The 56991-nt window shown below is 65.4% G+C and carries 52 protein-coding genes (2 of these 52 running past the window's edge); 22 read left to right on the plus strand and 30 right to left on the minus strand.

Going from position 1 to position 56991, the window contains the following annotated elements; genetic code table 11:
- On the plus strand, window positions 1-541 hold the 3' portion of the coding sequence (locus tag IC762_RS15880; RefSeq protein WP_195789703.1) for a TetR/AcrR family transcriptional regulator. 59 nt of this gene lie to the left of the window's left edge; 541 of the gene's 600 nt are visible here — the last part of the coding sequence; its start codon lies off the left edge, out of view; its stop codon occupies window positions 539-541.
- Window positions 541-1002, plus strand: coding sequence for a PaaI family thioesterase (locus tag IC762_RS15885; protein ID WP_195789704.1), 462 nt, complete (start codon window positions 541-543; stop codon window positions 1000-1002). The genes IC762_RS15880 and IC762_RS15885 overlap by 1 nt, the downstream gene beginning before the upstream one ends.
- A 39-nt stretch (window positions 1003-1041) precedes the next feature.
- Here the strand turns inward: IC762_RS15885 and rplI are convergent, their stop codons facing one another.
- From rplI to rpsF, 4 genes are all read right to left on the minus strand, one after another.
- Entirely contained in the window at window positions 1042-1644 is a 603-nt protein-coding gene (gene rplI / locus IC762_RS15890; RefSeq protein ID WP_195789705.1) for a 50S ribosomal protein L9, read from the minus strand.
- A 51-nt stretch (window positions 1645-1695) separates the two neighbouring features.
- On the minus strand, window positions 1696-2670 hold the full coding sequence (locus IC762_RS15895; RefSeq protein WP_195789706.1) for a DUF2232 domain-containing protein: 975 nt from the start codon (window positions 2668-2670) through the stop codon (window positions 1696-1698).
- 126 nt (window positions 2671-2796) lie between these two features.
- Entirely contained in the window at window positions 2797-3036 is a 240-nt protein-coding gene (rpsR, locus tag IC762_RS15900; RefSeq protein WP_195789707.1) for a 30S ribosomal protein S18, read from the minus strand.
- Window positions 3037-3042: 6 nt separating this feature from the next.
- Window positions 3043-3519 (minus strand): 30S ribosomal protein S6, encoded by a 477-nt coding sequence (rpsF, locus tag IC762_RS15905; protein WP_195789708.1) that lies wholly within the window; start codon window positions 3517-3519, stop codon window positions 3043-3045.
- Between the two features lie 453 nt (window positions 3520-3972).
- Between rpsF and IC762_RS15910 the strand changes: the two genes are divergently transcribed.
- The 9 genes from IC762_RS15910 (at window position 3973) to gmk (ending at window position 12627) form a co-directional block, all read left to right on the plus strand.
- Entirely contained in the window at window positions 3973-4701 is a 729-nt protein-coding gene (locus IC762_RS15910; RefSeq protein ID WP_195789709.1) for a TetR/AcrR family transcriptional regulator C-terminal domain-containing protein, read from the plus strand.
- Window positions 4698-5723 (plus strand): fatty acid desaturase family protein, encoded by a 1026-nt coding sequence (locus tag IC762_RS15915; RefSeq protein ID WP_195789710.1) that lies wholly within the window; start codon window positions 4698-4700, stop codon window positions 5721-5723. Before IC762_RS15910 ends, IC762_RS15915 begins: the two co-directional genes overlap by 4 nt.
- A 221-nt stretch (window positions 5724-5944) precedes the next feature.
- Complete coding sequence (gene fabD / locus IC762_RS15920) at window positions 5945-6898, plus strand: ACP S-malonyltransferase (protein WP_195789711.1); 954 nt, start codon at window positions 5945-5947, stop codon at window positions 6896-6898.
- Window positions 6899-6919: 21 nt separating this feature from the next.
- Window positions 6920-7657: a 3-oxoacyl-[acyl-carrier-protein] reductase gene (gene fabG, locus IC762_RS15925; RefSeq protein ID WP_195789712.1), complete on the plus strand. Its 738-nt coding sequence runs from the start codon at window positions 6920-6922 to the stop codon at window positions 7655-7657.
- Window positions 7658-7944: 287 nt separating this feature from the next.
- Entirely contained in the window at window positions 7945-8184 is a 240-nt protein-coding gene (locus tag IC762_RS15930) for an acyl carrier protein (protein WP_195789713.1), read from the plus strand.
- Window positions 8185-8280: 96 nt separating this feature from the next.
- Complete coding sequence (gene fabF, locus IC762_RS15935; protein ID WP_195789714.1) at window positions 8281-9546, plus strand: beta-ketoacyl-ACP synthase II; 1266 nt, start codon at window positions 8281-8283, stop codon at window positions 9544-9546.
- Window positions 9547-9672: 126 nt separating this feature from the next.
- Complete coding sequence (mltG, locus tag IC762_RS15940; protein ID WP_195789715.1) at window positions 9673-10938, plus strand: endolytic transglycosylase MltG; 1266 nt, start codon at window positions 9673-9675, stop codon at window positions 10936-10938.
- 144 nt (window positions 10939-11082) lie between these two features.
- Window positions 11083-11970, plus strand: a complete 888-nt coding sequence (locus tag IC762_RS15945) for a YicC/YloC family endoribonuclease (RefSeq protein ID WP_195789716.1) — start codon at window positions 11083-11085, stop codon at window positions 11968-11970.
- A 3-nt stretch (window positions 11971-11973) separates the two neighbouring features.
- The gene (gene gmk, locus IC762_RS15950; protein WP_195789717.1) at window positions 11974-12627 is read left to right on the plus strand and encodes a guanylate kinase; all 654 of its coding nucleotides are present in this window, start codon (window positions 11974-11976) and stop codon (window positions 12625-12627) included.
- 11 nt (window positions 12628-12638) lie between these two features.
- Here the strand turns inward: gmk and IC762_RS15955 are convergent, their stop codons facing one another.
- The 9 genes from IC762_RS15955 to lptF all read right to left on the minus strand — a co-directional run bounded on the left by IC762_RS15955 (window position 12639) and on the right by lptF (window position 23906).
- Window positions 12639-13664, minus strand: a complete 1026-nt coding sequence (locus tag IC762_RS15955; RefSeq protein ID WP_195789718.1) for a hypothetical protein — start codon at window positions 13662-13664, stop codon at window positions 12639-12641.
- A gap of 276 nt (window positions 13665-13940) precedes the next feature.
- On the minus strand, window positions 13941-15152 hold the full coding sequence (locus tag IC762_RS15960; protein ID WP_195789719.1) for an ABC transporter substrate-binding protein: 1212 nt from the start codon (window positions 15150-15152) through the stop codon (window positions 13941-13943).
- Between the two features lie 44 nt (window positions 15153-15196).
- Window positions 15197-16255, minus strand: a complete 1059-nt coding sequence (locus tag IC762_RS15965; RefSeq protein WP_195789720.1) for an alcohol dehydrogenase — start codon at window positions 16253-16255, stop codon at window positions 15197-15199.
- A gap of 19 nt (window positions 16256-16274) precedes the next feature.
- Window positions 16275-17129: a 16S rRNA (adenine(1518)-N(6)/adenine(1519)-N(6))-dimethyltransferase RsmA gene (gene rsmA, locus IC762_RS15970; protein ID WP_195789721.1), complete on the minus strand. Its 855-nt coding sequence runs from the start codon at window positions 17127-17129 to the stop codon at window positions 16275-16277.
- Window positions 17126-18124, minus strand: a complete 999-nt coding sequence (pdxA, locus tag IC762_RS15975) for a 4-hydroxythreonine-4-phosphate dehydrogenase PdxA (protein ID WP_195789722.1) — start codon at window positions 18122-18124, stop codon at window positions 17126-17128. The genes rsmA and pdxA overlap by 4 nt, the downstream gene beginning before the upstream one ends.
- Before the next feature lie 3 nt (window positions 18125-18127).
- Window positions 18128-19081 carry a SurA N-terminal domain-containing protein gene (locus IC762_RS15980; RefSeq protein ID WP_195789723.1) on the minus strand — a complete coding sequence of 318 codons (954 nt, stop codon included), beginning with the start codon at window positions 19079-19081 and terminating at the stop codon, window positions 18128-18130.
- A gap of 69 nt (window positions 19082-19150) precedes the next feature.
- On the minus strand, window positions 19151-21529 hold the full coding sequence (locus IC762_RS15985) for an LPS-assembly protein LptD (protein ID WP_246801660.1): 2379 nt from the start codon (window positions 21527-21529) through the stop codon (window positions 19151-19153).
- Between the two features lie 116 nt (window positions 21530-21645).
- On the minus strand, window positions 21646-22743 hold the full coding sequence (lptG, locus tag IC762_RS15990) for an LPS export ABC transporter permease LptG (protein ID WP_195789725.1): 1098 nt from the start codon (window positions 22741-22743) through the stop codon (window positions 21646-21648).
- Complete coding sequence (gene lptF, locus IC762_RS15995; protein WP_195789726.1) at window positions 22740-23906, minus strand: LPS export ABC transporter permease LptF; 1167 nt, start codon at window positions 23904-23906, stop codon at window positions 22740-22742. The genes lptG and lptF overlap by 4 nt, the downstream gene beginning before the upstream one ends.
- Window positions 23907-24258: 352 nt before the next feature.
- Between lptF and IC762_RS16000 the strand changes: the two genes are divergently transcribed.
- The 3 genes from IC762_RS16000 to IC762_RS16010 all read left to right on the plus strand — a co-directional run bounded on the left by IC762_RS16000 (window position 24259) and on the right by IC762_RS16010 (window position 26921).
- The gene (locus IC762_RS16000) at window positions 24259-25779 is read left to right on the plus strand and encodes a leucyl aminopeptidase (protein WP_195789727.1); all 1521 of its coding nucleotides are present in this window, start codon (window positions 24259-24261) and stop codon (window positions 25777-25779) included.
- Window positions 25776-26228, plus strand: coding sequence for a DNA polymerase III subunit chi (locus tag IC762_RS16005; RefSeq protein WP_195789728.1), 453 nt, complete (start codon window positions 25776-25778; stop codon window positions 26226-26228). The genes IC762_RS16000 and IC762_RS16005 overlap by 4 nt, the downstream gene beginning before the upstream one ends.
- 156 nt (window positions 26229-26384) lie before the next feature.
- Entirely contained in the window at window positions 26385-26921 is a 537-nt protein-coding gene (locus IC762_RS16010) for a hypothetical protein (protein ID WP_195790152.1), read from the plus strand.
- A 68-nt stretch (window positions 26922-26989) separates the two neighbouring features.
- On the opposite strand, the gene IC762_RS16015 is transcribed toward IC762_RS16010, so the two are convergent.
- From IC762_RS16015 to IC762_RS16025, 3 genes are all read right to left on the minus strand, one after another.
- On the minus strand, window positions 26990-28852 hold the full coding sequence (locus tag IC762_RS16015; RefSeq protein WP_195789729.1) for an ABC-F family ATP-binding cassette domain-containing protein: 1863 nt from the start codon (window positions 28850-28852) through the stop codon (window positions 26990-26992).
- Window positions 28853-28975: 123 nt separating this feature from the next.
- On the minus strand, window positions 28976-29146 hold the full coding sequence (locus IC762_RS16020; protein ID WP_195790450.1) for a hypothetical protein: 171 nt from the start codon (window positions 29144-29146) through the stop codon (window positions 28976-28978).
- Between the two features lie 215 nt (window positions 29147-29361).
- A complete protein-coding gene (locus tag IC762_RS16025; RefSeq protein WP_195789730.1) occupies window positions 29362-29628 on the minus strand; it encodes a sulfur globule protein precursor in 267 nt (88 codons plus the stop codon).
- 352 nt (window positions 29629-29980) lie between these two features.
- Here IC762_RS16025 and ndk point away from each other — a divergent pair, with 352 nt between their 5' ends.
- A complete protein-coding gene (gene ndk, locus IC762_RS16030; protein WP_195789731.1) occupies window positions 29981-30403 on the plus strand; it encodes a nucleoside-diphosphate kinase in 423 nt (140 codons plus the stop codon).
- Between the two features lie 129 nt (window positions 30404-30532).
- Window positions 30533-31372: a TerC family protein gene (locus IC762_RS16035; protein ID WP_195789732.1), complete on the plus strand. Its 840-nt coding sequence runs from the start codon at window positions 30533-30535 to the stop codon at window positions 31370-31372.
- 7 nt (window positions 31373-31379) lie between these two features.
- Here IC762_RS16035 and ppx read toward each other — a convergent pair whose 3' ends face one another.
- The 4 genes from ppx to IC762_RS16055 all read right to left on the minus strand — a co-directional run bounded on the left by ppx (window position 31380) and on the right by IC762_RS16055 (window position 36477).
- The gene (ppx, locus tag IC762_RS16040) at window positions 31380-32882 is read right to left on the minus strand and encodes an exopolyphosphatase (protein ID WP_195789733.1); all 1503 of its coding nucleotides are present in this window, start codon (window positions 32880-32882) and stop codon (window positions 31380-31382) included.
- A 12-nt stretch (window positions 32883-32894) separates the two neighbouring features.
- Entirely contained in the window at window positions 32895-35105 is a 2211-nt protein-coding gene (locus IC762_RS16045) for an RNA degradosome polyphosphate kinase (protein WP_195789734.1), read from the minus strand.
- Between the two features lie 131 nt (window positions 35106-35236).
- The gene (locus tag IC762_RS16050; RefSeq protein WP_195789735.1) at window positions 35237-35914 is read right to left on the minus strand and encodes a DnaA ATPase domain-containing protein; all 678 of its coding nucleotides are present in this window, start codon (window positions 35912-35914) and stop codon (window positions 35237-35239) included.
- A 20-nt stretch (window positions 35915-35934) separates the two neighbouring features.
- Entirely contained in the window at window positions 35935-36477 is a 543-nt protein-coding gene (locus IC762_RS16055) for a CDP-alcohol phosphatidyltransferase family protein (protein ID WP_195789736.1), read from the minus strand.
- 161 nt (window positions 36478-36638) lie between these two features.
- Between IC762_RS16055 and purM the strand changes: the two genes are divergently transcribed.
- Together purM and purN are read left to right on the plus strand one after the other, a co-directional pair.
- Window positions 36639-37712, plus strand: a complete 1074-nt coding sequence (gene purM / locus IC762_RS16060; protein WP_195789737.1) for a phosphoribosylformylglycinamidine cyclo-ligase — start codon at window positions 36639-36641, stop codon at window positions 37710-37712.
- Entirely contained in the window at window positions 37709-38359 is a 651-nt protein-coding gene (gene purN / locus IC762_RS16065) for a phosphoribosylglycinamide formyltransferase (RefSeq protein ID WP_195789738.1), read from the plus strand. Before purM ends, purN begins: the two co-directional genes overlap by 4 nt.
- An 83-nt stretch (window positions 38360-38442) precedes the next feature.
- Here purN and IC762_RS16070 read toward each other — a convergent pair whose 3' ends face one another.
- The 5 genes from IC762_RS16070 to IC762_RS16090 all read right to left on the minus strand — a co-directional run bounded on the left by IC762_RS16070 (window position 38443) and on the right by IC762_RS16090 (window position 45102).
- Window positions 38443-38646, minus strand: coding sequence for a cold-shock protein (locus IC762_RS16070; RefSeq protein WP_195789739.1), 204 nt, complete (start codon window positions 38644-38646; stop codon window positions 38443-38445).
- Between the two features lie 409 nt (window positions 38647-39055).
- Window positions 39056-40204 (minus strand): ribonuclease D, encoded by a 1149-nt coding sequence (rnd, locus tag IC762_RS16075; RefSeq protein WP_195789740.1) that lies wholly within the window; start codon window positions 40202-40204, stop codon window positions 39056-39058.
- A 414-nt stretch (window positions 40205-40618) separates the two neighbouring features.
- The gene (locus IC762_RS16080; protein ID WP_195789741.1) at window positions 40619-41755 is read right to left on the minus strand and encodes an acyltransferase family protein; all 1137 of its coding nucleotides are present in this window, start codon (window positions 41753-41755) and stop codon (window positions 40619-40621) included.
- 130 nt (window positions 41756-41885) lie between these two features.
- The gene (locus IC762_RS16085) at window positions 41886-43190 is read right to left on the minus strand and encodes an SLC13 family permease (RefSeq protein ID WP_195789742.1); all 1305 of its coding nucleotides are present in this window, start codon (window positions 43188-43190) and stop codon (window positions 41886-41888) included.
- A 439-nt stretch (window positions 43191-43629) separates the two neighbouring features.
- Window positions 43630-45102, minus strand: coding sequence for a protein adenylyltransferase SelO (locus IC762_RS16090; RefSeq protein WP_195789743.1), 1473 nt, complete (start codon window positions 45100-45102; stop codon window positions 43630-43632).
- A gap of 193 nt (window positions 45103-45295) precedes the next feature.
- Between IC762_RS16090 and aspS the strand changes: the two genes are divergently transcribed.
- A complete protein-coding gene (gene aspS / locus IC762_RS16095; RefSeq protein WP_195789744.1) occupies window positions 45296-47068 on the plus strand; it encodes an aspartate--tRNA ligase in 1773 nt (590 codons plus the stop codon).
- 44 nt (window positions 47069-47112) lie between these two features.
- Here aspS and IC762_RS16100 read toward each other — a convergent pair whose 3' ends face one another.
- Window positions 47113-49101 carry a hypothetical protein gene (locus IC762_RS16100; protein ID WP_195789745.1) on the minus strand — a complete coding sequence of 663 codons (1989 nt, stop codon included), beginning with the start codon at window positions 49099-49101 and terminating at the stop codon, window positions 47113-47115.
- Between the two features lie 212 nt (window positions 49102-49313).
- Between IC762_RS16100 and IC762_RS16105 the strand changes: the two genes are divergently transcribed.
- A complete protein-coding gene (locus IC762_RS16105) occupies window positions 49314-51623 on the plus strand; it encodes an NADP-dependent malic enzyme (protein ID WP_195789746.1) in 2310 nt (769 codons plus the stop codon).
- Window positions 51624-51724: 101 nt separating this feature from the next.
- On the plus strand, window positions 51725-52177 hold the full coding sequence (locus IC762_RS16110) for a DoxX family protein (RefSeq protein WP_195789747.1): 453 nt from the start codon (window positions 51725-51727) through the stop codon (window positions 52175-52177).
- Window positions 52178-52292: 115 nt separating this feature from the next.
- Here the strand turns inward: IC762_RS16110 and IC762_RS16115 are convergent, their stop codons facing one another.
- The 4 genes from IC762_RS16115 to IC762_RS16130 form a co-directional block, all read right to left on the minus strand.
- Complete coding sequence (locus IC762_RS16115) at window positions 52293-52850, minus strand: dihydrofolate reductase (protein WP_195789748.1); 558 nt, start codon at window positions 52848-52850, stop codon at window positions 52293-52295.
- A gap of 83 nt (window positions 52851-52933) precedes the next feature.
- On the minus strand, window positions 52934-53905 hold the full coding sequence (locus IC762_RS16120) for a polysaccharide deacetylase family protein (protein ID WP_195789749.1): 972 nt from the start codon (window positions 53903-53905) through the stop codon (window positions 52934-52936).
- A 177-nt stretch (window positions 53906-54082) separates the two neighbouring features.
- Window positions 54083-54652, minus strand: a complete 570-nt coding sequence (locus IC762_RS16125; RefSeq protein WP_195789750.1) for a glutathione peroxidase — start codon at window positions 54650-54652, stop codon at window positions 54083-54085.
- Window positions 54653-54890: 238 nt separating this feature from the next.
- On the minus strand, window positions 54891-56666 hold the full coding sequence (locus IC762_RS16130) for a L,D-transpeptidase (RefSeq protein ID WP_195789751.1): 1776 nt from the start codon (window positions 56664-56666) through the stop codon (window positions 54891-54893).
- Window positions 56667-56948: 282 nt separating this feature from the next.
- Between IC762_RS16130 and IC762_RS16135 the strand changes: the two genes are divergently transcribed.
- A protein-coding gene (locus IC762_RS16135; RefSeq protein WP_195789752.1) for a CreA family protein crosses the window boundary here: on the plus strand, window positions 56949-56991 show its start. The gene runs 515 nt beyond the window's last position; 43 of the gene's 558 nt are visible here — the first part of the coding sequence; its start codon is at window positions 56949-56951; the stop codon falls past the right edge of the window.

Genomic DNA, 56991 nt, shown 5'->3' on the forward strand with positions numbered 1-56991 from the left:
CTTCGAGGGCGCCACGGTGGCCGCGATCAGGACGCGGGCGCGCGCCTCCAACGGCAGCTTCTTCCACTTCTTCGCCTCGAAGAAAGAGCTCGCCGGCACCCTGTTCCTGGACATCCTGCAGAACTACCACGCCGCGATCGTCACGTCGGTCGACACGACATGCGGCGCGAGCGAGGGCGTGGCGCGGCTGATCCGCGCCCATCTCGACTGGGTCGTGACCTCCAGGCGCGAGGCGCGCTTCCTGTTCGAGATTTCGCGCAGCGAATGGGGCGAGGAGGTGCGCGGCGAACAGCGCGCCGAGAATTCACGGCTCGCGGCGGGCATCGAGCGCTGGCGCGCGCCGCTGGTCGCGCGCGGCGAATTGCTGCCGATGAGCGCGGTGTTGTTCTTCAGCCAGATCATCGGGCCGGCGCAGATCTTCTGCCGCGCCTATCTGTCGGGCCGCGACCGCAGCGACCCGCGCGAGCATGTCGAGACGCTGATCGCCTGCGCGACCCGCGCGGTGGTGGCATCAGGCGCGCAGGCAACAGGAGCAACGTGATGATCGAAACCGATCCGGGCTTTGCGCCGATCGAGACGCGGATCCGCGATAATGTCGGCCGCCAGGGTTTCATGAATCTCGTCGGCGCGCAGCTGTCGGAATTGTCGCGCGGCGCCTGCACCCTCGCGGTCGATCGGCGGCCCGAGCTGTTGCAGCAGCACGGCCTGTTTCATGGCGGGGTGACCGCATTCCTGGTCGACAACGCCACCACGATCGCGGCGGCGACCTCGCGCGGTCAGCCGGCACTGACGGCGGAGTACAAGCTGAACCTGCTGTCGCCCGCCTCTGGCGATCGCCTGATCTGCCGGGCGCGGGTGATCAAGCCGGGACGCCAGGTCGCGGTGGTTGCGGCCGACGTGTTCTGTCTGATCGACGGCAAGGAGAAGCACACGGCGACGGCGCTCGCCTCGATCGCGATGCTCGACGACGCGATGGCGGCACGAATCCAAAGCCCGGCCTGATCGGGCCGGGCTTCAGTCGGAGCAGCAATCGAGCGAGGCTTACTGCTCTTCTGCAGCCGGTGCCGGCTCGGCCTCGTCGCCGTGCTGGGCTTCCGGATCGAAGAACTCGCCGGCGGCGGCCAGCGCCTCGGCGGCGGCGTCCTGGTCCTCCTGGCGGGTCGAGATATCCTCGCCGCGCTTGATGCGCTCGGCTTCCTCGGCGGAGCGGGCGACCGTCACGGTGACGCTGGTCTCGACCTCCGGATGCACCGCGATCGTGACCTTCTGCTGGCCGATCGTCTTGATCGGCGAATCCAGCCAGACCTGCGGCCGCGAGACGATAATGCCGTCGGCGGCCAGTGCGTCGACGATGTCGCGCACCGAGACCGAGCCGAACAGCTGGCCGGATTCGGAGGCCTGGCGGATGATGATGATGTCGCGACCGTCGATCTTCTCGGCGACCTTGGCGGCTTCGCCCTTGGCCTTGATGTTGTTGGCCTCGAGCTCGGCCTTCATGCCGTCATACTTGGTGCGGTTCGCCTCGGTGGCGCGCAGCGCCTTGCCGCGCTTGAGCAGGAAATTGCGGGCGAACCCGTCACGAACGCGCACGACTTCGCCCATCTGGCCAAGCTTGGCGACACGCTCCAGCAGAATGACTTCCATTTTCGTTCTCCTTTAGATGCTAAGTACAGTTTCAAGCGGTTGAATCGAATTTCAGGACGCCGGCAGCGGTGGCGGCCGGTGGCGCCAATAGCGCTGCCGCAATCCGAACACGGCGTCGGCGATGCCGAGCGCCACCATCGCGACGATCGGCCAGCCGAAGAACACAACGATGGTGTAGCTGCCGACCAGCCAGAACCCGCGATTGGTGAGCGAGGATGTCAGCGTGTGCAGCACGGCAAAGCCGACGATCGCATAGGTGATGACGAGCGCGGCCGCGACGATTTGCGCCAGCAAGGCGACGAGGCCGCCGACAAAGCTGAGGCCAAGCGCCACCAGCAGGGCGACCAGCGTCATCGGCGGCAGCGTGGTCGAACGCAATTCCGGCCACGGCCGATTCAGCCGCCCCGAGGTTTGCGTGACCTTGCCGGCAAGCCAGAGATTCAGCGTCAGCGTGACCATCGCAAGCGTCGTGGCGGCGAGCGGCGCCATCACGACGATCAGGTCGACGAACCGCTCGATCTCCGTGCTGAGGTCCGCGTCGTTCGCGGTGCTGAAGACCTTGAGCAGGCCGCGCCGCAGCGTGGAGGTGATGGTTTCGGCGTCCGTGCCGAGCGTCAGCAGCGCGCCGGTCGTGGTGATGACGGCGAAGGCTGCGACCCAGAGCAGGATGCGGCCGACCGGATACCATTCGAGCTCGGGCGGCGCCGCGCCGGCTGCGTCAGGCGTCGCCTTGGCGGCGACCGGCCGTCCAAGCAGAGCGAGATGGCCGAGCCACCAGCCGGGCAGGGCGACCATCACGGCGAAGGCGATCGAATAGGGCAGTCCGAAAATCACGCCGAGCGTCGCGGCCGCGGCGACGCCGCCGATGGCGGCGGACAGCGGCCCCCAGCCGAGCGCCGTCACCATCAGCGGGAGCGGCGCCAGATAGAACAGCAGCAGCGAGATCATCGCGCCCGAAATGATCGAGGCGAACATCAGCGCCGACGCAGCACCAGCCGCAAGTGCAACAATGAGAATCGCGATCATCAGCTGTCCCGCTCCTTTCGAGCGGTTAGAGGTGCCCTTGCGAGAACCCCAACCATCGGCGACCGGACGACCCGGAAGCCTTATGAGAAGTTGCGGCCGGCGACGCGCGCCGCCGGCCGAAATCCGTTAGCGGATCACGTAGGGCAAGAGGCCGAGGAAACGCGAGCGCTTGATGGCGCGGGCGAGCTCACGCTGCTTCTTGGCGGACACCGCCGTGATGCGGCTCGGCACGATCTTGCCGCGCTCCGAGACGTAGCGCATCAACAGCTTGGAATCCTTGTAGTCGATCTTCGGCGCATTTGCGCCCGTGAACGGGCAGGACTTGCGGCGACGGAAAAACGGACGGCGGGCACCAGCGTCAGCCATGATTCATTACTCCTCGGTCGCTGCTTCTTCTTCGCGCGGACGGCGTGGGCCACGATCGCCGCGGAAACCGCCGCCATCGCGATCACGATCACCACGGAAGCCGCCACCTTCACGGTCGCCACGGAAACCACCGCCGCGGTCATCACGCTCGCGGTCGCGGTCGGCCTTGCGCATCATCGCCGACGGGCCTTCCTCGTGCTCTTCGACGCGCACGGTGAGGTAGCGGATGACGTCTTCGCTGATCCGCTCCTGGCGCTCGATCTCGGTGACGACAGCCGACGGTGCGTCGATGTTCATCAGCACGAAATGCGCCTTGCGGTTCTTGTTCATGCGGTAGGTGAGGGAGCGCACGCCCCAGCTCTCGGTCTTGGTGACCTTGCCGCCGCCCTGTTCGACGATGCCCGTCATCTGGGCCGTCAGTTCATCCACCTGTTGGGTGCTCGCGTCCTGACGCGCGAGAAAAACATGCTCGTAAAGAGGCATGGGTGTCCTTTCCTAAAGTTGGCGCGGTCCCCGGCGACAAGCCCTTCGAGACCTTCGGAAAGGACTCGAGCTGCTCAGAAGGCGGGAGCACGGGACGACGGGCCGACTGGCCCTGCCACATCAAAACCACTGACGAAAAATCAACGGTGAATTTGCTGAGACCGTCCGTTCAGCTCCCGGCCGGAGCTCACGAATGTCGCGCCTTATACGGATTTTGGCCGCGAAGGCAAGGGTTCTCGGCCACGCCATTTGCCCGGGCGGGCGGCCTTCGCGGCAGTCCTAGAGCCTTTCCCGTTCCGATGGAATCGGAACGGGGCTCTAAGCCTTTGTTTTGACGCGTTTTCTTCACGCGAACTGGTTTCCACTTCGCTCGAAAACGCTCCAGCGGAGATTTCCAGTTCCGTATTGCTTTCTTTGTTTGTATATCATACAAATATCGCAAGGGAGAGCGCCATGAGTTCGGAGACAGCTGCTGGCGTAGCCGGATCAGATCCGAAACATACGGCCCGCGCGACGCGGTCGGCGGGGCGCAAGATGCGCTCGCAGCTGCTCGACGCCGCCAGCCGCCTGTTCAAGGAGCGCGGGCTGTCCGGCACCTCGATCTCCGACATCGCCGCGGCCGCGGACGCCTTCCCGAGCCAGATCACCTATTACTTCCGCACCAAGGAAGCGCTGTTCGTCGAGGCCGCCTGCCGCAACATGCTGTATCTGGCGCGCGCCACCGAACAGGCGGCGCTGGCGGCCCACACCCCGCGTGCCTACACGCTTGCGCTGGTCGAGACCGTGACCGCCACCGACACGGTCGCCTTCTTCGCCGAGGCGTTGACGCTGACGCGGCGCCGGCAGGATCTTGCGCCGCTGGTCGAACGCACCATCGAGCGACTGCATGCCGAAGGGGCGCGCGCCTATGCGGGGCAGGTCGAGCGCCACGGCTGGCGCACGCTGCGCGCGCCGGAGGAGAGCTCGCGGCGTTTCTGGGCGGTCGCGATCGGCGTGATCGTCGAAGGCTTTGCCATGGGCCGCGCGGCCGAGGAGATGTGCACCGAGCTGCTGCGCGCGCTCGGCGAGCAGGCGACCGCAAAAGCGGCGCAGGCGACCGCAACATCGACCAGTGACGGGGCGCGGCTGCGTCTTGTCGATCGCGAAACTTCATCCACATCCGACGGGGAGACAGGCTCATGACCGCGCTTCGCATGCGTGCCCGCGATTTCCTGACTGAAGACGAACTGGTCGCGGTCCGCGAGCGCGCGACCTGGAAGGGCGCGGCTCTGATCGCCCACGCCTGGACGCTGATCCTCGGCGCGATCGCGCTGGTCGCATGGTGGCCCAATCCGCTGACCTATCTGCTGGCCGTGGCGATCATCGGCTCGCGCCAGCTCGGGCTCTCGATCCTGATGCATGACGGCGCGCATGGTTGCCTCTCGGCGGACGAGAAGACGAATCTGTTTCTGAGCCAGTGGTTCTGCGCCTATCCGACCTTCGCCGAGACCCGCGGCTATCGCCGCTATCACCTGCAGCATCATGCGCGGACGCAGCAGGAGGACGATCCCGACCTCGTGCTGTCGGCGCCGTTTCCGATCACGCGGCTGAGCTACCGCCGCAAATTCTTCCGCGATATCACCGGGCAGACCGGCTACCAGCAGCGCAAGGCGCAACTCTTCAACGCGCTGGAGCAGAAGGAATGGCCGCTGTCACGGCGCGCCGCGCATTTCTGGAATAAGCTCGGGCCGCAATGCGTGACCAATGCGGTGCTGTTCGCGGGCCTCGCCGCGGCCGGCGTGTGGTGGGCCTATCCGCTGCTATGGCTGGTGCCGCTGTTGACCTGGATGATGGTGATCACGCGGATCCGCAACATCGCCGAACATGCCGTCGTGCCCGACTCGTCCGATCCCCTGCGCAACACCCGCACCACGCGCGCCAACGTCCTCGAGCGTCTCTTCATCGCGCCCTATTACGTGAATTACCATCTCGAGCATCACCTGCTGTTCTACGTGCCCTGTTACAACCTGCCGCGCGTCCATCGCATCCTGAGCGAGAGCCGTTTCGCCGACCGGATGGAGGTGCAGCCGGGCTACGGCGCGGTGCTGCGGCTTGCGACCGCCAAGCCGGACCAGGAGGATCGCCCCGGGCAGCTCGTCAACAGCCCGCGGCGGGCGAGGGCCGGCGGGCGTGTCAACGCCGACCAGAACGCAGGCGGGTTCTAGCCCCGATTTCCGCCCGGGCCTGCCGGCCATCCCCAGGGTTCCGGCGTCGCGGCTTGACACGGCGCCCTTCGTCAGTGTCTTACGGCCCGGTCCGAGGCCTGCGGGGGCTATGGCCCCGGACCCGCCGAGGCGCGTTTCGCGCGGCGCGGGTATCGCTTTCTCCTGCGGCAGACGCCACCTATCTGCGCGGGAAGATCACGCTCAACGAGGTAGGGACGCCGATGACGGCAGCATTCACGTTTCCCGGGCAGGGCTCGCAGGCGGTCGGGATGGGCAAGGCGCTGGCCGAGGCCTTCCCGGCGGCCAAAGCGGTGTTCGACGAGGTCGACGCCGCGCTCGGCGAGAAGCTGACCGCGATCATCTGGGATGGTCCGGGGGAGACATTGCAGCTCACCGAAAATGCCCAGCCGGCGCTGATGGCGGTGTCGATCGCGACCATGCGGGTGCTGGAGAGCGAGGCCGGTTTCTCGGTCGGCCGCGACGCCGCCTTCGTCGCCGGTCACTCGCTCGGCGAGTATTCGGCGCTGGCCGCGGCCGGCAGCCTGACCGTCAGCGATGCCGCGCGGCTGCTCAGGATCCGCGGCCGGGCGATGCAGAAGGCGGTGCCGGTCGGCGTCGGTGCGATGGCCGCGCTGCTCGGGCTCGATTACGACGCGGCGGTGGCGGTCGCCAGCGAAGCGGCGCAGGGCGAGGTCTGCCAGGCCGCCAACGACAATGGCGGCGGGCAGGTGGTCGTATCCGGCGACAAGGCCGCCGTTGATCGCGCCGTGGAGATCGCCAAGACCAAAGGGGCAAAACGCGCGATGCTGCTGCCGGTGTCGGCGCCCTTCCACTGCAAGCTGATGCAGCCGGCGGCCGATGCGATGGCCGAGGCGCTGGCCGGTGTCGCCATCAAGGCGCCCGCGGCGCCGCTGGTCGCCAACGTGCTGGCCTCGGCGATATCAGATCCCGACGAGATCCGCCGCCGCCTGGTCGAGCAGGTCACCGGCACGGTGCGCTGGCGCGAGTCGGTTGCCTATATGGCAGGGCAGGGCGTGACGCGGTTCTTCGAGATCGGCGCCGGCAAGGTCCTGAGCGGCCTCGTCAAGCGCATTGCCGACGGCGCGGTCGGCGTGTCGGTCGGCGGTCCGAACGATATCGCTGCGGCCAGGGACGCATTGGCGGCTTCTGCATAAGCCGGCCGAGAGGAGATTTCGATGTTTGATCTGACAGGCAGGACGGCGCTCGTCACCGGCGCGACCGGGGGCATCGGCGGCGCGATCGCGCAGGCGCTGCACGCGCAGGGCGCGACCGTTGCGATTTCGGGCACGCGGCGCGAGGTGCTGGACGGCTTTGCCGCCAAGCTTGGCGAGCGCGTGCATGTGCTGCCGTGCAACCTGTCCAGCAAGGACGATGTCGAGGCGCTGGTGCCGGCGGCGGAAGCCGCGATGGGGCAGGTCGACATCCTCGTCGCCAATGCCGGCATCACCCGTGACAATCTGTTCGTGCAACTGCGCGACGAGGACTGGGACGACGTCATCGCGGTCAACCTGACCGCGACCTTCCGCCTGACCCGCGCCGCCACCAAGCTGATGATGCGCAAGCGCTTCGGCCGCATCATTGCGATCACCTCGATCGTCGGCGTCACCGGCAATCCCGGCCAGGGCAATTACACTGCATCGAAGGCCGGCATCATCGGCCTGATCAAGACGCTGGGCGCCGAATACGCCAAGCGCGGCGTCACCGCCAACTGCATCGCGCCGGGCTTCATCAAGACCCCGATGACGGATGCGCTCAACGACAAGCAGCGTGAAACCATCCTGTCCAAGGTTCCTGCGGCGCGGCTCGGAACGCCCGAGGATATCGCCGCCGCAGCGGTCTATCTGGCCTCCAATGAAGGCGGCTACGTCACCGGACAGACGATTCACGTCAACGGCGGAATGGCTATGATTTGAGCCAGCTGGCGCTCTCGCAATGCGGCGAAAAGCCGTTTTCGGGAGCCGGTTCAGGCGTGTAGTCAAGGCTTGGGAAGTATGGTAGCTGAACCCCCCACGGATGGGCAAAGAACGCCATTGCAGGATTTTGAAAGCCTGTATATTGGCGTGGCGACGCCTGCCGTTCGCCGGGGCTTAGTCGGCTACGACCGGGCCGAATCAAGACTATGCGCGATTGAGTAATCGAGACGACCACGATGGCTCGTATCGTCTTGGGGTCGGGTCCAATGGAACAACGAGGTTGAACGATGAGTGAGATTGGCGAGCGGGTTAAGAAGATTGTGGTCGAACACCTCGGTGTCGAGCCCGACAAGGTGATCGATAGCGCGAGCTTCATCGATGACCTCGGCGCCGACAGTCTCGACACGGTCGAGCTCGTGATGGCTTTTGAAGAAGAGTTCGGTTGCGAGATTCCCGACGACGCGGCGGAGACCATCCTGACCGTCGGCGACGCCACCAAGTTTCTCGAGAAGAACGCGAAGAGCTGACGCCATTCGCGACGTTGACGGAGCCGGACGGATCGTCGTCGCACGGTCCCCCGGTTTCTTATTATTGGCCGCCGATTGCGGTCCGGAGACTTTGATATGAGACGAGTTGTCGTCACGGGGCTGGGCATGGTTACACCGCTCGGCTGCGGCGTCGACGCAACTTGGACGCGCATCCTCGCTGGAGAGAGCGGCGGCAAGAAGATCGACACGTTCGACGTGTCGGACCTGCCGAGCCAGGTTGCCTGCTACATCCCGCGCGGCGACGGCGCTGGCGGCACCTTCAATCCCGACCAGTGGATGGAGCCGAAGGACCAGCGCAAGGTCGACGACTTCATCCTCTACGGAATGTGCGCCGCCAAGCAGGCGCTTGACGACGCCGACTGGCATCCGGAATCCGACGAGGACCAGTGGGCGACCGGCACGATGATCGGCTCCGGCATCGGCGGCCTCACGGGCATCGCCGACACCGCGGTGCTGCTGAAGGAGCGCGGACCGCGCCGGGTTTCTCCGTTTTTCATCCCGGGCCGCCTCATCAACCTGGTGTCGGGCTATGTCTCGATCGAACACGGCCTCAAGGGTCCCAATCATTCGGTGGTCACGGCCTGCTCGACCGGCGCACATGCGGTCGGCGACGCGGCGCGGCTGATCGCGCTCGGCGATGCCGAGGTGATGGTTGCAGGCGGTGCCGAATCGCCGATCTCCCGCATCGGCATTGCCGGCTTCTGCGCGGCGCGTGCGCTGTCGACCGGCTTCAACGAGACGCCGCAAAAGGCCTCACGGCCCTACGACAAGGATCGCGACGGCTTCGTAATGGGCGAGGGCGCCGGCGTCCTCGTGCTCGAAGAGTACGAGCACGCCAAGGCGCGCGGCGCCAAGATCTATGCCGAGGTGACCGGCTACGGCCTGTCGGGCGATGCCTATCACATCACGTCGCCGCCGCCGGACGGCAATGGCGGCTTCCGCAGCATGAGCATGGCGCTGAAGCGTGCCGGTCTTTCGGCTGCCGATCTCGACTACATCAACGCGCACGGCACCTCGACCCAGGTCGGCGACGAGATCGAGCTCGGCGCGGTCGAGCGTCTGCTCGGCAATGCGGCCTCGAAGGTCTCGATGTCGTCGACCAAGTCGGCGACCGGGCACCTGCTCGGCGCGGCCGGTGCGATCGAAGCGATCTTCGCGATTCTCGCGATTCGCGATAATGTGGTGCCGCCAACGATCAACCTCGACAATCCGTCGGTCGAAACGGCGATCGATCTTGTGCCGCATACCTCGCGCAAGCGCGAAGTGAATGTGGCGTTGTCCAATTCGTTCGGTTTCGGAGGCACCAACGCCTCCGTGATCGTGCAGCGCGTGATCAAATAGATAGTCTTTAGAACTAGTCCACCGTTTTGCCGTATTCCGCGGTGACTCCTAACAGCGGGCGTATGCTATTGGCAGGGCAGGGGTTTGTCCGGCCACGATTGAACCGGCAGGATTTGGTTTGCATCGATGAGTGAGAGGCCGCCCATTTCACCGAGGAGTCCGCGTGCCGCGCTGGAGCCCGAGCAGGTTCCGCCGCCGCCGAAGCGTTCGGACCGTGCGCGCAATCCGTTCGTGATCGTCGGCAATGCGATCTTCACGATCCTGATCATCCTGATGATCGGCGCAGGCGCGGGCTACTACTACGGCAAGCAGACGCTGGAAGCGCCGGGACCGCTGCAGGAAGACAAGGTGGTCAACATCCCGGCCCGCGCCGGCAAGCGCGACATCGCCGACGTGCTGTCGCGCGAGGGCGTGATCAACGTCAATCCATGGGTCTTCATCGGCAGCGTGTTCGCGCTGAAGGCAAGCTCCGACCTGAAGCCCGGTGAATATTCGTTTGCGAAGAGCGCCAGCCTGCGCGATGTGATCGCCACCATCGTCGAAGGCAAGGTGGTGCAGCACGCCATCACGATTCCGGAAGGGCTGACCTCGGAGCAGATCGTGACGCGGCTCACCGACAACGACATCTTCACCGGCTCGGTGCGCGAGATCCCGCGCGAGGGAACGCTGCTGCCCGAGACTTACAAGTTTCCGCGCGGCACCACCCGCGACCAGGTGATCCAGCGCATGCAGCAGGCGCAGAAGCGCGTGCTCGCCGAGATCTGGGAACGCCGCAATCCGGACGTGCCGCTGAAATCGCCGGACCAGCTGGTCACGCTGGCGTCCATCGTCGAAAAGGAAACCGGACGCGCCGACGAGCGCAGCCGCGTCGCCGCCGTGTTCGTCAACCGCATGCGGCAGAAGATGAAGCTGCAATCCGACCCGACCATCATCTACGGCCTGGTGGGCGGCAAGGGAACGCTGGGGCGGCCGATCAAGCGCAGCGAGATCACGCAGCCGTCGCCCTACAACACCTATGTGATCGACGGCCTGCCGCCCGGGCCGATCGCCAATCCTGGCCGTGCCTCGCTGGAGGCGACCGCGAACCCTGCGCGCACCCGCGACCTGTTCTTCGTCGCCGACGGCACCGGCGGCCACGCCTTCACCGAAACCTACGACCAGCACGCCAAGAACGTCGCCAAGTTGCGCGCGTCGGAAAAGCAGATCCAGAACGACACCGTGGAACCTGCGGATGATCCGGCGCCGGTGGCCGCACCCGCGGCGCCCGCAGCGGCCGACACCAATCCCACGGCGGCGACGCCGCCGAAGCCCACCAACCAGAAGAAGCCGCCGCGAGGCGGCCGTCAGGGCGCGGCCCAGCAGACCAATTCGCCGCCCGTGCTGCAGCGCTAGTTTGCGCGGGCTGTCGCATCCGCGGAACGTTAAGTGGATCGTAATTCCACTTTCATGGAATCCGTTTTAAGGTCGCCTGCGGCCTGAGCGAGTCACGAAGGCTCCGGTCGAGTCCCATATCCCTCTGTTGGAAAGTTGCACGCGATGGCGCTATCGAGCATGACCGGCTTTGCCCGAAGCCATGGCGCGAGCGGCCCCTACACGTTCGAATGGGAGCTGAAATCGGTCAATGCCAAGGGGTTTGACCTGCGGCTGCGGATGCCGCCCGGCTGGGACGAAGTGGAGGCGCTGGCCAAGAAGCGCGCCGGCGAGGTGCTGTCGCGCGGCACGGTCTACGCCAATCTCAGCGTCAAGCGCGCTGATGCGGCACAGACGATCCGCATCAACGAGGACGTGCTGGACGCGATCGTGAAGGTCGCCGGCGAACTCGCGCAGCGGATCGACGCGGTGGCGCCGAGCATCGACGGCCTGCTCGGCATCAAGGGCGTTATCGAGGTGGTCGAGCCCGAGAGCGACGAGGCGGAGGAAAAGGCGGCGCGCGAGGCGGCGGCGAAGGCCTTCGAGCAGGCGCTCGGCAGCCTGGTCGAGATGCGGCGCCGTGAGGGCGACGCGCTCGGCCAGGTCCTGCTGCAGCGGATGGACGAGATCGAGCGTTTGGCGCAGCGCGCCGAGGCGGCGCCGGGCCGCAAGCCGGAGGCGATCAAGGCGCGGCTTGCCGAGCAGATCGCAGTGCTGCTGGAAGCCTCCGATCGCTTCGATACCGACCGGCTGAGCCAGGAGGCGATCCTGATCGCGACCAAGGCCGATATCCGCGAGGAGCTCGACCGCATCGCCTCGCATATCGCGCAGGTGCGCGAGATGATCGGCAAGGGCGGCCCGGTCGGCCGGCGGCTCGATTTCCTGGCGCAGGAGTTCAACCGCGAGGTCAACACCTGCTGCTCGAAATCCAACGATGTCGAATTGACCAATACCGGGCTCGAGATGAAGAACGTGGTCGAGCAGTTCCGTGAGCAGGTCCAGAATTTGGAGTGAACGATGACGGCGCAGGGTTTTGACGGCGTTGAGCGGCGCGGACTGATGTTCGTGTTGTCGTCGCCCTCGGGCGCCGGCAAAACGACGCTATCGCGCATGTTGCTCGAGCGCGAGCCGGGCCTGCAGATGTCGGTGTCGGCGACGACGCGGCCGATGCGCCCCGGCGAGGTCGAAGGCCGCGACTATTTCTTCGTGGACAAGCCGACATTCGAGAAGATGGTGGAGCAGGGTGACCTGCTGGAGTGGGCGACCGTCTTCGACAATTTGTATGGCACGCCGCGCAAGCCGGTCGAGGCGGCCTTGTCGGTCGGGCAGGACGTCCTGTTCGACATCGACTGGCAGGGCACGCAACAGCTGCACCAGAAAGCCAGCATCGACGTGGTCCGTGTCTTCATCCTGCCGCCGTCAGCCGCCGATCTCGAGAAGCGGCTGCACACCCGCGCGCAGGATTCCGAGGAGGTGATCCGCGGGCGGATGAGTCGCGCCGCGCACGAGATGAGCCACTGGGCCGAATACGACTACATCGTCGTCAACCAGAATGTCGACGATGCCTTTGCCGAGGTGCAGTCGATCCTGAAGGCCGAGCGGTTGAAGCGCGGGCGGCGTACAGGCCTCACCGAATTCGTGCGTGGCCTGCAGCGCCAGCTCGACAAATAGCCCTTCAGTTTTCAGTTCGCCGCGCTGCGCGCCAGCCGCTGCAGCATCGCCGCGATCTGGCGACTGTCAGCTTCGGTCTCGTCTGGAGTGTTGCTGCGCGCTGCCTCGCGCCGCGGAACCGGCGGCTGGGCGCGCCGCGGGGGCAGGTCGGACAAGCTCAGCTGACGGGCCCGGTTGAGTGACATCGGCGGCGTCTGCTCGAGATAGATCGAATCCCAGGGCGCACGCTGCTCATCGTCCATGTCATAGGACGCGGTGCGCCTGCGGGTCAGTTTCACGACCAGCGCGCTGACCAGGCCCGCCAGCGCGAGCGCGCCGACCATCACGATCAAGAGCATCTGGGTGGAGGAGGATGGCTTCTCCGCCGGCACCTCGGCGGCGGCGGCGGCCGCAGCCGGAGCGGCTGTGTTCGCCTGCTGCGGGGGCGTATCCGCCTGCGCGACCGTTGACGGCTGGGCGGTGGCGGCGTGCCGTGTTCCGTTGCTTCCGGCCATGCTTGAGGCATCGAACCATCTTGCGTTGACTGCCGACGATTGGCCGTTTGCGTCCGCCGGCGCGGCAGTAGCGCCCGGATCGGGCGCTGGGACGGCCTGATCGGTGTCCGCAGGTGCGGCCGGCGCGGCAGCGGTCTGCGGCGAGGGCCACTCGGCGCGCGCGTTGGCAACCGATCGGCTCATCGGCGGCTGCGGTTGCTGTGCTTGCGGCTGAGGCTGAGCCTGAACCTGCGGCGGATTGGCGTTGGTGGCGTCGGCCGCTGTCGTCTCGGGCGCCGGTGCCGGTGCGGCTTGCTGCTGCTGGGCCGTTGCCGTCTTGACGGCGGCGTTGCCCTTTGCCTCACCAAGATACCAGCATTTGCTTTTGGTGGCGCGATCGAGGTGGTAGCGCCAATGGCTTCCGGCCGGCGCGGCTCCCTTCGGGCCCGGCAGGCAATTGTCTGCCGTCTTGGTATCGGCTGGTTTTGCCGTGGCCGTCGTGGCGGCCGTCTGGGCTACGGCGGTGAAGTTGGCGCCGGCCAGCAGGCCGGCGGCAAGCGCCACAGCAAATTTGGCTGAACGATTTGACATACGCGTCCCCGGTATTTCTTTTTACGCAACGCTGGTGATCCCAATCTCGGTAAAGAGTTGGGTCGCAATGCGCCGCAAATCCGGAACGGGTAGGGCTTAATTGCGGCTCGGAACGCACCATAATTGCGGCGCGCCGGCGGCAGCAGATACGGCTGGAGCGTCGGTTCTGACTGAAGCAGAACCGAAGCTCCAGCTTTGCTACACGCGTCTTGTTCACGCGAGCCGGTGTCCCCTTCGCTCGAAAGCGCTCTAATCGCTCTCGATCACGTCGCTGAACAGCTCGTAGCGCTGGCCGTTGAAGCGGACGAGCCGCATTTGCTTGATCGGGCGCAGGTCAGTCGGGGACGTGCGTAGCCGGATCCCGGGCAACAGCAGCGGCAGCTCCATGTCGAGATGGGAAGCCTGCTTCATGATGTTCTCGCGCGTCAGCTCGCTGCCACATTGCTTAAGGATCTGCACGACGGCGGTGCCGATATTGTAGCCGTAGGGCGCGTAATAGTCGCTCTTGTCGACATGCGGGTTGTATTTGTCCATCCACACGTTCCAGGCCTGCATCGCCGGATCATCCTTCCATTGCGGGTCGGCGGGGTCCTTCTGGTAGGCTGCCGAGATCACGCCCTTGGCGGCCTCGAAGCCAGCGGGCCGGATCGCGCCCGCGATCGAGGAGCCGACGCTGGAGAGGAACTCCTGCGGGTGCCAGTCGATGTCATAGGCCTTGCGGATCGCTTGCGCTGCGAATTTCGGCACCGAGGCGATGAACAGCACATTGGCGCCCGAGGCCTTCAGCGACACGATCTGCGAGTCCACGGTGGGGTCGCTGGTGTTGTAGGCCTGCTGCGACACGATCATCGTGGCCGCCTTGTCGCCGAGCCCACGCTTGAATCCCAGGATGTAGTCGCGGCCGAGGTCGTCGTTCTGCGCGAGGATGCCGATCCTGGCGTCCGGCAGCGTCGACAGGATGTACCTGGCGTAGATCTCGCCCTCGGAGGCGTAGTGCGGCGTCCAGCTCATCGTCCACGGATAATGCGCGGGATCGTTGAAGATGGTCGCGCCCGATCCGACGAACAGATGCGGCACCTGCTTCTGGTTGATGTATTTGACCACGGCCATGTTGGTCGCTGTGCCGACCGGATTGACGAGGAACAGCACCTCGTCGCTCTCGATCAGGCGGCGGATCTGCTCGACCGTCTTGGGCGGGCTGTAGGCGTCGTCGAGGCTGATGAAGTTGATCTTGCGGCCGTTGACGCCGCCTTGCTGGTTGATCATCGCGAAATAGGCGGTGATTGAGATGGCGCCCGCCGAATAGGCCGATGCCGGGCCACTGTAGGGCGTCGTGGTCCCGATCTTGATCTCGCTGTCGGTCACGCCCGGCCCGTAGTGTTTTTGCGCGGCAGCCGGCGTCGCGGCGAGGGCAAGCGCGAGCGCTGCCCATGCCTGAAACGTCGAACGTTTCCTCCTCATGCACGCCTCCCCGGTTGGTGGGTGAGGCCGGCGGGACGTCCTCGCTAATTCTTCAAGACGATGCGTCCCACGACTTTTCCGGCCCGCAATTCATCGATCCATTTCTGCACGTCGGCCATCGGCTCTTCCTTCATCGGCGTCGGCTTGATCTTGCCGGCGCGCGCCAGCGCCATCAACTCCTGGCCCTCGGCCAGCGTGCCGACCATAAAGCCCTCGATGGTCATGCGCTTGTAGACCCATTGCACCATCGGCAGCGTGAACTGGCCGCCCATCAGGCCGGACACCACGATCTTGCCGCCGCGCGCCACCGTCGAGACTGCGAAGGCCATCGACTTCTCGTTGCCGGCGAAGTCGACCACGCCGTCGAACCCGCCGTCGCTTTCCTTCAGCATGCGCTTGACGACATCGGGCTCGGCCGGGTCGTAGGCGTTGGCCGCGCCGTTCTTCAGCGCGGTCTCGCGTGCGGCAGGGCTGAGATCGGCGACCGTGATCTTCTGCTTGAACATCGCCTGCGCGAACGACAGGCCCATCATGCCGACGCCGCCGAGGCCGATCAGCAAAAGGTTGCGCTGGCGCGGACGATCGACCAGGCGCTTCAGCGCGCCATAGGCGGTGACGCCGGAGCACATCAAGGTCGCGGCCTGGTTGACCGGCAGCGGGTCGTAGTCGAGCAGATATTTCGCGTCGGGCACCAGCACGTGGGTCGCAAAACCGCCGTCGATGGAGACGCCGAGGAAGCGCTGCTTGATGCAGAGATTCTCGTCGCCGGTGAGGCAGTCGCGGCACTGGCCGCAGCCGATCCAGGGAAACACCGCCTTCTTGGCGCCGACCAGATCCTTCGGCGCGTCGGGGCCGACCTCGTCGACCACGCCGGCGATCTCGTGGCCGAGCGTGAAGGGCAGCGTCATGCCGCGGGTGGTGTCGAGTTTCTTGCCGCCGCCGAGATCGGCGTAACCGTCCTGGATGTGGAGATCGGAATGGCACAGGCCGCAGCGCTCGATGCGCACCAGCACTTCGCGTCCTTGCGGCTTCGGCGTGTCGACGATGGTTTCGCACAGCGGCGCATCGAATTTGACGAGGGATTGGCGAACCATGCGCGCCATGCCGTTTGCTCCTGATGTTCTATTTTGTGGACCGTATATCGGCCAATTCCCGGGCCATGGCAACAAAGCCCGAAACCGGAATGGTCTCCGCGCGCCGCGTCGGATCGATCCCGGCTGCGGCGGCGAGTTGCGCTGGGTCGACCGACAGCGATTTCAGGCTCTGGCGCAGCATCTTGCGGCGCTGGCCGAAGGCGGCTGCTGCGACCTGCTCAAGCATGCGGCGGTCGCACGGCTCGGGTGCCGCGCGCGGGATCAATCGGACCACCGAGGAGGTCACCTGCGGCTGCGGCACGAATGCCGCCGGCGAAATGTCGAACAGGATCTTGGTCTCGGCGCGCCAATTGGCGAGCACCGCGAGCCGGCCGTAGGCTTCATCGTCCTCATGGGCGACGATGCGTTCGGCGACCTCGCGCTGAAACATCAGCACCATCGTGTCGAACCAGGGCGGCCACGGCTCGATCGACAGCCAGTCGACTAAGAGCTGGGTCGCGATGTTGTAGGGCAGGTTGGCGACGATCTTGGCCTTGGCCCCATCAAGCAGCGGACGCGGATCAAAGCGCTGCGCGTCGCCGTGCACGATCTCGATGCGGCCGGGATAGCGCTCGACGATATACCCGAGCGCCTCGATCGCGCGCTCGTCGCGCTCCACCGCGATCACGCGCTTGGCGCCGAGCGCGAGCAGCGCGCGGGTCAATCCGCCGGGACCCGGCCCGACCTCGATCACGGTGCAATCCTCGAGCGGCCCCGCGGAGCGAGCAATCCGCGCGGTGAGGTTGAGGTCGAGCAGGAAATTCTGGCCGAGCGATTTGCGTGCCGACAGCTGATGGTCGCGGATGATCTCGCGCAGCGGCGGCAGGTCGTCGATCGCGCTCACTTCAACGCCATGCGCGCGGCGAGCCGCAGCGCGGCGATCAGGCTCGAGGGATTGGCGCGGCCGGTGCCGGCGATGTCGAAGGCCGTGCCGTGATCGGGTGAGGTCCGCACGAACGGCAGTCCCAGCGTGACATTGACGGCATCCTCGAAGGCCACGGTCTTGATCGGGATTAGCGCCTGGTCGTGATACATGCAGATTGCGCAGTCATAGGTTTTCCGCGCGGCTGCATGGAACATGGTGTCGGCCGGGAGCGGGCCCCGGGCATCGATGCCTTCGCTGCGCAGGATCTCGACCGCGGGTGCGACGATCTCGATATCTTCCATGCCGAGCGTGCCGTCTTCGCCGGCATGCGGGTTGAGGCCGGACACGGCAAGCCGCGGCGCTGACATGCCGAACCGCGTCTTCATGTCGGAGACCACGATCCGTGCGGTCGACACGATCAGTTCGGTCGACAATTGCGCCAGCGCCTCGCGCACCGAAACGTGGATCGTCACCGGGACCACGGCGAGTGCCGGCGACCACAGCATCATCACCGGCAGCGGCACCGGTCCGCCGGCGCCTCCGGCGAGCTCGGCGAGGAATTCGGTGTGACCGGGATGGCGGAAGCCCGCGCGATACAGCACGTTCTTGGCGATCGGGTTGGTGACGACGGCGGCGGCCTTGCCCGACGTCACGTCGGCGACCGCTTGTCGTATCGAGGCCAATGCGGCGGCGGCGCTGCTCTCGTCGGGCGTGCCCGGCCGCGCCGTCGCCGGCGTGTCAATTGCCACGACGGGCAGGGCGCGCGGAAACGCCCTAGCTGCCTCTTCGGCGCTGACCTCGGCAAGCTCGACCGCGAGCCCGAGCGTCTTGGCGCGGGCGGCGATCGAGGTACGGTCGCCGAGCAGATAGAACGGTGGCAGATCGAGTTCGCTGCGCTTGAGCCACGCGGCAAGCGTGATGTCGGGGCCGATGCCTGCGGGTTCTCCGGACGTCAGTGCGAGCGGCTTCGCCATGCCTCAGCGAACTTCCTTGCCGCCTGGATATTCGATCATCGCGGCCCTGCGGACTTCCGACAGATAGGCCTTCGACTTCGCCTCGTATTTCTGCACGTACATCTTGTCGCGGATCTCGCGCTTCTTGGGCGTGTCAACGGTGGTGGCCTTGCGGCCGCATAGCGCCACCATCTCGATGCCCTGCTTGGTGACCTCGGGCGGGGTGAGATGGCCGACCGGGGTCTTGTCCAGGAGCTCGCGCAGCGGCTGCGGCAGATCGGCCGAGGTCTTGACGACGATCTCGCGGATCGCGGCGTTGCGCATCGCCTTGAAGTAGGAGTTGGCTTCCTCGCAGCTGGTCACGCGCTCACGCAGGGCATCCGCTTCCTTGCGTCGCGCCTCGAAGTCGGACTGCGGCGCGCCCTTCGGCACGATCAAAACGATCGGCTGCATGCGGTATTCGAAGGCGTCCTCATCGGCGGTCTCGCCGGCCTCCTTGACCGCCGTGTTGACGTCCTTCTCGCCGACCTGCAGGCTTTCCTTGAAGCGGCCGCGCACCAGGCTGGTCCAGACCATGTCGGCCTTGATGCGCTGCTTCAGCGTCTCCGGCCGGATGCCCTTGCCTTCCAACACCTTGGTCAGTTGATCGCCGTTGAGCCGCATCCGTTGCGCCATGCCGCCAAAGGCCTGGTCGACGTCGCTGGTGCCGGGATCGACGCCGAATTTCTTGGCTTCCTTGATCTTCACCTTCTCGTCGATCAGGTCGTTGATGGTCGCCTGCCGGTTGATGTCCTTCTTGCCGGTCAGGGCGTCGAGCTTCATGCGTTGCTCGATGTCGAAGTTGGTGATGGGTTCGCCGTTGACCATCACGGCGATCTGGGCGTGCAGAGGACCGGTGCCGCCGAGCAGCAGCACGAGGGCGAGCAGGGTACCCAGCAGGAGTTGAGCGCGGCGAGTTGGTAGGCGAGCAGTCGTCATCGTCATTATCAGCCGTTTAAACCCATTCAAGCTGGAGCCCGCGGCCTGGCGGGCAATCCAGGGTTCACGCTACTGGAGGCCGCCTGCGCCGCTGGAGGCGGAGGATTGCGCAATGGTCCGCAGACCGATCTGGAACATGAACGCGTGGCTGAGGCTCGGCGGCGTGGAGCCAGCGGTGTAGGAATACGACGTGACATAGTTGGCGGCCAGCACGAAGCAGTCGTCGACGTAGCCTGCGCCGATCACATATTGGTTGATCTGGTTTGAAACCAGATCCCAGCGCGCCGCACCCTGGACCACCCAGTTCGCCGCCACCTTGACCGATCCGCTGGCCAAAATGCCTTCGCGGCGGGTCAGGTAGCCGAGTTCCGGCTGCGGTGCGTAATTGCCGTACATCAGCGAGACCGACCAGCGGTCGAAATTGGCACGGCCCTCGGCCTCGAACCGGTTGATGTTCCAGGTCGCCTCATCCATGCGCGAGCGGACGCTGAACGTATAGGTCCGGTTCGGCGAATAGGCGACGCTTGCGACATAGTCGGATCGTGGATTCTGCAGCCCGGAATCGACGCCGGTGTTGACGACGTCGGCGACCGCGAACGAGTTCAGCCCGAACAGCTGGTAGGACTGGCCGAACATCGCCTTGACGCTGCCGCCATGATCGAACTGCGTGGTGGCCTGCACGCCGACATTGGCGCGGCTGCCGCCCTCGACGCGGTCGTAGCCGGAGAACTTGTCGATCGAGAACAGGTTCGAGGTGTCGAACACCAGGCTCTGTGCGTCCTCGTTCGGCAGCTTGCCGGCATTGGGTTCGTCGGGCCGGATGATGACCTGGGCGATCGGCTCGATCGTGGTCGTGCCCCACGGCTGCACGTTGATGAAGGGATAACGGTACTCGAAACCGACGGTCGGCATCAGGCGCACGGTCTGGGTGTCGCCGACCGGCAGGAAGTTGGACACGCCCGGCTGATTCGAGATGTCGGCGTTGATCGCGTCGGCGCGGATGCTGGCGAACGGCGTCCAGATCTGGCCGAACGGGTCGGTGTAGGACTTGCGCCACTGCGCCTCGGCGGTAAAGCGGGTGTAGGTGCCGGGCATGCCGCGCAACAGGCACTGCGACGGCGTCCGCGCCATCGGATCGGCTGACGTCGTGGTGCAGAGGCTGTTGGTGTTGGCGAGCGTCGTGATCGGGTCGAACACCGCGGTGTCGCGGGTCAGGTTGGTGAAGTTCATCTTGTAGCTGAACTCACCGCCCAGGATCGGGCTGTTGATCACGTTGTTGTAGTCGATCACGGGCGCGACGACCGGGACCTGGCTCTGGTTGCCCGAGAAGCTGAGGTAATAGATCGCGCGTGCGTCGAAGAAGCTGCGGTTGCCGACGCCGGTCAGATAAAGCTGCGAGATCGCTTCCGTCGGCAGCGACAGGAACGAGCCGAACGCGTCCTTGTACTGGGCGAGGCGGTAGTCCGACATGAAGTAGTAGTCGGATAGCAGCACGCCGTCCCAGCCATAGACCCACTTGTCGTTCAGCGCGAACTGACCCTTGGTCTCGACCCCGCCGCGGAACTGCTTGTCGCCGGGCTGGCCGGCAAAGGCGCTCTGGTCGAGCTGGTCGATGCCGTAGAGGCGGACCTGGTAGGCGCCGTTCGACAGGCGCTGGCGGAATTCACCCTGGAACAGCACGCCCTGCCGCGACGTGATGCGCGGATTGAGCGTGATGTCGTAATCGGGCGCGAGCGAGAAGTAATAGGGGACTTCGACGCCGACGCCGTAGGTCGTGTAGGTGGTGAAGCTCGGCATCAGCCAGCCGCTCTTGCGCTTCACGGTCGGATCCGGCGTCGAGAAATAGGGCAGATACGCCATCGGAACGCCGAAGAACTCGATCTGCGCGTTCTCGAAATAGAGCATCTTCTCGGTCTGGTTATGGATGATCCGCGCGCCCTTGACCTGCCACAGCGGCGGCTTCTTCGGATCGTCCCTACAGGGTGCGCAGGCGGTATAAACGCCGTTGTCGAATACGGTGTAGTTGCCGCTGGAGCGGTCGGCGCGGGTCGCCGCCATCCGCGTCGCATCCTCGGTGTCGACGCGCAGCGAATCGACGAAACCGTCGCGGTAGTCGTCGCTCAGATCCATGATGTTGGCGTAGGTGATCTTGCCCTCCGCATCGGTCATGCGGATGTTGCCCTCGGCATGAAGGCGCTTGGTCTTCTGGTCGTAGATCACCTTGTCGGCTTCGACGCTGGTCCCGTTGTAGAACATCTGGACGTTGCCGACCGCCGAGATGCGCTGGTTGTTGTAGTCGTAATCGACCTCGGTCGCCTGCACGAGCATCTGCCCATCGTTCTTGGGCGGCGGCGGCTTCGGTCGTGGCGGACGCGGATTGTAGGTGAAGCCCTGGGCTGCGGCCGGCGTCGGCGCAAGCACGTCCAGCACGCCGGCAGTCACCAGCATGGCGAGGAGCGTCAACAGCGTCGCGCCGAGCGCGGACGCGCGACCGCGATGGCGGCGCAGCTGATCGCGCCACCTGCGTGCAGGCGTGTTTAACTGGCGGGTCGCGACGACTGCCACTACCCGTCCTCCTGATACAGCAAGGCCAAGAAACCGGTGAGGCCGCCCACAACGACAGGCAGCCACGCCGCAGCGATGGGATGCATCAACTCAGCCTTGCTCAAATCCTCAGTTACTTTCGACAGGACGTAGAGCAGAAAGCCTGCACCCACGCCACTCAAAACCATCTTCTGCACGCCGCCCATCCGGAAGAAGCGCAAGCTCACAGAAGCCGCCAACATCACCATCGCAGCCAGCAAAAACGGCTGCGCGATGAGCTTATGATACTGCAAGCGATAGCCGGCGGTCGCGAACCCTGAACTCTCCGACGAACGGATGTAGGTCGGTAGTTGCCAGAAGGACACAGTTTCGGGGGTCGAAAAGCTGTTGCGGACCTGTGCCGGGGTCAGGGTGGTGTTCAGGTAGAAGGTGTCCTGGTCCAGCGGAGGCTTGTCGAGGGTGTATCGGCGTACTCCCTTGAACACCCAGCGGCCCTCTTCGAGCGTCGCCTCGCGCGCTTCGATTCGCTCCTTGAACTGCAGCGCCGTGTCGAATCGGAACACGCTGAGGCCGGTCAGGCGCACGCCCTGCTGCTCGCTGCGGGCCGCGTTGATGATCGCCTGGCCCTCATCATTGATCTGGTTCAGCCAGAAGCCGGACGCGTCCTGGATGCCGCCGCCCGGCGCCGAGCCGAACAACTCGGCCTCCATCCGCTTGGAGAGCTCGCGCAAATTGGCCGACATCGGATTGTAGGCTGTGGTCGCGAGGATGCCGAGCACGATCGCGCTGACCAGCGCCGGCGAGATGAATTGCCAGGCCGAGACCCCGGCCGCGCGCGCCACGACGAGCTCGAGCTTGCGTGACAGGCCGAGATAGCAGGTCATGCCGCCGATCAGCACGCAGAACGGCATCAGCTTCTCGAGCAGCTGCGGCACCCGGAACAGCGAGGTCTCTGCCACGGTAATGGCCGAGGCGTCGACCAGGCTCGAGGTCTTGCGCACCATCTCGATGTAGTCGACCAGCACGAGCAGCAGGAAGATGCCCGCGAACACGCCGACCGCGGCGACCACGAAGCGGCCGGCGAAATAGCGCCCGAGCGTGTTGGTGACCATGTTCATGCGGTGGCCGGCCGTCGGAAGAAGCGCGCGATGCGCTCGTTGTTGCGGTTGATCTGCTCGATCAGCGCGGGCGGCGGCTCGACCACGACGCCACCGACGATCATCCAGACACCGACGGCGATGCCGCCGAACAGCATCGCGTACTGGACCAGCGCCGCCAGCGGCGTCTTCACCGTCACGACCGAGCAGGCGAAGCCGACCATGCGCAGGCCGAACACCGCGAACACCGAGCCGCCGATCGAGAAATTGCGGCTCTGGCGCGTGGTTCTGGGCGCGCCGAGGAAGGCGAAGGTGAGGGCGGCGAACGCGAACGGATAGATCGGCGCCATGAAGCGATCATGCAGTTCGGCGCGGAACTGGCCGGCGAGCTGCTGATAGACCGGATCATTCTCGTCCGGCCACATCAATTCCCAGAGATAGCGCTCGCGGATGCCGAGGGTGACGTCGTGGCCCTGCGAGAATTTCGACATGTCGAAAGCGTAGCGCTGGAACACGACCAGCGCCGGATCGCGCTTGCCGACCTCGAACCGCTCGAGATTGCCGTCTTCCAGCACGAGATAGGAGCCGCCCTCATTCTTCAGGACGGTGCCGTGATCGGCGACGATGGTGACGCGCTCCTGCGGATCGCGGCGATCGTCGACGAAAATGCCGCCCAGCACGCCGCCGGGCAGCCGCTCGCGGATGCGAATCGTCAGGTTCTGATCGAGCTGCGCAAAACGCCCGGGCTGCAGGATGTTGGTCAGCACGTCGGCGGTGATTTCCGCGTCCCATTGCTTGATTCGCCGCATGCCGTCGGGCGCCAGATAGGCCGCGATGAAGGCGACCAGCGCCGCCACCACGCAGGTGGCATAGAAGAATGGGTAGAACAGCCGGAACGGCGAGAAGCCCGCCGCATTCATCACGATGATTTCCGAATCGGTCGCGAGCTTGTTCAGCGTGTGCGAGATCGCGATCATCAGCGCGATCGGCGCGATGATCAGCACCAGCGCCGGGATCACCAGGCCGGTGATGCCGAGGAAGGTGACGATGGTCTGGCCCTGGCTCGTCATCAGATCGATGCCGCGCAGCGCCTGCGTAATCCAGATCACGCCGGTGAGGCTGACCAGGACAAGCGCAAACGACGACAGCGTCGTTTTGAAGATGTACTTGTCGATCGACCCCATCGCTACCGCACGAGCCCCCTTGGCGCGCCAAAACGCACGGCTTTCGACCAATCCCGTGAAAAACGGGTTCCCCTATGGTCGGGCCGCGGATCCGTCCGGCTCACTCTCTCACTACCATCCCTTTGATCCGTCAACAAAATGGCCGAGCCAAGGCGCGTTTAATTTATAGTTAATTATTCCCTTTTGTGGCCTTCCAGCCACGCCGGTGCTTGGCAGCGGCGCAGCCGGCAGGCCATAGTGTGACGGAAGCTTGGTCCGGAGCGTTCCGGACTGCCATCGCCATGCTCATCCCGAGCGCCGAAAGGGCCGCCTGAGGTCCCGAGCAACACCCTGAATTCTGGAGGATTTTCCTATGACCGACGCCGTCAAGGTCGGCTTTGTCCCCTTCGCTGCCTCCGCGCGGGGGATTGTGGTGGTGTTTTGCGACGAGCAATTGAAGCTCGGGGCCGCGACCCGCAAGGCGCTGGGGACGTCGGCCGAGACGGTCAAGCGCGCCGCCGCCGCCAATCAGTTCAAGGGCAAGAGCGGTGCGACACTGGACATTTTGGCGCCGGAAGGACTGAAGGCCGATCGGCTGATCGTGATCGGCGCCGGCAAGCCATCCGAGCTGAAGGAGAAGGACTTTCTCAGATTTGGCGGCGTCGCCGCCGGCAAGCTCAACGCCCGCAGCGCCGCAATGACCGTGATCGCCGAGCTGCCCGAGGTGGCCATGGCGGCGGACCAGGCGGCCGCGATCGCGACCGGTATCCGGCTGCGCGCCTACAAGTTCGACCGCTACAAGACCAAGAAGAAGGACGGCGAGGAAGCCGCCGTGCGGGCCGATGTCTCGATCGCCGTCGCGGATGCCGCCGCAGCGAAGAAGGCCTTTGCGCCTGATGCGTCCGTGGTCGACGGCGTGATCCTGGCGCGCGAGCTCGTCAACGAGCCGCCGAACGTGCTGTACCCCGAGGAGTTCGCGCGTCGGGCAAGCCAGCTGCGCAAGCTCGGCGTCAATGTCGAGGTCCTCGACGTCAAGGCCATGACGAAGCTCGGCATGGGCGCGCTGCTCGGCGTCGGGCAGGGCTCGGCACGGCCGAGCCGCACCGTGATCATGCGCTGGAACGGCGGCAAGAAGGGCGAGGCGCCGGTCGGCTTTATCGGCAAGGGCGTCTGCTTCGATACCGGCGGCATCTCGATCAAGGGCGCGGGCGGCATGGAGGACATGAAGGGCGACATGGGCGGCGCGGCCTGCGTGGTCGGTTTGATGCATGCGCTCGCGGCGCGCAAGGCCCGGGTCAATGCGGTTGGCGCCATCGGCCTGGTCGAGAACATGCCCGACGGCAACGCGCAGCGTCCCGGCGACATCGTCACCTCGATGTCCGGCCAGACCATCGAGATCATCAATACCGACGCCGAGGGACGTCTCGTGCTGGCCGACGTGCTCTGGTACGTCGCCACGAAGCACAAGCCGAAGTTCATGGTCGATCTCGCGACCCTGACCGGCGCGATCATGGTCGCGCTCGGCACCGACTATGCCGGCATGTTCTCCAACAATGACGAGCTCGCCGAACGGCTGAGCAAGGTCGGCGGGGAGACCGGCGAGAAGGTCTGGCGCATGCCGCTCGGGCCCGAATACGACAAGCTGATCGACTCGCAATTCGCCGACATGAAGAACACCGGCGGCCGCCATGGCGGCTCGATCACCGCCGCGCAATTCCTGCAGCGCTTCGTCGACGGCACGCCATGGGCGCATCTCGACATCGCCGGCACCGCGATGGGCGCGCCGAAGACCGACATCAACCAGAGCTGGGGCTCGGGCTACGGCGTCCGTCTGCTCGACCGTCTGGTTTCCGACTATTATGAGACGAAGCGGCGAGGTGACGGGCCGGCATGACCGAGGTCCTGTTCTATCATCTGCAGAACATGACGCTGGAAAGCGTGCTGCCGCCGCTGCTCGAGAAATCGCTCGAGCGCGGCTGGCGCGTCGTCGTGCAATCGACCTCGCCGGAGCGCGCCGAGACGCTCGATGCGCATTTGTGGACATACAGTGACGATTCATTTCTGCCGCACGCGACCTGGCGGGTCGGCGACGCGCAGGACCAGCCGATCATCCTGTCGATAGAGGAAGACAATCCGAACCGGGCCAATGTCCGCTTCCTGATCGACAATGCGGCGTTGCCGGCCGACTGCGACAGCTACGACCGGGTCGTTCTGGTGTTCAACGGCGAGGACCCGGATGCCTTGGCGGGCGCGCGCGCCAGCTGGACCGCCTGCAAGGCGCGTGGCTTCGACGTCACCTATTGGCAGGCCGACGAGCGGGGGCGCTGGCAGCGGCGGCAATAGCGATATCAAGCAATTAATGATAATTCGAGGTTTCTTGCGGCGGGCCACGGTCATGCCGCAAAGTGATGTTGGGACGACCCCTTGCGTGGAGCGGTGGGAGCCTTGTCGATCGTGCGGGACGGAACATTCAGTCGGAAGTCGCTACTGGCACTGGTGCTGCTCGCGCCCGGCCTCGCCGGCTGCTCGAGCGCGTCCGACCTGCTGTCGCGCGACGCAGACTGGTTCTCGCGTCCGGGCCGGCTGTTCATCCGCAACATCTCGATCGAGTCGCCGCCGCTGACGCCGGACAAGCCGGTGACCAACGACGATCTCGTCACCGCTGACGGCGGCTGCCCCGGAATGGGTCCGCCGCCCGGTGCCGCCGACGCCAATGCGCTGGCGGATGGAGCCGCGGCTGCGCCGTCACCGGCGCCGACCGGCGGCAGCGTCGCGCTCGGTCACACCGAATGCGACGTCGTGCGCGGCATCGGCGCGCCCGATAGTGTGAACCTGTCCGGCGGTCCGGGCGGCGAGCGCGTTGCCGTCGTCACCTGGCTGCGCGGCGCGCGTGCCGGCATCTACACCTTCACCGCAGGACGGCTGACCTCGGTCGAGCGCGGCCCCGACATGGCGCCGGAGCCGAAGCCGAAAGGTGCCGCAAAGCCGAAGAAGAAAAAGCCGGCGGCGAAGCCCCCGGCGACTTCGAACGGTTGAGGCGCGATCTGGAGACGAATGCGCGTCTCCGGCAGACGTCACATCGAATGCGGCGCGCCAGCAGCTTGCTAACTCGCGGCCTCGTCGACCTCGGCGCTGGCTTCCAGCCATTCTTCCTCGGCCCGCTGCAAAGCGCTTTCGGCGCCCGCGCGCGCCTTGGTGAGCTGCGCGGCCTGCTTGGGATCGCGCGTGAAAATATCGGGCAGCGCGAGCGCGGTGTCGATCTTGGCGATGATGCCGTTGATGCGCTCGATCTCGGACTCGGCTTGTGCGATCCGCTGCCTGGGCGAGGCGCGCCGCTCACCCTTGCCCCGCTCGGCTTTTGCGGTTTCCTTCGGGCGTTCGCGTGATGCCGGCCGGCTGTCGCTGGCCGACAGGATCATCCGCCGGTATTCGTCCAGATCGCCGTCATAGGCTGTCACGGTCTGGTTGGCGACGACCCACAACCGATCGGCACAGGACTCGATGAGATAGCGGTCGTGCGAGACCATCATGATGGCGCCTGGAAAGTCGTTGATCGCTTCCGCAAGCGCCGCGCGACTATCGATGTCGAGATGGTTGGTCGGCTCGTCCAGGATGATCATGTTGGGGCCGTAGAAGGTCGCGAGCCCGAGCAGCAATCGCGCCTTCTCGCCGCCGGACAGGCTCTTCACCAGTGTGTCGCCGGCCTTGCCGGAAAATCCGATCGCGCCGACACGGCCGCGCACCTTGCTCTCGGGCGCTTCCGGCATCAGCTTGCGGATATGGTCATAGGGCGAGGCGTCGAGATTGAGTTCGTCGACCTGATGCTGGGCGAAATAGCCGACCGACAGCTTGTCCGCGCGTGTGATCCTGCCGGCGAACGGCGCAAGCTTGCCCGCAATCAGCTTCACCAGCGTCGACTTGCCGTTGCCGTTGGCGCCGAGCAGCGCGATGCGATCATCGGTGTCGACGCGCAGCGTCACGCGATTGAGCACCGGCTTGCCGGGCTCGTAACCGACCGAGACGTCGTCGACCGCAATGATCGGCGGCGACAGCAGCTTTTCCGGCGCCGGGAAGCTGATCTCGCGGACGTCCTGGGTCACCAGTGCCGTGACCGGCTTCATCCGCTCCAGCATTTTTACGCGCGACTGCGCCTGACGGGCCTTCGAGGCTTTGGCCTTGAAGCGGTCGACGAAGGCCTGCAGTCGTTTGCGCTCATCGGCCTGCCGCTTGGCGTGCTTTGCATCGAGCATTTCTCGCGCGGCGCGCTGCTCCTCGAACGAGGAATAGGTGCCCTTGTAGAGCGTCAGCTTGCCGCGATCGAGATGCAGGATCTGGTCGACCGAGGTGTCCAGGAGATCGCGGTCATGGCTGATCACGATCACCGTGCGCGGGTAGTTGGCGAGATGATTCTCCAGCCACAGTGTGCCTTCGAGGTCGAGATAGTTGGTCGGCTCGTCCAGCAGCAGCAGGTCTGGCGCCGAGAACAGCGTCGCCGCCAGCGCGACGCGCATGCGCCAGCCGCCGGAAAATTCCGCGCAAGCGCGCGCCTGGTCCGCCGTCGAGAAGCCGAGACCGGAGAGAATCGCGGCCGCGCGCGCCGGCGCCGAATGGGCATCGATGTCGACCAGCCGGGTCTGGATCTCCGCGATCCGGTGCGGATCCTGCGCGGTGTCGGCTTCGCGCAACAGCGCGTCGCGTTCGAGATCGGCCTTCAGCACGACATTGATCAGGCTCTCCGGCCCGTCGGGGGCTTCCTGCGCCAGGCTGCCGATCGTCCAGCGCGGCGGCAGCGCAATGCTGCCGCCCTCGACCGCAAGGTCGCCGCGAATGGCGTGAAACAGCGTCGACTTGCCGACGCCGTTGCGGCCGACGAATCCGACCCGCGCGCCAGGCACGATTTGCACGGAACTGTGATCGATCAACAGCCGTCCGGCGATCCGGACCGAGATGTCAGTGAGAGAAAGCATGCAGCGTTGTCACCGGACCCGCTGCCAAACGCAACCCGTCTATCTATAAAATCTCTTCGGGTGTCAGCCTGCAAAAACGCATTTGGGCTGATAATCAGCCCCACAACATCTAACGGTGATCGTCTAACGTCGGTCGTTTTCCCGTCGATGCATCTCGTCGAGAAGCTGTTGCAGCCGGGACGATAGCGCGGGCTCCGGACGCATGCTTTGCTGAAGCCGTTCACCTACGGCATCGCAGATGTAACGGCAGGTCTTGTGATCAATCTGATTGGGGTCGTTATCGATCTGGCTCATTGTCATGGCACGTCTCTCGATAAGTCTCTTGGCGAGTTCCACCTCGCGTGTCGTGATCTTCGCCTTAACAAGTCGCGACCCCCAATTTGGTTTCGCCTTCGCCTCACTCTCGCCTTGAGGTCGTGAGCGCCTCAGGTGCCTTTGGTTCCTGTCCCGCACGAAAAAAAGCCCCGGCGCGAGGGCCGGGGCTGAGCAGTCAGGGGAGGTGAAGGCAATCAGTAGCAGCGGTTGACCAGCCGCCAGCGCGGCCCCCAAGGGGTCGGGACGACGCGCCGCACGTAGCAGCCGCCGTAACCGCCGTAATAGGCCGGGCCAGCGTAGTAGGCGGGACCGCCGACGATGACGCGGGGTCCGCCCCAGCCGTGGTGCCAGCCTCCATGCCATCCGCCGTGCCAGCCACCCCAGGCCGACGCCGAGGTCGGGGCCAGGGCTGCGCCGATCGCAACAGCGGCAATCGCAGCAAGCGAGAGTTTGCGTAACATGATCGTCTCCTCGAGGTTTGGGCGCTAGTGAAGCCGCCCGCGGTGACATCTCGAGACGTCTGCGAGGCTTGCGTAGGGGCCAGCGAGGCGTCTGATCGATGCAGAGCCTATCGGGCCGGAGCTGAACGGCAGCGGCACGGCGCTGACAGAATGGGTTCAGCTAAGTGAAATCGTCGTAACCTGTCGTCACTCGGCCGCTCGCCGGGACGGCCGATCGCGGCCTGTCGGGCGGTTCTTGCCGCAAAAATCCATCGAAACTAAAGGCCAACGCGGCACCGGGTCGCTTGCCGTCATCCCATCGCGCCGATATAAGCCCCGGCAACTCCCAACCAGCCTTTGCAAGGACGAAATCATGGCGATTGAACGCACCTTCTCGATCATCAAGCCCGACGCCACCGCGCGCAACCTGACCGGTGCGGTCAACGCCGTGATCGAGAAGGCCGGCCTGCGGATCGTGGCGCAGAAGCGCATCCGCATGACCCGCGACCAGGCCGAAACCTTCTACGCCGTCCACAAGGCGCGCCCGTTCTTCGGCGAGCTGGTCGACTTCATGACCTCGGGCCCGGTGGTGGTTCAGGTCCTGGAAGGCGAGGGTGCCATCAGCAAATATCGCGATGCGATGGGCGCGACCGATCCCTCGAAGGCGGCCGAAGGCACCATCCGCAAGCTCTATGCGAAGTCGATCGGCGAGAACTCGGCGCACGGTTCGGACGCGGCGGAGACCGCTGCAATCGAGATCGCGCAGTTCTTCTCCGGCAACGAGATCGTCGGCTAAGACGACCGATCCGGAACGACAGGGGCGGCGGTCCCAGGGGATTTATCCATGGGGACCGTGCCTATATGAACCAGGGGAGCGGCGAATGAACGCCGCCAGGGGCGGCCGCGAGGCCGAATAGGGCGCGCTGTGGATTGGCTGTGGCAGATCTTTGATCCCGCGAACATCGGCGCGTTCTTCACCGAATTCAAGAACGAGATGGCGACGCCGACCTTCTGGGTCGCCGTCGGCAAGATCATCTGGATCAACGTCCTGCTCTCCGGCGACAATGCGCTGGTGATCGCGCTCGCCTGCCGCGGGCTCGCGCCGCGGCAGCGGCTGTGGGGCATGATCCTCGGCGCCGCCGCCGCGGTGCTGCTGCGGGTCATCTTCACCGGCATCGTCGCCAGCCTGATGGAGCTGCCTTACCTCAAGCTCGTCGGCGGACTGGCGTTGATCGTGATCGCCGCCAAGCTCCTGGTACCGGAGCAGGAGGACGAAGACAGCGTGCACGCGGCCTCGCATCTGTGGGCGGCGGTGCAGATCGTCGTCGTCGCCGACATCGTGATGAGCCTCGACAACGTCATTGCGGTCGCGGCCGCCGCCAATGGCAGCGTGCCGCTTTTGGTGCTCGGCCTTGCGATCAGTGTTCCCTTGATCGTGGCAGGCGCAGCGCTGATCATGACGCTGCTCAACAAGCTGCCGATCCTGGTATGGGCCGGTGCCGCGCTGCTGGGCTGGATCGCGGGCGACGTCATCGCAACCGATCCGGCGGTGCATCCCAGGCTGGATGCGCTGTTTGCCGGACCGCTCGGCGCCAGGTTCGATTCCTGGCTGGCCTCGGTCAAGCTCGCGCCGCAGTTCGGTCATGGCGGCAGCGGCGGCGAGATCCTGCTCGGCGTGTTCGGCATCATCGTGGTGCTGATCGTCGGATCGATCTGGCGCCGCCACGCGCTGCGCAAGGCGAAGCAAGCCGCCAAGGCGGCGTGATCCGAATTTACCGGCGCACGATCGAGCCGGCGCGGCCGAGCAGGCGCGCCAATTGCTTGAAGCGGCTGCCGACGCGGTCGGCGACCAGATCGACCATGCGATGCTCGAACACCAGCATCAGCTTGCGGCCCTCGGTGCGGAAATGCGTCGCCGGCAGCACGCCGGTGCGCGCCGCGGTGATCAGATGCGCGACGCGGAATGCGGCTCCGAGCACGCGGGCGCGCTCGTCCATCGCCGGCGTCACCAATTGGCGGATCTGCGGCGGCGGCTCGTTCTCTTCGCTCAAGCCGGCATAACGGTAGAACACCGACAGCGCGACGAAGGCGCGGCCCTGATGCGTGATCGAGCCGAAATTGCCGTTCATGATCAGGCTCAGGGTTTCCTCGCCGCGATGGTCGGGATGCACCCGCCAGCCGATGTCGGAGAGCAGGCAGGCGACGTGGCGCAGCCTGCGGTCCTCCTCGGTCTCGCGCAACCTCACCACCCGCACCAGGCGGTCGGTCCACGCGGTCAGCTCCTGGGCGTGACGGGCCGAGCGCGACAGGAGCTCGTTGAGATTCTGCGCGGCACAGACCAGGCCGTCCTTGGCGCGCTCGGCCGGCGGCAGCATCTCGTACAGCAGGCCCTCGCGCACGCCGAAGGTCGAGAACACGATGGTCTTCGGCTGGGCGACACGGATGATGTATTCAAGCACCAGCGCGGCGTAGGCCAGCAGCGGCCGCCGCGCATCGGCGACCGCCTCGATGTTGGCCAGCGTGTTGGTCGCCGCCAGGCGCCGCAGCCGCAGCGCGAAGTCGAGCGCGTCGGCCGCCGGGATCGAATAGCCGTGCATCACCTTGAGCGGATAGCCGCTCTGGATGATGTGGATGCGCGCCAGCGCGCGCCAGGTGCCGCCGACCGCATAGAAGGTGCGGCCGCGACCGGTCTTGAGCTGGGGAACGCCGACGAGTTCGTTCTTGACGATACGTTCGGCGCGCTTGAGCGACTTGTGCGCGAGGTCCTGCAGCGCGAGGCTGCCGAGCGGCAAGGTCACGCCGCTGCGCACGCGGTTGCCTCTGACGTCGATCAATTCGAGCGAGCCGCCGCCGAGATCGCCGACGATGCCGTTCGGATTGTGCACGCCGGAGACGACGCCGAGCGCGGACAGCTTTGCTTCACGCGGCCCGGACAGGATTTCGATCTTGGCGCCGCAGATGCGCTCCGCCTTGGCGATGAAGTCCGGGCCGTTCTTGGCGTCGCGGCAGGCCGCGGTCGCGATCGCGTAGACGCGGCCGACCTGCTGGATCCGGCACAGCGCACGGAAACGGCGCAGCGCGGTGAGCGCCTTGTTGACGGCGTCGGTCGCGAGCAGGCCGGTGCTCTGCACCTCGCGGCCGAGCCCGCACAGCGCCTTCTCGTTGAAGATGGTGATCAGGCTGCGCGCCATCGCCTCGTAGACGACGAGACGAACCGAGTTCGAGCCGATGTCGATGACAGCGACGCTGGAAGCGCGCTTCCGCGGTCGCTTCACGGGCAAGCCCCCTTAAGACGACGGCTGCTGTTGCTGCCGTTCGTTGCGACGCGTGAGCCGGCGTGGCGAAGATTCCTTGAGCGACTTACCACGACCGGAGAGACTCGGATTTGTCATAAAATAGTCATGCAGGTTGAAAGGCTCTTCGCCTTTCGCGGCCTTCATACGCGTTGACGATCCATCCGGCAACAATTGCCAGCTCTGCTCATTGTCCTTCAGGTTCGCGACCATGATCTGTTCGAGAACCTGCTGATGCACCGTGGGATTTTGCAGCGGACAAAGCACTTCAACGCGGCGGTCGAGGTTCCGCGGCATCATGTCGGCCGACGAGATATACACAGCAGCTTTGGTGCTCGGCAGGCCCTGGCCCATGCCGAAGCAGTAGATTCGGCCGTGTTCCAGGAATCGGCCGATCACCGATTTGACGCGGATGTTCTCCGACAATCCGGGCAGTCCGGGCCGCAGGCAGCAGATGCCGCGCACCACGAGCTCGACCGAGACGCCGGCCTGCGAGGCCTCGTACAGCGCGTCGATGATGTCGGGATCGACCAGCGCATTCATCTTCATCCAGACCGTGCCGGGCCGGCCGTGTTTGACGTGGGCGATCTCGCCATGGATGTGCTCGATGATGCGCTTGCGCAGCGTCAGCGGCGACACCGCCATCTTCTCGATGTCGCTCGGCTCGGCATATCCGGTGATGTAATTGAAGACCCGCGCGGCATCGCGGCCGATGGTCGGGTCCGAGGTGAAGTAGGAGACGTCGGTGTAGATGCGCGCGGTGACCGGGTGATAGTTGCCGGTGCCCGTGTGCACATAGGTGGTGAGATTGCCGCCCTCGCGGCGCACCACCATCGATAGCTTGGCATGGGTCTTCAATTCGATGAAGCCGTAGACCACCTGCACGCCGGCGCGTTCGAGGTCGCGCGCCCAGCGGATATTGGCTTCCTCGTCGAAGCGCGCCTTCAACTCGATCAGCGCGGTCACCGACTTGCCGGCTTCGGCGGCATCCGCCAGCGCGCGCACGATCGGGGAGTTGTTCGAGGTGCGATAGAGCGTCTGCTTGATCGCGACGACATCGGGATCGCGCGCCGCCTGTTGCAGGAACTGGACGACGACGTCGAAGGATTCATAGGGGTGGTGGACCACGAGGTCTTTTTGCCGGATGGCAGCGAAAATGTCGCCGCCGTGGTCGCGCACCCGCTCGGGATGGCGCGGCACATAGGACGGAAATTCAAGGTCGGGACGATCGAGACGGGTCAACTGCGACAGTTCGTTCATCGCGAGCACGCCGTCGACCAGAAAGATTTCGTCGTCAGCCGCCGACAGCGCGTGCTGCACGAAGCTCCGCAGCTCTTCCGGCATCTTGGCCTCGATCTCGAGCCGGATCACCGATCCGCGGCGGCGGCGCTTCAGCGCGGTCTCGAACAGGCGGACGAGGTCTTCGGCCTCTTCCTCGATTTCGAGTTCGGAGTCGCGGATGATCCGGAACGCGCCCTGGCCCTTGACGGTGTAGCCCGGGAACAGGCGCCCGATGAACAGGCCGGTGGCCTGCTCCAGCGTGATCAGGCGAGCCGGCGCGCCTTCCTTCGACGAGGGGATGCGGATGAAGCGGTCGATCTTGCTTGGCATGCGGATCAGCGCGTTCATCGGCCTGCCGTCGGAGACCCGCGCCAATTGCAGTGCGACCGTGAAGCCGAGATTCGGGATGAACGGGAAGGGGTGTGCCGGGTCGATCGCGAGCGGCGTCAGCAGCGGGAAGATGCTGTGGAGGAAGTGATCCTCGATCCAGGCGCGCTCCGATTTGGTCACGTCACGCCCGTCGACGAGCTGGATGCCGACGGCGGACAGGATCGTGCGCAAATCGCTCCAGATCGCCTGCTGGTCGGAGGCGAGCTGCGACACCGTCTTGTTGATCATGACGAGCTGTTCGGCCGGCAGCAGGCCGTCGGGGCTGCGCTCCAATATGCCTTCGCGGACCTGCGCCTTGATGCCGGCGACGCGGACCATGAAGAATTCGTCGAGATTGTTGGCCGAGATCGACAGGAAGCGGACCCGCTCCAGCACGGGATGGCCCTGGTTGACCGATTCCTCGAGCACCCGGCGATTGAAATGCAGCCAGGACAGCTCGCGATTGATGAATCGCTCGGGGCTGCTCGCGATCGCGGGGATGGCGGCAACTTCCGCCTCTTTCTCTGTCATATCAGTAGCTTGTGCCGAGTCCATCAAGTTCCGGTCCAATTCGAGGCAGGCGGCCGGGGCGGTCTAGCCGAGGGCCGCGCAAACCATGTGATATTGCGATGACGTTTCGATGACATTGATGTAGCGGAAGCTTCCGCCGTCAAGCCGGGGTCTCTTCAAGCATTGCGCCAAAGCTCCGCGGCGAGCGCCCGCGTGACTGGCCGGCCGAGCCGCAGGGCTTCGGTGTCGAGCATTTCGACTGCCCGGCGGACCGCGACATAGGAGCGCTCGATCCGGTTGGTCAGGTAGCTCACGATCTGCTCGTCCACGTTCATCTGGCGGTCGGCGCAGAACTTCACGATCAGGCCGCGGAACAGCTGGTCGTCGGGCGGCAGCAGCGCCACCGTCGGCACTGCGCGCAGCCGCGAGCGGAGGTCGCGCAACTCGATCTCGAAGGCCGAGGGCGGAATGCGCGCCGTGATCAGCACGAAGGCGTCGTCCTGGCGCGCCAGATTCAACAGGTGAAACATCGCCCGTTCGTCGAAGCCCGACGGCTTCAGGTCCTCGACGACAAGCGCACCGGTCGCGAGCGCGGCGGGCACGGTGTCGGATGTCAGCGCATGCGCCGAGGTCGAGCGCGCGCCGGCCTGCTCGGCCCAGATCGCGGCGAGGTGGCTCTTGCCGGAGCCCTCCGGCCCCGTCAGCAGCATGATGCGGTTCGGCCAGTCCGGCCAGCCGTCGATCAGCGCCAGCGCGGCCTCGTTGGCCGGCCCCTCCAGGAAGTCGTCACGGGTCAATCGCTCCTCGTGTGGCAACGCGAGGGCCAATTGACGAGGTTGAACGCTTCCAGACAAACGCAAATCTCCGAACCAGCCTACCTGGCGTCGATCGTGCTCATATGCCGTACCCACTCCACGAGATAGAGCGATACCGACACCAAAGTGAAGATCGTGACGAAGCCGATCAGGATCAGGTCATAGGGACGCGGCTCGAAGCCGAAACCGAGCGAGGCCAGCACCAGGGCCGCGAATGCGACCTGCGCCACCGTATTCAGCTTCGACACCATCAGCGGCTTCATCTCGACCGGCTTGTCGAACAACCATGACACAATCACGGCGGCCACGATCATGATATCGCGCGACACCACCAGGATCACCAGCCAGCGCGGCACTGCACCCCATATCCCCAGCGCGATATAGATCGACACCAGCAACGCCTTGTCGGCGAGCGGGTCGAGCAGGGCGCCGAGTTCGCTCGTCATGTTGAAGCGCTTGGCGAGGAAGCCGTCGACCGCATCCGAGACGCCGGCGATCACGAAGATCGCGAATGCGATCTCCATCTGGCTGGACACGATTGCCCAGACGATCACCGGCACCAGGATGATGCGTGCCAGCGTAATGATGTTCGGAATACTCAACTTCGGTCGCTTCCCGGGCTAGAAGCCTGATTCTACTCGATATCCGGCTCTTTTCAGCATCGGCCGGCGGTTATCTACATAGTATCGCGGCGGATCGGCCGCGAGCCATTGCGTGGGGGCGGAATTCCTCGTAACCAGCCCCTGATCATCTGGAATTTGGCATGACTGAGCGCAAAAACGGGCTCACCTACGCGGATTCGGGCGTCGACATCGACGCCGGGAACCGGCTGGTCGACCTGATCAAGCCGATGGTGCGGGCCACCGCACGCCCCGGCGCGGACGCCGAGATCGGCGGCTTCGGCGGGCTGTTCGACCTCAAGGCCGCCGGCTTCAAGGATCCGGTCCTGGTCGCGGCGACCGACGGCGTCGGCACCAAGCTCAAGATCGCGATCGAGACCGGCATCCACAGCGGCATCGGCGTCGACCTGGTCGCGATGTCGGTCAACGACCTCGTCGTGCAGGGCGCCGAACCGCTGTTCTTCCTCGACTACTTCGCCTGCGGCAAGCTGCATCCGGAGGCCACGGCGGCGATCGTCGCCGGCATCGCCGAGGGCTGCCGCGAATCCGGCTGCGCGCTGATCGGCGGCGAGACCGCTGAGATGCCGGGGCTCTACAAGGATGGCGACTACGACCTTGGCGGCTTTGCCGTCGGCGCCGCCGAGCGCGGCACCTTGCTGCCGACCGGCGATATCGCGCCCGGCGATGCCGTGATCGGCCTGGCGTCCTCCGGCGTGCACTCCAACGGCTACTCGCTGGTGCGCAAGCTCGTCGAGCAGTCCGGGCTCGGTTATGACGCGCCGGCGCCGTTCGCGCCGGTCATGACGCTCGGCGCGGCGCTGCTGACGCCGACCCGGCTCTATGTGAAATCCTGCCTGCGCGCGATCCGCGAGACCGGCGCGGTCAAGGGGCTCGCCCACATCACCGGCGGCGGCTTCACCGACAACATCCCGCGCGTGCTGCCGAAGCATCTCGGCGTCGGCATCGATCTGCCGCTGCTGCCGGTGCTGCCGGTGTTCAAATGGTTGGCGGAGCAGGGCGGCATCGCCGAGCTCGAGCTGCTGCGCACCTTCAATTGCGGCATCGGCATGATCGCGATCGTCAAGCCGGATGCGGTCGACCAGGTCAGCGGAATCCTCACCGAAAGCGGTGAGGCCGTGACGCTGCTCGGCGAGGTCATCGAGGCGAGCGGCGAGCATCGCGTGGTCTACAACGGTCATCTCGATCTCTCCGCATGAAGCGCCGCGTCGCCATCCTGATCTCCGGCCGCGGCTCCAACATGGCGGCGCTGATCGAGGCCGCGAAGGCTGCGGATTTTCCGGCCGAGATCGCGGTCGTGATCTCCAACCGGGCCAACGCGCCTGGGCTGGAGCGGGCGGCCGCGAGCGGCATCCCGACCGTCGTTATCGAGAGCAAGCCGTTCGGCAAGGATCGCGCCGGCTTCGAGGTGGTGCTGCAGCGGGCGCTCGACGAGGCCAAGGTCGAACTGATCTGCCTCGGCGGCTTCATGCGGCTGTTCACCGCGGATTTTGCCAGGCATTGGTACGGACGGATGCTCAACATCCATCCCTCGCTGCTGCCCTGCTTCCCCGGCCTCGATCCGCACGGCCAGGCCTTGCGCGCGGGCGTGAAGCTGTCCGGCGCGACGGTGCATTTCGTGATCCCGGAGACCGATGCGGGGCCGATCGTGATGCAGGGCGCGGTCACCGTGGCCGATGACGACACGCCGGAGACGCTGGCCGCGCGCGTCATCACCATCGAGCATCGAATCTACCCGGAAGCGCTGCGGCTGCTGGCGAGCGGGCGGCTGAAGCTCGACGGCGATCTCTGCAGGACGCTGGGAAGCGCGGCCACCGACAGCACGCTGATCGCGCCGGCGCGCTGAGGCGACGCCGCGGACGAGGAAATCCCCCGGCGCGATACGGCCGGGGGAGCTGTCAGGATGTTGGGCGCAGACCGCGCCGGCGTTCAGCGAACCTTGAGATTTTCCGCCGACGCCTTGCCGCGGTTCTCCACCAGATCGTACTCGACGGTCTGGTTTTCGTTGAGCGTGGACAGCCCCGCGCGCTCGACCGCCGAGATGTGGACGAAGACGTCCTTGTCGCCGGCGTCCGGCTTGATGAACCCGTAGCCCTTGGTCGGGTTGAACCACTTGACGGTACCCTTCGGCATCGTCTCTCTCCCATTCTAGATACAAAAAAGACGCGGCCGTGCTTTGCACGTGCCACGCCACAAACGGGCTTCGGGGTGTCTGTTCAAGTCTCGAGTCTTCAAGTGCGAAGTCTTCAAGTCCGAAATCTTCAGGCCCTGGGTCGTCAACGTCGCGAAACGCGCAGTCCGACGACCGCAATCCGATTGCAACGGGATTGCAACACGAAAGTTGCAAATTCGCAAGCGTCGGCCCCGCCGGGGAAGTTTCGCGGGACGCAACCGGGGCGCGGAACCGCCGCAGCATCGTTCGGCCACTGGCCGACACGGCGCTAAAGCGCGATGAGATCGGGATGAATCGTCATCGCGCTTTAGCTCCTTGTTCGAGCATGGTCTTTTCGGAAAACCGCTTCACGCTTTTCCGGATCATGCGCTAGCCCCGGTCGACCCGCACCACGCGGCCCTTGTCGATCGCCAGCGCGAGCTCGCCGTGCTTCAGCTTGAGCGCGGCTTCGCCGAACAATTCGCGGCGCCAGCCGTGCAGGGCGCCGACATCGGCCTGATCGCTGACCGCGATCTGCTCGAGATCGTCGACGGTCGCGATCACCTTGCTGGCGACGCCATGACGCTCGGAGGTCATGCGCAGCAGCACCTTCAACAGCTCGACGGTGGCCGCGCCATTGGAATTGTTGCGCGGCTTCTCCAGCTTCGGCAGCTCGGCGTGGTCGCGGGCGAGCCCGCGCTGCACGGCGGCGATGATGTCCGCGCCCCATTTCGAGCGCTCGAACCCCTTGGGCATCGAGCGCAGATTGCCGAGCTTCTCGATCGAGGTCGGCGCGTGGGTGGCGATATCGCCGACCGCGTCGTCCTTCAGCACGCGCGATCGCGGTACGTCGCGGCTCTGCGCCTCCTGCTCGCGCCAGGCCGCGACCTCGATCAGCACGGCGAGCTCGCGCGGCTTGCGGACCCGGGTCTTCAGCCGCTCCCAGGCGCGCTCGGGATGGAAGTCGTAGGTCTTCGGCGAGGTCAGAACCTCCATCTCCTCGCTGACCCAGTCGCTGCGGCCGCGCTTCTTCAGGTCGGCGTCGAGGGTGGCGAACACCTCGCGCAGATGGGTAACGTCGGAGACCGCATAATGCAGCTGCTCTTCGGAGAGCGGCCGGCGCGACCAGTCGGTGAAGCGGTGGGTCTTGTCGGGGCGATGCCCAGTGACCCGATCGACCAGCGCGTCATAGGCGATGCTGTCGCCATAGCCGAGCACCATGGCAGCGACCTGGGTATCGAAGATCGGGTGCGGGATGGTGCCGGAGAGGTGCCAGACGATCTCGATGTCCTGCCGCGCGGCGTGAAACACTTTCAGCACGGCCTCATTGGACATCAGCTCGAAGAACGGCTTGAGGTCGATGCCCGGAGCCAGGGCGTCGACCACGACGGCTTCGTCTGCGCTCGCCATCTGCACGACGCAGAGCAACGGGTAATAGGTCGTCTCCCGCAAGAACTCGGTATCGACGGTGATGACCTTGTGGGTGGCGAGCCGGCCGCAGGCGGCTGCGAGTTCGGAGGTCGTGCTAATCAGATCCATGAAGTGTCCATGACGCCTTGAGCACACGCGTTCTGCCGAAAGGGCAGCTATGTCAAGGGTCTTGCTGGGATTTTGGCCCTGCGCGGAGCGAGGGACAGGGGATTTTGGCCGGCATGGGGAGGGGATTCAAGGGGGATTTTGGGCCTCATCTCAAGGTCTTTGGATACGCAAATGGCCGTGTCGTCCTGGCGAAAGCCAGGACCCATAACCACCGAATGTGATTGTGAACGGGACTGTTGGCTCCAGCATCGTGCCTCAGCAGGCTGTCGGGGTAATGGGTCCTGGCATTTGCCAGGACGACGTTGCGGGTAGTCGCTTCTCGCTTCACTAGCAACCACCGCGGTGTCATCACCCGCGCATGCGCATGTTGGCCGCGGCGTACCATGTGCGCAATTGCGCTCAGGCCGGACGAGGTCAAGAGAACATTCGGAAAAAACGAACAGGTGCCTGTTGCTCGCCGGCGTGGCGAACGCGCGAGGGCCAGCCGAGCCGCGATGCCAGCGCGGTCAGGTTCTCGCGGATAAGATCATGCGCGGGTCGTTCGAGGACGCGCCAGACGAACCAGGCCAGCAACACGATTGCGGCGATGACGGTCATCGTCCAGGGCACGGACGGCTGGTCCGGCGCGACCGCGAGCAGGACGTCGTAGCCGAGCTGCAGGTGCAGAAGGTAGAGCGGATAAGTGATGCCGCCGACGGCGGTGACGAGCGCGGCCGGCAACGGCAGCGATTTGACGCGGGTGGCCAGGAAGACGATGCCGAGCGAGACGAGGCAGATCGCCACGACGACGCGGGCATCGAAGCTCGCATGGGTATGGACGCCGAGCCGCTCCAGCTTGTGCACCGCTTGGAACGCCGCCGTTCCCATCGCCAGCGTCAGCAGGCTGTAGAGCCGGGCGTCGCGCCGGCCGCGGTAATGCTCGTAGATCAGCAGCCCGACCGCGAAGAAGCCGCTGTCGTCGGCGACGAACAGTTTTTCGAAGATCGGAGCGTCGATCGTCAGTTCGTTGAAAAAGGTGATCGCGATCCACACCACGATGATGGTGTCGATCCGTTGCGGGAAGATGCGCAAGGCAAGGAATGCCGCGACCCAGACATAGAACATCACCTCGATGACCAGCGACCAGTAGGCATCGTCCATATAGGGCTGGCCGAAGGCAGGCGCTGCGATCGCGAAATTTGCGAGCCATTGCTTCCAGGTCACGTCGAAATACGTGCTGCCCAACGTCAGCGTCGTGACGAAGGTGAGCGTCATGCAGATCACGAAGGTCGGATAGATCCGGCTGAAGCGCGCGATCGCGAAGCCGACCGGCGTCCTGCCTTCGGCCGAATAGGCGATGACGAATCCTGAGATCGCGAAGAACACCGGCACGCCCAGGAAGCCGTATTGGGCGATCGAGGCGAGGAACGGCATCGCAACCTGGGTGATGCCGTGCGACGCCGGACCCCAGAAGCCGTAATGATAGAGGACGACAGCACCGACCGCGGCGACCCGCAGCAGGTCGAGCAGGGGGACCCTTGACGTATCCTTCTTTAGCTGGCCTTCCGGCATCGCCGCTCCGGGAACATAAGCCGGCAATTTGACGTGTGAGGCGTGAAAACCCGCTTAATCACCGTTTCGAAACGTGTCGGCGGCCGTTCACGATTGAGGCATCCCGGTGGCACCGCGGATCACCGCCGGCTCAGCCGATCCAGCCGAGCAGCTTGAACCAGACGAGATAGAGCGGGCCGAGCGCGACGAACGAGATCGCGCCGACGATCAGGCACATCTTCACGGCGGCACCTGTCGGCACCCTGGCCATGCCGGCGGCGACGACGATCGGCGCGGCCTGATAGGGCAAGAGCGGCGTGCCGTAGGCGAAGACTTGCGACATCAGCACGGTCGGCAGGCTGAGGCCGGTGTGCGCGGCGAGCGAGGCGGCCAGCGGTGTGAACACGGCCGGCACGCCGTTGGCGGTGACGACGAAATTGAGCAGGCTGGCGAGCCCGATCATCGAGGCGAAATCCGCCGCCGGCTGTCCGGGATCGAGCGGCAGATGCGGGATGATGAGATCGCCGATGCTCTTGCCGAGGCCTGACCAGGCAACCACCGCAGCTAGTCCCAAAATGCCGCCGAGATAGACGCAGGTGCGGACATTGACGCCGGCGGCAAATTCCTCGCCGGAGAGGAAGCCGATCCGCGGCAACAGGCAGAGGCAGGCCGACACCAGCCCGACCCAGGCCGGGCGGACGCCATGCACGGAATCCGTCATCCAGAAGGCCAGCGTGGCGAGCAGGATGATCGACAGCCGCCATTCGGCGCTGCTCATCGGCTTTGCTTCATTGCAGCTCTCGATCGGACGCGGCGCGGCCGGAAACAGCCAGACCAGGCAGAGGATCAGCACGAAGCCCTTGAGGATGCCGACGACGGGCGCATGCAGCACGAGATAGGACATGTAGTCGAACTGCACGCCATAGGCGCGTTCGGCAGCGCCGGTCATGATCAGGTTCGGCACATTCGCCGGCAGGATCGACGCGGACAATTCGTAGGTGCCGAAGCCGACCGCGAGCGCCAGCGCATTGCGGCCCGGCGATCCCTCAGCGAGGCCGGCGCGATCGGCCAGCGCCAAGATGATCGGCATCAGGAGCGCGATGCGCCCCATGTTCGACGGCATCACGAAGGCCAGCGCATAGGTCAGCGCGATGACGCCGGCGACCATCCTGAGCCAGGAGCCGGTGAGGCGGCCGGCGAGCATGCTGGCGATCCGGTCCGCCAGCCCCACCTTGCGGATCGCAGTCCCGATCACGAAGCCGCCGAGCACCAGCCAGAACGCCTCCGACTGGAAGCCGGAGAACAGCACGTCCGGCGGCGCTGCGTGAAAGACGGCGACCGCGGCAAAGAACAAAAGCGCAGTGAGGAATTCCGGCAGCAGGCTGGTGGCCCACAACAGGATCGCGATCGCGCAGAACCAGCCGGGGTGGATCAGCGAGGAGGCGGTCTCGGGCATGGCGGGGAATCAGGTGGGTGGCGGGGCGTTTGCCACCCCTAGCACCCGCGGACGCCTGGTAGGGTGGATTAGCCGAAGGCGTAATCCGCCGCATTCCCGGGAAGAGGCGGATTACGCTGACGCTAATCCGCCCTACAAATCTGCAAAATCCTACTCGTAGCCCATCCGCTTCGACGGCCGGCGCGCCGCGGGCATCGCGAGCACGACGAGGCACAGCGCAATCATCGCCATTCCCATGAATTCAAATGCAAACGCGTCCACGGGCCTTCTCCCCCATTACCAAACCGTTAGATTTGTCGGGGGAGCGTTGAGGGGTTGTTAAGCCTTATGGTTACCGCGGCCGGGCGTGCGGCATGGTGCAAGGTGAGTTAATGCTCACGACGGGAGCGCGTGTAAGATGCGTTTCGCTGCGCTCTACCCATCCTACGGGAGTCGCGATTTACGTCCCGCAGAATGTCCGCATCACGCGCTGCTCGGGTAGCGGCGGCTCCGTGTAGGCGGCATATTGCGGCTGATCCTCGTAGGGCTTCGCCAGTACCGTCAGCAGCTCCTCGAACGGCGCGTAGTCGTCATTGTCGACGGCAGCCGCAATCACCGCTTCGATCCGGTGGTTGCGCGGGATGAAGGCCGGGTTGACGACTTGCATCGCGGCCTTGCGTTCGGCGGCGTCGTGCGGCTCCAGCGCAAGGCGGGCGCGCCAGCGGCCGGCCCACTCGTCGAAGGCAGCGGGATCGGTGAACTGAGCGCGGACGTCGGCGGCATCATCGGCTGTGGCGTCGGCGAGCTTTCGGAAGGTTAGCGTGAAGTCGGCGCCGTTTTTTGCCATCGCGTCGAGCAGGTCCTGGATCAGCGCCTCATCGCCATCGCGCGCAGCGTAGAAGCCGACTTTTGCGCGCAGCCCCGCCTGGTAGGCGGCGGTGAATTTTTCCGGGAATTCGCCCAGGATGGTTTGCGCCTGTTCGACGGCCTTATCGGTGTCGCTGTCGAGCAGCGGCAGCAGGCACTCGGCAAGGCGCGTCAGATTCCACAGCGCGATGCGCGGCTGGTTGGCGTAGGCGTAGCGGCCCATCTCGTCGATCGAGGAGAACACCTGCGCCGGATTGTAGGCGTCGAGGAAGGCGCAGGGGCCGTAGTCGATGGTCTCGCCCGAGATCGAGGTGTTGTCGGTGTTCATCACGCCGTGGATGAAGCCGACCAGGAGCCAGCGCGCGACCAGCGACGCCTGCCGCGCCACGATCGCGGCGAGCAGGCCGTGATAGGGTTGCGCGGTGCCCTTCAGCTCCGGATAGTGCCTGGCGATGACGTGGTCGGCGAGCGCGCGGACGCCGTCGGTATCGCCGCGGGCGGCGAAGAACTGGAAGGTGCCGACGCGGATGTGGCTCGAGGCCACACGGGTCAGCACCGCGCCGGGCAGCGCGATTTCGCGCTGGACCCGCTCCCCGGTGATCACGGCCGCAAGCGAGCGCGTGGTCGGAACGCCAAGCGCGAACATCGCCTCGCTGACGATGAATTCGCGCAGCACCGGGCCGAGCGCGGCGCGGCCGTCGCCGCGGCGAGAGAACGGGGTGGGGCCACTGCCCTTGAGCTGGATGTCGCGGCGGACGCCGTTTTGGTCGATGACCTCGCCGAGCAGGATGGCGCGGCCGTCGCCGAGCTGGGGCACGAAGTTGCCGAACTGGTGGCCGGCATAGGCCATCGCGATCGGGTCGGCGCCGTCAGGCAGCCGCTTGCCGGAGAGGATTTCGGCGCCCTCTGATGTCGACAACAGGTCCGGGTCCAGCCCGAGCTGGACCGCGAGCGGCCGGTTCAGCTTGATCAGCCGCGGCGAGGCCACAGGCGTCGGCGCGACCCGGGCGAAGAAGTTCGCCGGCAGCGCCGCATAGGTGTTCTGGAACGGGAAATGGATGGTCATGCCAGGAAGATAGGGCTGCGGGAGGAATAGGCAAACATCTCGCGGCCGATAGCCGGAAAATCTGCGGTTTTGGGCCAAAAGCGGCCGTTCCCTTGGTTGCCGCCCCGGGCGGGCTCGGGTAAACCCTCCGCAACTTCGGCACCGGCCTGAAAGCCCGCCGATTCTCCTTCGACATCAGTTTTTTGGAACGACTATGCATCGCTACCGGTCACACACATGCGGCGCGCTCCGTGAGAGCGATATCGACCAGACGGTCCGGCTCTCAGGCTGGGTTCACCGGGTCCGCGACCATGGCGGCGTGCTGTTCGTCGATTTGCGCGACCACTACGGCATCACCCAATGCGTGGCCGATCCGGACTCGCCGGCGTTCGCCGAGGTCGAGAAGTTCCGTTCCGAATGGGTGGTGAGGATCGACGGCCGGGTGCGCCGCCGTCCCGCCGGCACCGACAATCCGGAACTGCCGACTGGAATGGTCGAGATCTACGTCAAGGAGATCGAGGTGCTCGGCCCGGCGGCGGAGCTGCCGTTGCCGGTGTTCGGCGAGCAGGAATATCCTGAGGATATCAGGCTGAAGTACCGCTTCCTCGACCTGCGTCGCGAGAAGCTGCACCAGAACATCATGACCCGCGGCGCGGTGGTCGATTCCATGCGCAAGCGGATGAAGGAGCAGGGCTTCTTCGAATTCCAGACGCCGATCCTCACCGCATCCTCGCCGGAGGGCGCGCGCGACTTCCTGGTGCCGTCGCGCATCCATCCCGGCAAATTCTACGCGCTGCCGCAGGCGCCGCAGCAGTACAAGCAGCTCTTGATGATGTCGGGCTTCGACCGCTACTTCCAGATCGCGCCGTGTTTCCGCGACGAGGACCCGCGCGCCGACCGCCTGCCGGGCGAGTTCTACCAGCTCGACGTCGAGATGAGCTTCGTCACGCAAGACGATGTTTTCGCTGCGATGGAGCCCGTCATCACGGGCGTGTTCGAGGACTTTGCCAAGGGCAAGCCGGTGACCAAGAACTGGCCGCGGATTCCGTTCGCGGAAGCCGTGCGCAAATACGGCTCCGACAAACCCGATTTGCGCAACAAGATCGTCATGCAGGAAGTCTCCGAGCATTTCCGCGGCTCCGGCTTCAAGGTGTTCGCGCGGATGCTGGAAGATTCCAAGAACCAGGTCTGGGCGATCCCGGGCACCGGCGGCGGGTCGCGCGCCTTCTGCGACCGCATGAACTCCTGGGCGCAGGGCGAGGGCCAGCCCGGCCTCGGCTACATCATGTGGCGCGAGGGCGGCGAGGGCGCGGGTCCGCTTGCGAACAACATCGGACCCGAACGCACCGCTGCGATCCGCGATCAGCTCGGCCTCAAGGAGGGCGATGCGGCGTTCTTCGTCGCCGGCGATCCCGAGAAATTCTGGAAGTTCGCTGGCCTTGCGCGCACCAAACTCGGTGAGGAGCTGAGCCTGATCGACAAGGATCGGTTCGAGCTCGCCTGGATCGTCGACTTCCCGATGTACGAGTATGACGAGGAGAACAAGAAGGTCGACTTCTCGCACAACCCGTTCTCGATGCCGCAGGGCGGCCTCGATGCGCTGACGGGCCAGGATCCTCTGACCATCAAGGCGTTCCAGTACGATATCGCCTGCAACGGCTACGAGATCGCCTCCGGCGGCATCCGCAACCACAAGCCGGAAGCGATGGTGAAGGCGTTCGAGATCGCGGGCTATGGCGAGCAGGAAGTCGTCGAGCGCTTCGGCGGCATGTACCGTGCGTTCCAGTACGGCGCGCCGCCGCATGGCGGCATGGCGGCTGGCCTCGACCGCATCGTGATGCTGTTGTGCGGCACCAACAATCTGCGCGAGATCTCGCTGTTCCCGATGAACCAGCAGGCGATGGATTTGCTAATGGGCGCGCCGTCGGAAGCGACGCCGAAACAGCTCAAGGAGCTGCACATCAGGACGAACCTGCCGAGCAAGTAGGCGTCGTTCACCTCGCCCCCCAAGAGCGGGGCGAGGGGGAAGTGTCACAATCCCGTCGACGCCTCGATCTTGAATTGCGCCAGCGCCGATGGCGGGTCGGTCTTGAGCAACTGCATCAGTTGCAGGGCCGGCGCCTTGGCGCGCGGGGTCAGCTTGATGACCAGCGTCTGGCCCGGCGTCTCGACGAAGCGGCCGATCGCGGCGATCAGGGCGGCGATGTCGGGATTGTCGGCGCCGAGCGGCGCGCCTTGCGCCTTGATGCTATCGAGGATCGCAGCGCGCGCCTCGTCGCGGCCGACATTCTGGGTGCGGGCGTAGTTGGCGACCGCGATATCGACGCCGCCGAGATCGCGCAGCGTGAACTCGATCGGGCCTGCCTCGATCTGACCCGCCACCGCCATCGACTGCGGCGTGAGCGAGAACGCCTCACGTGGCACGTTGGCGAGCGAAAGGCGCGCCTGTGCGTCGGCGAGGCCGCCGATCTCGAACTTGACCGGCTCCAGCGCAAACGCGTGCGACGCCTCGGTCCATGCGGCGCCGAGATCGGCATCGACGGTTATGCGGTTGAGTCCGGCCGCGACCAGGGCTTGCTGGGTGGCGTCGGCCGCATCGAGCGGCCCCGACAGCTTTGCAACCAGATGTAGCCGGCTCGGGATCGTGCCGACGAACTGGCCCCAATCCAGGCTGAGCACGTCGATACTGAGCGGCTTTCCCGTGTTCTTGTAGGGCGCGACCAGGCCCTTGACCTCGGCGCCTTCGATCAGCGGAAACAGCGCGAGCGCCTGTTCGGGCGTGGGCTTCTGCCCGGCGAACTGCGCCGTCAGCCGCATGAAGCTCGCGATGTCGAGCGATTTCAGCGCGAAGCGTCCGAGCTTGAAGGGCCCGTTGGGGCTGCGGCCGTCGAAGCCCTCGGCGGCAAGCTCGCCGATCTTGCCGTGTTCGAGGTTAAGCCGCATCGAAGCCAGCTTGAACGGCCCCTGGGGCGTCTCAAATGACAGCCCATGCATCTCGGCATTGCCAATTCCGATGCCCGAATAGAGGCCCGCGATTTTTTCCAGCAGCTCGCGCGCCTGGGCAGGAGACGGCGGCGGACTCCCCGGCGGCGGGATCATTGCCAGCAGCGCCGGCAGCTGCATCCGTGACGGATTGATGCTGATGTTGTCCGTGGTCACGCCGTCGATCCGCATGGAGAGGGGAGGCGTGGTCGTGGTGGTGAGCTCATAGGGACCGGCTGAGACATGTCCCTGAATCCGGTAGTCCCGATCATCGCTGGCCTTGGCCGGATCGAATATCGCGGCCATCGCGCCGACATCAATATCGGTCGTGACGATGTCGGCGATATAGCCGGTTGTCGTGATCGGCTTGCCTGCCGGCTGCGCGTTGATCGTGAATGCAGCCTTGTCGACCTTGCTGGAGGCGATCTTGCCGTCCTTCATGTTCTCGATGGCAATGCCCGAATAGGTCAACGCGCCTTCGCCGGCGCCCGGCTTCGCGACATCGAATGTCATTGCCGCCGTCACGGTCGGGGCCGTGATCGACGAGGCGGTGACGCTTGCCAGCCTCTGCAAGCCGAACCGGTACAAATCAACCGGCGACGAAGAGGCCGGTAGTTGCGACTGCCCGGCCGGTCCGGAGTAATCCTTCACCGTGACCTGCGGCGCCTTGTAGGCGATCAGGACGGTCTGCTGGCCGCTGATCGTGGCGCTCACCTCGACGTCGTTGGCCTCGATGCTCTCCGCCGAGAAGCGCGCGGTGTCCGACGCGTTGACACCGTGGGCCATCACATTGCTCGCCTTGATCCGGAACGGCGGCTGCGTGGCGCTTTCCAGCGCGATGTCCCCGATGCTCAGCGTGCGCTTGAGCAGGTCGAAGGAAATCCGGCCGTGGCTTGCCTTGCCGCCCTGCGTGCGAACCTGCTCGAAGGCATCCTCGACGCCGCGCACCACCCGGTGCTGGACATAGAGGTCGAACCCGAAGAAGCCGCCGACCGCGACGACGACCAATGCGGCCAGGCCGAGCAGGATTTTCTTCATGCGGTCAACTCCGGATCATCAAGGGGAAGAAATTGCCAAAGCCAGCCGGGGCGGCCAGGACCGGCCGTGGCCGGCGGCCTGTTGACGGGGACGTTATCGGATGTTGCATCCAGGCGGCCGGGCGTGCTTCACATTGCGGTTCGATCTGCCGAACAACTGACTTGGAATAGCATAGAAACAACACGTCAGGGCCGGGGAAACGCGGGGAGCACATGTCGTCATCGTCGGAAGAACTGCATAACGCGGCGCTCGCCTATCACAGGCTGCCGCGGCCGGGCAAACTCGAGATCCAGGCGATCAAACCGCTCGCCAACCAGCGCGACCTGGCGCTCGCCTATTCGCCCGGCGTGGCCGCCGCCTGCACCGAGATCGCGAAGAACCCGGCGGACGCCGCTCTGTATACCGCCCGCGCCAATCTGGTGGCGGTGGTCAGCAACGGCACTGCCGTGCTCGGCCTCGGCAATATCGGCCCGCTGGCCTCGAAGCCCGTCATGGAAGGCAAGGCGGTGCTGTTCAAGAAGTTCGCCGGCATCGACGTGTTCGACATCGAGATCAAGGCCGACACCATCGAGCGCGTGGTCGAGACCGTGGCGGCGCTGGAGCCGACCTTCGGCGGCATCAATCTGGAGGACATCCGCGGCCCGGAGTGCTTCGAGATCGAGGCGCAACTGAAGGAGCGCATGAAGATCCCGGTGTTCCACGACGACCAGCATGGCACCGCCATCATCGTCGCCGCCGCGATCACCAACGGGCTGCTGCTCAACGGCAAGAAGCTCGCCGACGTGAAGATCGTCTGCTCGGGCGCCGGAGCTGCCGCGATCGCGACCCTCAACCTGCTGGTCTCGATGGGCGCGCAGCGCAAGAACATCTGGGTCTGCGACATCGACGGCGTCGTCTATGAGGGCCGCAACACCACGATGGATCGCTGGAAGGCGGTCTATACCCAGACCACCGACGCGCGCGTGCTCGCCGACGTCATCCCGGGCGCTGATATCTTCATCGGCCTGTCGGCACCTGGTGTGCTGAAGCCCGAGATGGTCAAGCAGATGGGCGACCATCCGCTGGTGATGGCGCTCGCCAACCCGGTGCCGGAGATCATGCCGGAGGAGGCGCGGGCGGCGCGGCCGGACGCCATGATCTGCACCGGGCGGTCGGACTACCCGAACCAGGTCAACAACGTGCTGTGCTTCCCGTTCATCTTCCGCGGCGCGCTCGACGTCGGCGCCACCGCGATCAACGAGGCAATGAAGCACGCCGCGGTCGACGCCATCGCGCAATTGGCGCGCGACCCGCCGTCGGACGCGGTCGCGCATGGTTTCGAGACCGGCGAGACGCAGGGCTTCGGTCCGGGTTCGCTGATCCCGAGCCCGTTCGACCCGCGGCTGATCCTGCGCATCGCGCCGGCGGTCGCCAAGGCGGCGATCGAGTCCGGTGTTGCGACCCGGCCGATCACCAATTTCGACGAATATGCCGCAAACCTCGAGCGCTTCGCGTTCCGCTCCGGCCTCACCATGAAGCCGGTGTTTGCGAAAGCGAAGACCCAGCCGGTGCGGGTGATCTATGCCGAGGGCGAGGACGAGCGCGTGCTGCGCGCCACACAGGTGGTGCTGGAGGAGAAGCTGGCGCGGCCGATTCTCGTGGGCCGTCCCAGCGTGGTCGAGACCAGGATCCAGCGCTTCGGCCTCTCGATCAAGGCCGGCCGCGACTTCGACCTGGTCAATCCCGAGGACGATCCGCGCTACCGTTCCTATGTGCAGTCCTATATCGACGTCGCCGGCCGGCGCGGCGTGACGCCGGAGGCGGCGCGGACCGTGGTGCGCACCAATAACACGGTGATCGCGGCGCTGGCCGTGTCGCGCGGCGAGGCCGACGCGATGCTGTGCGGCGTCGAGGGCCGCTACATGAGCCATCTGCGCCATGTCCGCGAGATCATCGGCTTCCTGCCGGGGATCTCCGACTATGCCGCGCTGGCGCTGATGATCACCTCGACCGGCGCGCATTTCATCGCCGATACCCAGGTGCGGCCGAATCCGAGCGCGGAGGAGCTCGCCGAGGTGGCTTCGCTGGCGGCGATCCACGTCCAGCGCTTCGCCTTCAAGCCGCGTGTCGCGTTCGTGTCACATTCCGATTTCGGCAGCTATGACACCGACTCCTCGCGCAAGATGCGGCGGGCGACGCAACTGTTGAAGGAGCGGCATCCCGAGATCGAGGCCGACGGCGAGATGCAGGGCGATACCGCGCTGTCCGCTGTGGCGCGCAAGCTGGTGTTGCCGCAATCGCGGCTGGAGGGCGAGGCCAACATCCTGATCATGCCCAATCTCGATGCCGCCAACATCGCCTACCAGATGATCAAGTCGCTGGCCAACGCGCTGCCGGTCGGCCCGATCCTGATCGGCCCGGCGCGCCCGGCGCATATCCTCACCCCGTCGGTGACGGCCCGCGGCATCCTCAACATGACCGCGGTTGCTGCGGTCGAAGCCCAGGAGCGCGCCGGCCGCGCGCAACCGACGCTGTTCGGCTGAGCAAGAGGCAAGATGGATTCGATTTGATCGAAGCAGGCGGAACGACCATAATCGTTTCAGCCTGCTTCGTCCGATTTCCGCAAATCCTGTGAGGCCGACCCATGCCAGCGTTCATTACTTTCGGGCGAATCCTGTTCGCCGTCCTGTTCATCTATTCAGGCGCGACCAAGCTGATGGGCATCCAGGCGACCGCTGATTTGCTCACCGCCAAGGTGGTCATCCCCGCCATCGTCGCACCCTATACGCAGCAGATCGAAACCTTCGTCGGCATGCCGTTCATGCAGCTGCTGGCCATCGTGGTCGGCGGCTTCGAGATCCTCGCCGGCCTGATGATCGCGGTGAACGTGCTGGCGCGCTTCTTTGCGATCCTCTTGATCATCTTCGTCTGCTTCGTGACCTTCTACTTCCACGATTTCTGGAATCAGGCCGCGCCCGACAACGCCAAGACCCTGATCGATGCGCTGAAGAATCTCTCGCTGATCGGCGCGCTCTTCATCATCGCCGGCTACGGCCGCGGCCCGCGCCGCAACGAACCGGCGTACGGGGACGTTTAGTCGATCACCATCGCCATCGTAGGATGGGTAGAGCGTAGCGAAACCCATCACCTTCATGCCGAGCAACCGATGGGTATCGCTACGCTCCACCCATCCTACGCGGTCGTCTCCGCCGTCAGCCCACCCGCCGCCACGGCGTGACGCTGACATCGTGCTCGGCATCGATCAGTTGCGGCTCGCCGGCGACGAGGCCGTGCGCCGCCAGCACCTGTTGCGGGGTGCGGGCAGGGACGCCGGGAAAGCACGGCTCGCCGTCGGGGATGCGCAGGCGCGGGGCGATCGACAGCCAGAACGTGTCGTAGCGGTCCATGAACATGCCGAACACGATGGGGCCGCCGATGATCGCGGCCATGCCCGACGTGACGCCGGCCTCGCGGCTGGCGGTCTCGAACGAGCAGCCGGACGGATTCCACAACAGCGCTTTCGGATTGGACGGATCGGGCGCGATGGTCGCGACCTTGCGGGTCAGGATCAGGCGCCGCCGCTTTGGCGCGTTGGGTTGCTCTTCGCCGGAGTGGCGGCCGTGCACGACGAGGTCGGCGCGGTCGAGGGCCGCGGTGAAGAAGCGCTTGTCGCCCTCGATCTTGAGCGCGTCGGGCATCACGTTCACAGCGTTCGCCAGCCGGCCGTCGGCCGAGACGATGACGAAACCCTCGATACGCAACGCTGACATAGGACTTTTTTTCTGACGCGTTTTCTTCACGCGAACCGGTGCCACTTCGCTCGAAAACGCTTTGGAGCAGTCGCCGGCGCGGCTTACTGGTTGACGGTGGTGACGACGCTGTCCACCGGGCGCGTGCTTACGGTCGGGAGCTTGACGTCCTTGGCAAGCTCCTGCTCGTATTGCGGCAACACCGTCGCCGGGAATTTGGCGCGCATCGCGACCACCTTGTAGCCGCCGGCCTTCAGCTGCGTCAGCAGCGTCGGCAGGGCTTCCGCGGTGTGCTTCTGGAAGTCGTGCATCAGGATGATGCCCTTGCCGAGCTTGTTGAGCTTCTTCATCACGGTGTCGATCACCTGCTGCGGCTTGCTCGACTTGAAGTCGAAGGAGTCGAGGTCGCAGGAGAAGATCGCGATGTTGCGGGTGCCGAGATAGGTCACCATCTCCGGCGGATGCTCCAGCGCCGGGAAGCGGAAGAACGGCGCCGGCGAGACCTCGAGCGCCCATTTGATCGCAGCGAGCCCGCGCTCGATTTCGTCCTTCTTCTGATCCTCGGTCAGCTTCTTGTTGCCCTGATTGAGGTGCGACCAGGTGTGCGAGCCGACGGTGTGGCCGGCGGCATAGACCTGGCGCAGGATCTCGGGGTGATAGGTCGCGTGCTTGCCGATCGGGAAGAAGATGCCCGTGGTGCACTCATCGGCGAGCGCCTTAAGCACCGCCGGCGTATTGACCGGCCACGGACCGTCGTCGAAGGTCAGGACCACCTCATGGTCGCGCAGGAAGTCGAGCTGTTTGAAGTGCTCGAAGCCGAAACCCGGACCGCCTGTGGTGTCGATCTCGACGGTGCGGGCGACGCCGAGCGCGTTCGGATTGTTGCAGGCGGCGCGGGCCGGTTGCGGCGGCTGCTGCGGAGGAACCGGGGCCGTAGCTGCGGCGGGAGCGGGGGCTGCCGCCTGTGGTGCGGCGGCCGGCGCAGCGCCTTTGGCCGGCGGTGTCTGCGCCCAGGCCGCGCTCGATGCGAGCAACGACACCGTGGTTGCGAAAATCAGTCCTGCCGCGATGCGCATGGCGCGTGTCCCTTGCTGATGTCGTGTCCCGGCGCAGGCTACCGCCGCCACCGGGCCGCATTGCACCCCCAACTGATAGTACCCTAGTCGCGTCGGTGACGCCAAGGCAACGAAGGTGGCAGGCCCGCCGCGAAAATCCTCGGTGGATCAGTTAATTCCGGGGATTTTTGGCTTGGGTCAGGCGGCCGCCAGCGTCCGTGCGATTGCGGTCTTGATCCGCGTATCCTCCGGAGCGACCGACTCAGAGAAGACATCGGCGATATAGCCGTCGCGGCCGATCAGGTACTTGTGGAAATTCCAGCGTGGCACGTCCTTCGGCCGCGCCTCCGCGGCCCAGCGGTAGAACGGGTGCGCGCTCGCGCCCTTCACCACGGCTTTGGCCGCGATCGGGAAGGTGACGCCGTATTGATGCTGCGCGGTCTCGGTGATCTCGGTCGGGCCGCCCGGCTCCTGGCCGCCGAAATCATTGGAGGGGACGCCAATGACGACGAAGCCGCGCGCCCGGAATTCGGTCCACAATTGCTGCAGGCCGGCATATTGCGGCGTGAAGCCACAGAGCGAGGCCGTATTGACGATCATCATGGGATGGCCGGCATAGTCGGCAAGCCGGATCTCGCCGCCGGCGAGTGCCGGGAACGCGAAGGCATAGGCCGTGATCCTGCTCATCGCGGGCTCTTCGGCATGCAGGCTGCGCGAGCCGGCCGCCGCGGCGAGTGCAGTCACGATCAGTGTCCTGCGGTCGATCATGATCATGTTCCCGGATGGATTTGGCGGGGATGATAGTCCAGAGTGCGGCCGGAGATATTCAACAAGCCGTCAATTGGATCGCATCACCACCCGACGTCGTCCTGGCGAAGGCCAGGACCCATTACCCCCAGCATCAGTTGTTGCCTGATGCTGGGGCCACGGTTCCGTCCATAATTCCATTCGGTGGTTATGGGTCCTGGCTTTCGCCAGGACGACCGTGTGGAGAGGTCAGCGCGCCTCAGCGCAGCGGCACGATGAAGTCGGTGCCTTCGCCGGTCTCGCCCTGGTTGACGCCGAGGTCGGAGACGATGATCGAGCCGCCGGTGCCGAGCGCTTCGGTGATCTGCGCCATGGCATCGGCCGGAATCGTGATGCGGTCGAGCGCCTCGGACGGGCTGTCCGGCTGCGGCTGCGGCTTTGCCTCGACGGCTACGGCGCCCTTGCGGCGGCGCGCGGGGCGTTCCTCGTCGTCGACCTGGGCGGCATGACGGATCGGCAGCGACACCACCGACCAATGCAGCAGGTTCGGATCGCTCTTGTCGGCCTCGGCGGTGAACACATGGGTGCCCAGCGGACGGTCGCTCGGCGCGATCGTCACCGGCACCTCGAACAGCGGCGCAAAGTTCTGCCGCACATAGAGCTTGGAATCCTTGCGGCTGATGTAGACCGCGATCTGCCCGGCGCGCTTCGGTGCATCGGTTTTCGCGAGCCCGGGCAGCCGTGCCGCATCCTTCTTGGCGTCCGGCGCGCTTGCCGTTGCGGCCGGCTTGTCGGCCGTTTTTGCAGCATCCGATTTGGACGCATCCGGCTTGGCGGCATCGACCTTGGGCGCCTCGGCGACGGACTTGGCGGCGTCGGCGTTCGGCGCCTCAGTCTTGGTTTCGATCTTCGGTTCGATCTTGGCTTCAGCCTTGGTCTCGGCTTTGACTTCGGCGTGTTCGCTTGCGGAGGTCTCGGTCTTCGCGGCGTCGCTGCTGGCCGCGGCCTGGGTCTCGCCGACCGTTTTGTCGTCGGCCGGCGCGCCGGCGTCGTTATTGGCGGGCGTGGTCGCGGCCGCGTCGGGCTGGTCGGCATTGGCAGCGTGGCTCGCCGCAACCGTCGGCTTGGCCGCCGCTTCGCTGGCCGCCGGAGAAGACGCATCCGACATCGTCGCCGATGCGCTGACGGCCGGCATCGCGCCGCTGGCGTCTGCGGTGTGGGTGTTGTCGCGCAGCGAGGCGGACTGGTCGGAATGACCGACGCTGGTGCGCAAGTCGAGGTTGGTCTCCGGCTTGTCCGCGCCCTTGTCGCCCTTGCTGCCGAGCGGCGCGTCCATCTTGAGGATATCTTCGGCGACCGGCTGCGGCGGGGTGACTTTCTGCGTCACCAGCAGCGGATGGGAAAAGCTCTCCGGCGAGATCGTGCCGGGCGTGATGACCACGCGCGCGCCCATCCTGGTCCAGTTGTACATCTTGACCGCGAACGCATTCGGCATGCGGATGCAGCCGTGGGAAGCCGGGTAGCCCGGCAGCACGCCGGCATGCATCGCCACGCCCGACCAGGTGATGCGCTGCATGAACGGCATCGGCGCGCCGCTGTAGATGTTGGAGCGGTGGAACTTCTGCTTCTGGATGACGCTGAAGACGCCCATCGGGGTGGAATGCCCTTTCATGCCTGTCGACACCGGGCTCTCGGCGTAGAGGCCGTTGGAATCGTAGAGGCGCACGCGCTGCTGCTCGATCGAGATCGCGATCGTCAGCGCGCCCTGCGGCCTGGTGCTGGCGGCCTCCTTCGCGGCAGCGGCTTCCTTCTTGCTCTCTTTGCGAGCCTGGCTGCGCTTCAGCTTCTGCCGGTGCACCCGCGGCGCCGGTTCCTGCTCGCTGATGTAGCCGGTGTCATTCCCGTTCCAGTAGTAGAGCGCGGCATCGGCGCGGCCGGCAGCACCGAGTGTGCCGGCGGCGGTCAGGATCGCAATCTGCCAAAACCGCTCATTCGCAATATGACGAATCGAAATTCGACGTCCGCTTGCGCGCATTTTCAGAATCCCAGTCCAAACTAATCCATTGGTTGTCGCAGACGTGGAAGACGTTCACCAGCGCAAGCGATCTAACCCTTCCGTGAGGGGTACTTTTTCGCGGAAAGCGTAGCAAAAAAGCCTCACATAAGGTTAAAGCGCCGGGCGCGATCACCGATCTGTCAACGCTTCCGGTGCGGCCTTTGCGCACTACATAGGCGCGGTGGGTTGCCGCGTGCGCCGTGCTGGCGCGCCGGAGGCCCATGGCGTTCCCTATCGCGTTCCCCCCCCGCGGAGATTTTTATGACATCGAGAATTGTGAGCCTCTGTGACGTCCGAAGCCTGT

It is taken from the genome of Bradyrhizobium genosp. L, from assembly GCF_015624485.1.
GTDB lineage: Bacteria > Pseudomonadota > Alphaproteobacteria > Rhizobiales > Xanthobacteraceae > Bradyrhizobium.

Excerpts from the sequence above, each read along its gene's own strand:
- IC762_RS16085 (WP_195789742.1), bottom strand. The coding sequence starts at position 43,190 with ATGCCCGAGACCGCCTCCTCGCTGATCCACCCCGGCTGGTTCTGCGCG.
- mltG (WP_195789715.1), top strand. The coding sequence starts at position 9,673 with ATGAGTGAGAGGCCGCCCATTTCACCGAGGAGTCCGCGTGCCGCGCTG.
- IC762_RS15885 (WP_195789704.1), top strand. The coding sequence starts at position 541 with ATGATCGAAACCGATCCGGGCTTTGCGCCGATCGAGACGCGGATCCGC.
- lptF (WP_195789726.1), bottom strand. The coding sequence starts at position 23,906 with ATGGGGTCGATCGACAAGTACATCTTCAAAACGACGCTGTCGTCGTTT.
- pdxA (WP_195789722.1), bottom strand. The coding sequence starts at position 18,124 with ATGGCGAAGCCGCTCGCACTGACGTCCGGAGAACCCGCAGGCATCGGC.
- lptG (WP_195789725.1), bottom strand. The coding sequence starts at position 22,743 with ATGAACATGGTCACCAACACGCTCGGGCGCTATTTCGCCGGCCGCTTC.
- IC762_RS15960 (WP_195789719.1), bottom strand. The coding sequence starts at position 15,152 with ATGAGGAGGAAACGTTCGACGTTTCAGGCATGGGCAGCGCTCGCGCTT.
- IC762_RS16045 (WP_195789734.1), bottom strand. The coding sequence starts at position 35,105 with ATGGACTCGGCACAAGCTACTGATATGACAGAGAAAGAGGCGGAAGTT.
- ndk (WP_195789731.1), top strand. The coding sequence starts at position 29,981 with ATGGCGATTGAACGCACCTTCTCGATCATCAAGCCCGACGCCACCGCG.
- IC762_RS16020 (WP_195790450.1), bottom strand. The coding sequence starts at position 29,146 with ATGAGCCAGATCGATAACGACCCCAATCAGATTGATCACAAGACCTGC.
- IC762_RS16115 (WP_195789748.1), bottom strand. The coding sequence starts at position 52,850 with ATGTCAGCGTTGCGTATCGAGGGTTTCGTCATCGTCTCGGCCGACGGC.
- IC762_RS16120 (WP_195789749.1), bottom strand. The coding sequence starts at position 53,905 with ATGCGCATCGCGGCAGGACTGATTTTCGCAACCACGGTGTCGTTGCTC.
- IC762_RS15980 (WP_195789723.1), bottom strand. The coding sequence starts at position 19,081 with ATGACGACTGCTCGCCTACCAACTCGCCGCGCTCAACTCCTGCTGGGT.
- IC762_RS15945 (WP_195789716.1), top strand. The coding sequence starts at position 11,083 with ATGGCGCTATCGAGCATGACCGGCTTTGCCCGAAGCCATGGCGCGAGC.
- purN (WP_195789738.1), top strand. The coding sequence starts at position 37,709 with ATGAAGCGCCGCGTCGCCATCCTGATCTCCGGCCGCGGCTCCAACATG.
- IC762_RS16000 (WP_195789727.1), top strand. The coding sequence starts at position 24,259 with ATGACCGACGCCGTCAAGGTCGGCTTTGTCCCCTTCGCTGCCTCCGCG.
- IC762_RS16125 (WP_195789750.1), bottom strand. The coding sequence starts at position 54,652 with ATGATCGACCGCAGGACACTGATCGTGACTGCACTCGCCGCGGCGGCC.
- IC762_RS15930 (WP_195789713.1), top strand. The coding sequence starts at position 7,945 with ATGAGTGAGATTGGCGAGCGGGTTAAGAAGATTGTGGTCGAACACCTC.
- IC762_RS16015 (WP_195789729.1), bottom strand. The coding sequence starts at position 28,852 with ATGCTTTCTCTCACTGACATCTCGGTCCGGATCGCCGGACGGCTGTTG.
- IC762_RS16105 (WP_195789746.1), top strand. The coding sequence starts at position 49,314 with ATGTCGTCATCGTCGGAAGAACTGCATAACGCGGCGCTCGCCTATCAC.
- IC762_RS16100 (WP_195789745.1), bottom strand. The coding sequence starts at position 49,101 with ATGAAGAAAATCCTGCTCGGCCTGGCCGCATTGGTCGTCGTCGCGGTC.
- fabD (WP_195789711.1), top strand. The coding sequence starts at position 5,945 with ATGACGGCAGCATTCACGTTTCCCGGGCAGGGCTCGCAGGCGGTCGGG.
- IC762_RS16080 (WP_195789741.1), bottom strand. The coding sequence starts at position 41,755 with ATGCCGGAAGGCCAGCTAAAGAAGGATACGTCAAGGGTCCCCCTGCTC.
- fabF (WP_195789714.1), top strand. The coding sequence starts at position 8,281 with ATGAGACGAGTTGTCGTCACGGGGCTGGGCATGGTTACACCGCTCGGC.
- IC762_RS15965 (WP_195789720.1), bottom strand. The coding sequence starts at position 16,255 with ATGGCGCGCATGGTTCGCCAATCCCTCGTCAAATTCGATGCGCCGCTG.
- IC762_RS16070 (WP_195789739.1), bottom strand. The coding sequence starts at position 38,646 with ATGCCGAAGGGTACCGTCAAGTGGTTCAACCCGACCAAGGGCTACGGG.
- rnd (WP_195789740.1), bottom strand. The coding sequence starts at position 40,204 with ATGGATCTGATTAGCACGACCTCCGAACTCGCAGCCGCCTGCGGCCGG.
- IC762_RS16005 (WP_195789728.1), top strand. The coding sequence starts at position 25,776 with ATGACCGAGGTCCTGTTCTATCATCTGCAGAACATGACGCTGGAAAGC.
- IC762_RS15985 (WP_246801660.1), bottom strand. The coding sequence starts at position 21,529 with ATGCTGGTGACTGCCGGCGTGCTGGACGTGCTTGCGCCGACGCCGGCC.
- rplI (WP_195789705.1), bottom strand. The coding sequence starts at position 1,644 with ATGGAAGTCATTCTGCTGGAGCGTGTCGCCAAGCTTGGCCAGATGGGC.
- rpsR (WP_195789707.1), bottom strand. The coding sequence starts at position 3,036 with ATGGCTGACGCTGGTGCCCGCCGTCCGTTTTTCCGTCGCCGCAAGTCC.
- IC762_RS16130 (WP_195789751.1), bottom strand. The coding sequence starts at position 56,666 with ATGCGCGCAAGCGGACGTCGAATTTCGATTCGTCATATTGCGAATGAG.
- gmk (WP_195789717.1), top strand. The coding sequence starts at position 11,974 with ATGACGGCGCAGGGTTTTGACGGCGTTGAGCGGCGCGGACTGATGTTC.
- fabG (WP_195789712.1), top strand. The coding sequence starts at position 6,920 with ATGTTTGATCTGACAGGCAGGACGGCGCTCGTCACCGGCGCGACCGGG.
- IC762_RS16025 (WP_195789730.1), bottom strand. The coding sequence starts at position 29,628 with ATGTTACGCAAACTCTCGCTTGCTGCGATTGCCGCTGTTGCGATCGGC.
- IC762_RS16090 (WP_195789743.1), bottom strand. The coding sequence starts at position 45,102 with ATGACCATCCATTTCCCGTTCCAGAACACCTATGCGGCGCTGCCGGCG.
- purM (WP_195789737.1), top strand. The coding sequence starts at position 36,639 with ATGACTGAGCGCAAAAACGGGCTCACCTACGCGGATTCGGGCGTCGAC.
- rpsF (WP_195789708.1), bottom strand. The coding sequence starts at position 3,519 with ATGCCTCTTTACGAGCATGTTTTTCTCGCGCGTCAGGACGCGAGCACC.
- IC762_RS15915 (WP_195789710.1), top strand. The coding sequence starts at position 4,698 with ATGACCGCGCTTCGCATGCGTGCCCGCGATTTCCTGACTGAAGACGAA.
- IC762_RS15910 (WP_195789709.1), top strand. The coding sequence starts at position 3,973 with ATGAGTTCGGAGACAGCTGCTGGCGTAGCCGGATCAGATCCGAAACAT.
- aspS (WP_195789744.1), top strand. The coding sequence starts at position 45,296 with ATGCATCGCTACCGGTCACACACATGCGGCGCGCTCCGTGAGAGCGAT.
- IC762_RS15895 (WP_195789706.1), bottom strand. The coding sequence starts at position 2,670 with ATGATCGCGATTCTCATTGTTGCACTTGCGGCTGGTGCTGCGTCGGCG.
- IC762_RS16110 (WP_195789747.1), top strand. The coding sequence starts at position 51,725 with ATGCCAGCGTTCATTACTTTCGGGCGAATCCTGTTCGCCGTCCTGTTC.